The organism is Curtobacterium sp. BNK-1 (assembly GCF_048685235.1).
Classification (GTDB): Bacteria; Pseudomonadota; Gammaproteobacteria; order Enterobacterales; family Enterobacteriaceae; genus Pantoea; species Pantoea agglomerans.
Genome location: NZ_JBLQTJ010000001.1, coordinates 691432 through 749102, shown reverse-complemented (window position 1 = coordinate 749102; position 57671 = coordinate 691432). Strand labels below are relative to the sequence as shown.

At 54.4% G+C, this 57671-nt stretch carries 53 protein-coding genes (2 of these 53 only partly in view); 23 read left to right on the top strand and 30 right to left on the bottom strand.

The window, feature by feature from the left end; translation table 11 throughout:
• From clpX to bolA, 4 genes are all read right to left on the bottom strand, one after another.
• Positions 1-786: the 5' portion of an ATP-dependent protease ATP-binding subunit ClpX gene (gene clpX, locus ACMGGP_RS03370; protein WP_010671205.1), read on the bottom strand. The gene continues 486 nt to the left of window position 1, outside the view; only the first 786 of its 1272 coding nucleotides appear in the window; its start codon is at positions 784-786; the stop codon falls past the left edge of the window.
• Between the two features lie 134 nt (positions 787-920).
• A complete protein-coding gene (gene clpP, locus ACMGGP_RS03365; RefSeq protein ID WP_010255410.1) occupies positions 921-1544 on the bottom strand; it encodes an ATP-dependent Clp endopeptidase proteolytic subunit ClpP in 624 nt (207 codons plus the stop codon).
• 336 nt (positions 1545-1880) lie between these two features.
• Positions 1881-3185, bottom strand: a complete 1305-nt coding sequence (gene tig / locus ACMGGP_RS03360) for a trigger factor (RefSeq protein ID WP_187499831.1) — start codon at positions 3183-3185, stop codon at positions 1881-1883.
• Positions 3186-3478: 293 nt separating this feature from the next.
• Positions 3479-3793 carry a transcriptional regulator BolA gene (bolA, locus tag ACMGGP_RS03355; RefSeq protein WP_008924895.1) on the bottom strand — a complete coding sequence of 105 codons (315 nt, stop codon included), beginning with the start codon at positions 3791-3793 and terminating at the stop codon, positions 3479-3481.
• A 286-nt stretch (positions 3794-4079) separates the two neighbouring features.
• On the opposite strand from bolA, the gene ACMGGP_RS03350 reads away from it, so the two are divergent.
• The 8 genes from ACMGGP_RS03350 to ACMGGP_RS03315 all read left to right on the top strand — a co-directional run bounded on the left by ACMGGP_RS03350 (position 4080) and on the right by ACMGGP_RS03315 (position 12908).
• Entirely contained in the window at positions 4080-4658 is a 579-nt protein-coding gene (locus ACMGGP_RS03350) for a lipoprotein (RefSeq protein WP_010255406.1), read from the top strand.
• 57 nt (positions 4659-4715) lie between these two features.
• Complete coding sequence (gene ampG / locus ACMGGP_RS03345; protein ID WP_010255404.1) at positions 4716-6206, top strand: muropeptide MFS transporter AmpG; 1491 nt, start codon at positions 4716-4718, stop codon at positions 6204-6206.
• A 444-nt stretch (positions 6207-6650) separates the two neighbouring features.
• A complete protein-coding gene (cyoA, locus tag ACMGGP_RS03340; protein ID WP_010255402.1) occupies positions 6651-7577 on the top strand; it encodes a cytochrome o ubiquinol oxidase subunit II in 927 nt (308 codons plus the stop codon).
• Positions 7578-7581: 4 nt separating this feature from the next.
• Positions 7582-9564, top strand: a complete 1983-nt coding sequence (cyoB, locus tag ACMGGP_RS03335; RefSeq protein WP_010255400.1) for a cytochrome o ubiquinol oxidase subunit I — start codon at positions 7582-7584, stop codon at positions 9562-9564.
• A complete protein-coding gene (locus ACMGGP_RS03330; protein WP_009091720.1) occupies positions 9564-10181 on the top strand; it encodes a cytochrome o ubiquinol oxidase subunit III in 618 nt (205 codons plus the stop codon). Before cyoB ends, ACMGGP_RS03330 begins: the two co-directional genes overlap by 1 nt.
• On the top strand, positions 10181-10510 hold the full coding sequence (locus tag ACMGGP_RS03325) for a cytochrome o ubiquinol oxidase subunit IV (protein WP_008924889.1): 330 nt from the start codon (positions 10181-10183) through the stop codon (positions 10508-10510). The genes ACMGGP_RS03330 and ACMGGP_RS03325 overlap by 1 nt, the downstream gene beginning before the upstream one ends.
• A 13-nt stretch (positions 10511-10523) precedes the next feature.
• Positions 10524-11411, top strand: coding sequence for a heme o synthase (gene cyoE / locus ACMGGP_RS03320; protein ID WP_010255394.1), 888 nt, complete (start codon positions 10524-10526; stop codon positions 11409-11411).
• Positions 11412-11543: 132 nt separating this feature from the next.
• Positions 11544-12908 (top strand): MFS transporter, encoded by a 1365-nt coding sequence (locus ACMGGP_RS03315; RefSeq protein ID WP_010255391.1) that lies wholly within the window; start codon positions 11544-11546, stop codon positions 12906-12908.
• A 684-nt stretch (positions 12909-13592) separates the two neighbouring features.
• Here ACMGGP_RS03315 and ACMGGP_RS03310 read toward each other — a convergent pair.
• Positions 13593-14084 carry a YajQ family cyclic di-GMP-binding protein gene (locus tag ACMGGP_RS03310; protein WP_003852530.1) on the bottom strand — a complete coding sequence of 164 codons (492 nt, stop codon included), beginning with the start codon at positions 14082-14084 and terminating at the stop codon, positions 13593-13595.
• A gap of 135 nt (positions 14085-14219) precedes the next feature.
• Between ACMGGP_RS03310 and panE the strand changes: the two genes are divergently transcribed.
• Positions 14220-15140 carry a 2-dehydropantoate 2-reductase gene (gene panE / locus ACMGGP_RS03305; RefSeq protein WP_033756769.1) on the top strand — a complete coding sequence of 307 codons (921 nt, stop codon included), beginning with the start codon at positions 14220-14222 and terminating at the stop codon, positions 15138-15140.
• Positions 15094-15690, top strand: a complete 597-nt coding sequence (gene yajL, locus ACMGGP_RS03300; RefSeq protein WP_010671202.1) for a protein deglycase YajL — start codon at positions 15094-15096, stop codon at positions 15688-15690. The genes panE and yajL overlap by 47 nt, the downstream gene beginning before the upstream one ends.
• An 80-nt stretch (positions 15691-15770) precedes the next feature.
• Here the strand turns inward: yajL and thiI are convergent, their stop codons facing one another.
• Complete coding sequence (thiI, locus tag ACMGGP_RS03295; RefSeq protein WP_022626121.1) at positions 15771-17219, bottom strand: tRNA uracil 4-sulfurtransferase ThiI; 1449 nt, start codon at positions 17217-17219, stop codon at positions 15771-15773.
• Between the two features lie 235 nt (positions 17220-17454).
• Here thiI and xseB point away from each other — a divergent pair, with 235 nt between their 5' ends.
• The 4 genes from xseB (at position 17455) to ACMGGP_RS03275 (ending at position 21538) form a co-directional block, all read left to right on the top strand.
• The gene (gene xseB / locus ACMGGP_RS03290) at positions 17455-17697 is read left to right on the top strand and encodes an exodeoxyribonuclease VII small subunit (protein ID WP_010255382.1); all 243 of its coding nucleotides are present in this window, start codon (positions 17455-17457) and stop codon (positions 17695-17697) included.
• Positions 17697-18596: a (2E,6E)-farnesyl diphosphate synthase gene (gene ispA / locus ACMGGP_RS03285; protein ID WP_010255381.1), complete on the top strand. Its 900-nt coding sequence runs from the start codon at positions 17697-17699 to the stop codon at positions 18594-18596. The genes xseB and ispA overlap by 1 nt, the downstream gene beginning before the upstream one ends.
• 19 nt (positions 18597-18615) lie before the next feature.
• On the top strand, positions 18616-20481 hold the full coding sequence (dxs, locus tag ACMGGP_RS03280; RefSeq protein WP_010671199.1) for a 1-deoxy-D-xylulose-5-phosphate synthase: 1866 nt from the start codon (positions 18616-18618) through the stop codon (positions 20479-20481).
• Between the two features lie 82 nt (positions 20482-20563).
• Positions 20564-21538: an aldo/keto reductase gene (locus ACMGGP_RS03275; RefSeq protein WP_010255378.1), complete on the top strand. Its 975-nt coding sequence runs from the start codon at positions 20564-20566 to the stop codon at positions 21536-21538.
• A 64-nt stretch (positions 21539-21602) separates the two neighbouring features.
• Here the strand turns inward: ACMGGP_RS03275 and pgpA are convergent, their stop codons facing one another.
• The 6 genes from pgpA to nrdR all read right to left on the bottom strand — a co-directional run bounded on the left by pgpA (position 21603) and on the right by nrdR (position 25673).
• On the bottom strand, positions 21603-22097 hold the full coding sequence (gene pgpA / locus ACMGGP_RS03270) for a phosphatidylglycerophosphatase A (protein ID WP_031293112.1): 495 nt from the start codon (positions 22095-22097) through the stop codon (positions 21603-21605).
• Positions 22087-23064: a thiamine-phosphate kinase gene (gene thiL / locus ACMGGP_RS03265; RefSeq protein ID WP_010255374.1), complete on the bottom strand. Its 978-nt coding sequence runs from the start codon at positions 23062-23064 to the stop codon at positions 22087-22089. Before thiL ends, pgpA begins: the two co-directional genes overlap by 11 nt.
• Positions 23065-23119: 55 nt before the next feature.
• The gene (gene nusB / locus ACMGGP_RS03260; protein WP_010255372.1) at positions 23120-23539 is read right to left on the bottom strand and encodes a transcription antitermination factor NusB; all 420 of its coding nucleotides are present in this window, start codon (positions 23537-23539) and stop codon (positions 23120-23122) included.
• Between the two features lie 19 nt (positions 23540-23558).
• Positions 23559-24029, bottom strand: a complete 471-nt coding sequence (gene ribH, locus ACMGGP_RS03255) for a 6,7-dimethyl-8-ribityllumazine synthase (protein ID WP_010255369.1) — start codon at positions 24027-24029, stop codon at positions 23559-23561.
• A gap of 90 nt (positions 24030-24119) precedes the next feature.
• Entirely contained in the window at positions 24120-25220 is a 1101-nt protein-coding gene (gene ribD, locus ACMGGP_RS03250; protein WP_498798130.1) for a bifunctional diaminohydroxyphosphoribosylaminopyrimidine deaminase/5-amino-6-(5-phosphoribosylamino)uracil reductase RibD, read from the bottom strand.
• 3 nt (positions 25221-25223) lie between these two features.
• Positions 25224-25673 carry a transcriptional regulator NrdR gene (gene nrdR / locus ACMGGP_RS03245; RefSeq protein WP_009091750.1) on the bottom strand — a complete coding sequence of 150 codons (450 nt, stop codon included), beginning with the start codon at positions 25671-25673 and terminating at the stop codon, positions 25224-25226.
• Positions 25674-25861: 188 nt separating this feature from the next.
• Between nrdR and lysM the strand changes: the two genes are divergently transcribed.
• Both lysM and ACMGGP_RS03235 read left to right on the top strand, forming a co-directional pair.
• Positions 25862-26299 carry a peptidoglycan-binding protein LysM gene (lysM, locus tag ACMGGP_RS03240; protein ID WP_010671197.1) on the top strand — a complete coding sequence of 146 codons (438 nt, stop codon included), beginning with the start codon at positions 25862-25864 and terminating at the stop codon, positions 26297-26299.
• A gap of 16 nt (positions 26300-26315) precedes the next feature.
• Positions 26316-26885, top strand: a complete 570-nt coding sequence (locus tag ACMGGP_RS03235) for a SadB/YajI family lipoprotein (RefSeq protein ID WP_163850634.1) — start codon at positions 26316-26318, stop codon at positions 26883-26885.
• Between the two features lie 62 nt (positions 26886-26947).
• Here ACMGGP_RS03235 and secF read toward each other — a convergent pair whose 3' ends face one another.
• From secF to queA, 5 genes are all read right to left on the bottom strand, one after another.
• Positions 26948-27916 carry a protein translocase subunit SecF gene (secF, locus tag ACMGGP_RS03230; RefSeq protein WP_010255357.1) on the bottom strand — a complete coding sequence of 323 codons (969 nt, stop codon included), beginning with the start codon at positions 27914-27916 and terminating at the stop codon, positions 26948-26950.
• 10 nt (positions 27917-27926) lie between these two features.
• A complete protein-coding gene (gene secD, locus ACMGGP_RS03225; RefSeq protein WP_010671195.1) occupies positions 27927-29774 on the bottom strand; it encodes a protein translocase subunit SecD in 1848 nt (615 codons plus the stop codon).
• A gap of 25 nt (positions 29775-29799) precedes the next feature.
• Positions 29800-30132, bottom strand: coding sequence for a preprotein translocase subunit YajC (yajC, locus tag ACMGGP_RS03220; RefSeq protein ID WP_010255353.1), 333 nt, complete (start codon positions 30130-30132; stop codon positions 29800-29802).
• The gene (gene tgt / locus ACMGGP_RS03215; protein ID WP_010255351.1) at positions 30132-31280 is read right to left on the bottom strand and encodes a tRNA guanosine(34) transglycosylase Tgt; all 1149 of its coding nucleotides are present in this window, start codon (positions 31278-31280) and stop codon (positions 30132-30134) included. The genes yajC and tgt overlap by 1 nt, the downstream gene beginning before the upstream one ends.
• A gap of 78 nt (positions 31281-31358) precedes the next feature.
• Positions 31359-32429, bottom strand: coding sequence for a tRNA preQ1(34) S-adenosylmethionine ribosyltransferase-isomerase QueA (gene queA, locus ACMGGP_RS03210; RefSeq protein WP_010671194.1), 1071 nt, complete (start codon positions 32427-32429; stop codon positions 31359-31361).
• A gap of 103 nt (positions 32430-32532) precedes the next feature.
• Here queA and ACMGGP_RS03205 point away from each other — a divergent pair, with 103 nt between their 5' ends.
• The 3 genes from ACMGGP_RS03205 (at position 32533) to ACMGGP_RS03195 (ending at position 35391) form a co-directional block, all read left to right on the top strand.
• Positions 32533-33114 carry an ACP phosphodiesterase gene (locus tag ACMGGP_RS03205; protein ID WP_064689916.1) on the top strand — a complete coding sequence of 194 codons (582 nt, stop codon included), beginning with the start codon at positions 32533-32535 and terminating at the stop codon, positions 33112-33114.
• A 207-nt stretch (positions 33115-33321) separates the two neighbouring features.
• Positions 33322-34134 carry an inositol monophosphatase family protein gene (locus ACMGGP_RS03200; RefSeq protein ID WP_064689915.1) on the top strand — a complete coding sequence of 271 codons (813 nt, stop codon included), beginning with the start codon at positions 33322-33324 and terminating at the stop codon, positions 34132-34134.
• Positions 34135-35391, top strand: coding sequence for a histidine-type phosphatase (locus tag ACMGGP_RS03195; protein ID WP_158131959.1), 1257 nt, complete (start codon positions 34135-34137; stop codon positions 35389-35391).
• Positions 35392-35724: 333 nt separating this feature from the next.
• Here ACMGGP_RS03195 and ACMGGP_RS03190 read toward each other — a convergent pair whose 3' ends face one another.
• From ACMGGP_RS03190 to ACMGGP_RS03165, 6 genes are all read right to left on the bottom strand, one after another.
• Positions 35725-36012, bottom strand: coding sequence for a helix-turn-helix transcriptional regulator (locus tag ACMGGP_RS03190; RefSeq protein WP_010255342.1), 288 nt, complete (start codon positions 36010-36012; stop codon positions 35725-35727).
• 104 nt (positions 36013-36116) lie between these two features.
• Positions 36117-36854, bottom strand: a complete 738-nt coding sequence (locus ACMGGP_RS03185) for a fimbrial biogenesis chaperone (RefSeq protein ID WP_010255341.1) — start codon at positions 36852-36854, stop codon at positions 36117-36119.
• Positions 36854-38143, bottom strand: a complete 1290-nt coding sequence (locus ACMGGP_RS03180; RefSeq protein WP_022626130.1) for a fimbrial protein — start codon at positions 38141-38143, stop codon at positions 36854-36856. The genes ACMGGP_RS03185 and ACMGGP_RS03180 overlap by 1 nt, the downstream gene beginning before the upstream one ends.
• Positions 38144-38153: 10 nt before the next feature.
• Entirely contained in the window at positions 38154-40637 is a 2484-nt protein-coding gene (locus ACMGGP_RS03175) for a fimbria/pilus outer membrane usher protein (protein ID WP_010255338.1), read from the bottom strand.
• A gap of 18 nt (positions 40638-40655) precedes the next feature.
• Positions 40656-41327 carry a fimbrial biogenesis chaperone gene (locus ACMGGP_RS03170; RefSeq protein WP_010255337.1) on the bottom strand — a complete coding sequence of 224 codons (672 nt, stop codon included), beginning with the start codon at positions 41325-41327 and terminating at the stop codon, positions 40656-40658.
• Between the two features lie 38 nt (positions 41328-41365).
• Positions 41366-41920 (bottom strand): fimbrial protein, encoded by a 555-nt coding sequence (locus tag ACMGGP_RS03165; protein WP_010255336.1) that lies wholly within the window; start codon positions 41918-41920, stop codon positions 41366-41368.
• 436 nt (positions 41921-42356) lie between these two features.
• Between ACMGGP_RS03165 and ACMGGP_RS03160 the strand changes: the two genes are divergently transcribed.
• Both ACMGGP_RS03160 and ACMGGP_RS03155 read left to right on the top strand, forming a co-directional pair.
• Entirely contained in the window at positions 42357-43235 is an 879-nt protein-coding gene (locus ACMGGP_RS03160) for a winged helix-turn-helix domain-containing protein (RefSeq protein ID WP_498798129.1), read from the top strand.
• Positions 43228-43686, top strand: coding sequence for a YqeJ family protein (locus tag ACMGGP_RS03155; RefSeq protein ID WP_010255330.1), 459 nt, complete (start codon positions 43228-43230; stop codon positions 43684-43686). The genes ACMGGP_RS03160 and ACMGGP_RS03155 overlap by 8 nt, the downstream gene beginning before the upstream one ends.
• A 67-nt stretch (positions 43687-43753) precedes the next feature.
• On the opposite strand, the gene ACMGGP_RS03150 is transcribed toward ACMGGP_RS03155, so the two are convergent.
• The 7 genes from ACMGGP_RS03150 to phoB form a co-directional block, all read right to left on the bottom strand.
• A complete protein-coding gene (locus ACMGGP_RS03150; protein WP_022626133.1) occupies positions 43754-45322 on the bottom strand; it encodes a sensor domain-containing diguanylate cyclase in 1569 nt (522 codons plus the stop codon).
• Positions 45323-45763: 441 nt separating this feature from the next.
• Positions 45764-47116 carry a proline-specific permease ProY gene (proY, locus tag ACMGGP_RS03145; protein ID WP_010255326.1) on the bottom strand — a complete coding sequence of 451 codons (1353 nt, stop codon included), beginning with the start codon at positions 47114-47116 and terminating at the stop codon, positions 45764-45766.
• A 70-nt stretch (positions 47117-47186) separates the two neighbouring features.
• Positions 47187-48506 (bottom strand): branched-chain amino acid transporter carrier protein BrnQ, encoded by a 1320-nt coding sequence (gene brnQ / locus ACMGGP_RS03140; RefSeq protein WP_033771063.1) that lies wholly within the window; start codon positions 48504-48506, stop codon positions 47187-47189.
• A gap of 391 nt (positions 48507-48897) precedes the next feature.
• Complete coding sequence (locus ACMGGP_RS03135; RefSeq protein ID WP_132499503.1) at positions 48898-50004, bottom strand: cobalamin-independent methionine synthase II family protein; 1107 nt, start codon at positions 50002-50004, stop codon at positions 48898-48900.
• Positions 50005-50169: 165 nt separating this feature from the next.
• On the bottom strand, positions 50170-51090 hold the full coding sequence (locus ACMGGP_RS03130) for a PstS family phosphate ABC transporter substrate-binding protein (RefSeq protein WP_498798128.1): 921 nt from the start codon (positions 51088-51090) through the stop codon (positions 50170-50172).
• A 19-nt stretch (positions 51091-51109) separates the two neighbouring features.
• Positions 51110-52423, bottom strand: a complete 1314-nt coding sequence (phoR, locus tag ACMGGP_RS03125; RefSeq protein ID WP_498798127.1) for a phosphate regulon sensor histidine kinase PhoR — start codon at positions 52421-52423, stop codon at positions 51110-51112.
• Between the two features lie 14 nt (positions 52424-52437).
• The gene (phoB, locus tag ACMGGP_RS03120; protein WP_003852491.1) at positions 52438-53127 is read right to left on the bottom strand and encodes a phosphate response regulator transcription factor PhoB; all 690 of its coding nucleotides are present in this window, start codon (positions 53125-53127) and stop codon (positions 52438-52440) included.
• A gap of 197 nt (positions 53128-53324) precedes the next feature.
• Between phoB and sbcD the strand changes: the two genes are divergently transcribed.
• The gene (gene sbcD, locus ACMGGP_RS03115) at positions 53325-54524 is read left to right on the top strand and encodes an exonuclease subunit SbcD (protein WP_498798126.1); all 1200 of its coding nucleotides are present in this window, start codon (positions 53325-53327) and stop codon (positions 54522-54524) included.
• Positions 54521-57671 carry the 5' portion of an AAA family ATPase gene (locus tag ACMGGP_RS03110; protein WP_498798125.1) on the top strand. Its footprint extends 524 nt past the window's final position, so the window shows 3151 of its 3675 coding nt (coding positions 1-3151); its start codon is at positions 54521-54523; its stop codon lies beyond the right edge, outside the window. The genes sbcD and ACMGGP_RS03110 overlap by 4 nt, the downstream gene beginning before the upstream one ends.

Genomic DNA, 57671 nt, shown 5'->3' with positions numbered 1-57671 from the left:
AACACGCTGGGCAATTACTTTGTCCAGGCCGGCAAATGCGCCGCCGCAGATAAATAGAATTTTAGAGGTATCAACCTGCAAAAATTCCTGCTGCGGATGCTTACGTCCACCCTGCGGGGGAACGGCAGCCACGGTGCCTTCAATCAGTTTAAGCAGTGCCTGCTGTACGCCTTCGCCTGACACGTCACGGGTAATCGACGGGTTATCAGACTTACGTGAGATTTTGTCGATTTCATCGATGTAAACGATGCCGCGCTGTGCTTTCTGTACGTCGTAGTCGCATTTCTGCAGCAGTTTCTGGATGATGTTTTCAACATCTTCACCCACGTAACCGGCTTCAGTCAGCGTGGTGGCATCAGCCATGGTAAACGGCACATCCAGCAGGCGTGCCAGCGTTTCTGCCAGCAGCGTTTTACCACTACCGGTCGGGCCAATCAGCAGAATGTTGCTTTTGCCCAGCTCGATACCATTGCTGGTATCGCCGTTGCGCAGACGCTTGTAGTGGTTGTAAACCGCAACCGCCAGCACTTTCTTCGCTCTTTCCTGACCGATGACATAATCATCGAGGTGATGGCGAATTTCATGTGGGGTTGGCAACGCACTACGTTCACGATGCGGGGCAACTTCCTTAATCTCTTCGCGAATGATGTCGTTGCACAGGTCAACACACTCATCGCAGATATACACTGACGGCCCGGCAATCAGCTTTCGCACTTCATGCTGGCTTTTGCCGCAAAAAGAGCAGTACAGCAACTTTCCTGAACCGTCTTTGCGCTTATCTGTCATCAGTTAACCTCTTCTTGTTCTCAGGCCATACCCGCGTACGGCTCAGGCCGTGCGGAGACGGCCGAAATTCATTCAACCCATAATAGTACCGTTGTCCTGTTAACTATAGACCAGGGACAACGGTAAGTCGGGTCTTATTGGCGATGCGTCAGAATTGAATCGACTAATCCATACTCTACCGCTTCATTTGCAGAGAGGAAACGGTCACGCTCGGTGTCACGCTCAATTTCTTCCAGCGTTTTACCGGTGTGCTCAGCCATCAGCTCATTCATACGCTGCTTAACTTTAAGGATTTCGCGCGCATGGATCTCGATGTCTGACGCCTGACCCTGATAACCGCCCAGCGGTTGGTGGATCATCACACGTGAGTTTGGCAGACAGAAACGTTTGCCTTTGGTCCCCGCCGTCAGCAGGAAAGCACCCATAGAACAGGCCTGACCCATACAGATAGTGCTGACATCCGGTTTGATAAATTTCATGGTGTCGTAGATCGACATACCGGCCGTGATGACACCGCCTGGTGAGTTAATGTAGAGATAGATATCTTTTTCCGGGTTTTCAGCTTCCAGAAACAGCATCTGCGCCACAATCAGATTAGCCATGTGGTCTTCGACCTGGCCAGTCAGAAAAATGACGCGCTCTTTAAGCAGACGGGAGTAGATGTCGTAAGAACGCTCACCACGCGAAGTTTGTTCAACCACCATTGGCACCAGCGCATTGTGCGGTGCTGTATATTCACGATCGCCACTGTATGACATTACCGTCTCCTGGATAAATTTCATTGGCAACATTCTGTACCGATTCTACGTAAGACGCGCGGGAAACTCCACGCCGCGCCTTTTTCCGACACCTTCAGGACGGTTAATCAGCCAGCCTCACTCTTATTTCTGCATACTCCCTGTATCTGGGGATGCTGCACGCATGTTTCAAGCATAACAATCTTTTCCCTGTTCGCTAACCCGGAAAAAGCGATGCGTGAATAATTCGCCTGTTTATTAAACAAATAGCGGCGAAGAGTGGCTATCCGGACGCAAAACACAAAAAAGCCCGCGACTTTGCAGTCACGGGCTTAGCACAGACGGTTAAATGCGTGATCAGGCCTGAGCGGTCTGATTCATCAGATCCTGGAAGTTGGTCTCTTTCTCGGTCACTTTAGCTTTCGCCAGGACCGCTTCAACCGCTTGCTCTTCCAGCGCAACGTTGCGCATATTGTTCATCAGCTCGTTATTCTTGCTGTAGAACTCGATCACTTCCTGCGGATCTTCATACGCAGAAGCCATCTCTTCGATCATGGTGCTTACGCGCGCTTCGTCAGCTTTCAGCTCGTGGGTACGAATCACTTCGCCCAGCAGAAGACCGACAACAACACGGCGTTTAGCCTGCTCTTCGAACAGTTCGCGTGGCAGTTCCAGCGCCTGCTGTTCGTTGCCACCGAAACGCTGTGCAGCCTGACGACGCAGAACGTCGATTTCGCTGTCAACCAGCGCAGCTGGCACGTCGATTTCGTTCGCTTCAACCAGACCGTCGATTGCCTGAGTTTTGATGCGATTACGGATAGCGCCTTTCAGCTCGCGATCCATGTTCTTACGCACTTCAGTACGCAGACCGGCAACTGAACCATCTTCAACGCCGAAACGTTTGATGAACTCTTCAGTCAGCTCTGGCAGTTCGCGCGTTTCAACTTTCTTCAGCACGATCTCGAACTTCGCATCTTTCCCTTTCAGGTTTTCTGCGTGGTAGTCGTCCGGGAATTTCACGTCGATAGTGAAAGTTTCGCCCGCTTTGTGACCCACAACGCCTTCTTCAAAGCCTGGGATCATGCGGCCCTGGCCCATGGCCAGAACGAAATCAGAGGCTTTGCCGCCTTCGAACTCTTCACCTTCCACAGAACCGTTGAAATCGATAGTGGCACGATCTTCCGGACCTGCTGCAGCGTCGCTTTCGATCCAGTTGGCCTGCTGCTTGCGCAGAGTGTCCAGCATGGTATCAACGTCAGCATCAGTTACTTCAACGACAGGTTTTTCGACTTCGATGTTTTCCAGGCCTTTCAGCTCAACTTCCGGATAGACTTCGAATTCAACCGCGTAGGTGAAATCCTGACCTTCTTTGTATTCGCCTGGCACGTAGTTCGGTGCGCCAGCCGGATTAATTTTTTCTTTGATGATGGCGTCAACAAAGTTGCGCGTCATCAGCTCGCCCAGCACGTCCTGACGGACAGAAGCGCCGTAACGCTGTGCCACGATGTTCATCGGCACTTTGCCTTTACGGAAACCATCGATGCGAACTTTCCTGGCAACGTCAACCAGTTCTTTTTTTACAGCGCTTTCGATGCTGTCAGCAGCGACAGTAATCGTAATGCGACGGCCCAGGCCCTGAGTGGTTTCTACAGAAACTTGCATCTTGTTACCTCAAAAAATCACGTGCTCGGTCAACTTCAGACACCACACATAGTGAAATGCGCCGTATCCAACAACCGGGACGGCTTCCGTGAAGAGAACCTGATCCCTGTTACCAGAAGCGTCCCGAAGACATTCCGGAAAAATAGACGCAGCATTATAGCGGCATCGCTGGAATGAGTCGAGGATGCTAACTCACCACTTTTCAGCAGGTTTGCTGCTTTTTTGAGCCAGGGATCGCGTTTTTCGCTAAATAACAGAAAAAACGGCCCGCAGGCCGTTTCAGAGAAGGGAGATCAGGCGAGTGTTCCGGCACCACGACAGTTAGGCGAAGCCAGTACGGTATCCTGCAACCCTTCCCACTCTTTCAGGGTGTAAGTATGCAGGGCTAAGGCGTGTACGCTGCCCGCTAACTCAGCGGCCAGTTCGCCATAAATCAGGCGATGACGCGCCAGAAAACGCTGGCCTGCAAAGCAGTCGCTCACGATGACCACTTTGAAGTGACTTTCCGATCCGGCAGGAACATTGTGCCGGTAACTTTCGTCGTGCACTTCCAGATGAGCTGGCTGAAACGCCACACGCAGCTTTTCTTCTATTTGTTCGCGGATCATGGCTATTACTCCTCAATGGCGAGCGCAGTGCCCCATCTCATTCAATCTTAGTCGCTTTTAGTGCGCTTACCCGTCAGCCGACGCTAAATATTGCATTTTATGTCAGGCCGCTTCCGGCACGCATAATAACGCAGCTGAAACGAACAGCAGACCGGCCTGTCAGAGAAGAGGCTTAAAACGGTTTCAGACACAATTTCCCCGGCAACAGGGCTTTTTTCACTGCCGGGCAATGCTATGATAACCGCAGTTTTTGCAAACCAACCCCCTGACACCAACGAGAAAAAGTATGTTGAAAAAACTGTTATTCCCACTGTTGGCTGCGTTCATTTTAGCCGGCTGTGCAACCAGCAATAATACCCTGACTATCCAGCCTAAAATTCAGTTACCGCAGCAGGACCCAGGCCTGATGGGCGTGACTGTCAGCATCAACGGTGCCGACCAGCGTAAAGATCAGGCGCTGGCAAAAGTAAATCGTGATGGTCAGTTAGTGACCTTAACGTCATCGCGTGACCTGCGTTTCCTGCTGCAGGAAGTGCTGGAGAAGCAGATGACAGCACGCGGCTATATGATTGGTCCTAATGGCGCGGTCGATCTGCAGATTGTGGTGAACAACCTCTATGCCGACGTCACTCAGGGCAATGTGCGCTACAGCATCACCACCAAAGCGGACATCTCTATTATCGCAACAGCGAAAAACGGCAACAAACAGGTTAAAAACTACCGCCAGACTTACAGCGTAGAAGGCGCGTTCAACGCCAATAACCAGAAGATTACCAACGCGGTGAACGCCACTATGAGCGATGTGATCGCGGATATGGCTCAGGACACCAGCGTCAACGACTTCATCAAGCAGAACGCCCGTTAATTCAGTCTCTCCTCTGCCCTGCCTTGCGCAGGGCTTTTTGTTATCTGCAGGATCCGCATGAACCACTATCTTCGCCTCTTCAGCCAGAAAAACGCCGCCGTATTGCTGCTTCTTGGTTTTGCTTCCGGACTGCCGCTGGCCCTGACATCGGGCACGTTGCAGGCGTGGATGACGGTGGAAAATGTCGACCTGAAAACCATCGGCTTCTTTTCGCTGGTCGGCCAGGCCTATGTCTTTAAGTTTCTCTGGTCACCGATGATGGACCGCTATACGCCGCCGTTTCTGGGCCGGCGTCGCGGCTGGTTACTGGTCAGTCAGCTGGCGCTGGTTGGCGGGATAATCGCGATGGGATTTCTGCAACCGGGACGCGATCTTACCCTGATGGCCGCGCTGGCCGTGCTGATTGCCTTCTGCTCCGCCTCACAGGACATCGTTTTTGACGCATGGAAAACGGACATCCTGCCGCCTGAAGAGCGTGGCAGCGGCGCGGCGATTACCGTGCTGGGGTATCGACTGGCAATGCTGATTTCCGGCGGGCTGGCGTTGTGGCTGGCTGACCGCTACCTCGGCTGGCAGGCAACCTACTGGCTGATGGCGCTGATGATGGTGCCCGGCATTATCGCCACGCTGGTGGCGAGCGAGCCAGATACCCGTATCTCCACACCCCATTCACTGCGTCAGGCGGTGGTCGATCCACTAAAAGATTTCTTTCAGCGCAACAACGCCTGGCTGCTGATTACCCTGATTATTCTTTACAAGCTGGGCGATGCGTTTGCCGCCTCGCTGACCACCACTTTTTTGATTCGCGGCGTGGGCTTCAACGCCGGTGACGTCGGTCTGGTCAACAAGACGCTGGGTCTGCTGGCGACCATTATCGGCGCGCTCTATGGCGGCGTACTGATGCAGCGTCTGAGCCTGTTCCGGGCGCTAATGATTTTCGGTCTGCTGCAGGCTGTCTCGAACTTTGGTTACTGGCTGCTGGCGGTGACCGATAAACAGTTGTGGAGCATGGCCAGCGCGGTCTTTGTTGAAAATCTCTGTGGCGGCATGGGCACCGCGGCCTTTGTGGCGCTGTTAATGACGCTGTGCAATAAGTCGTTCTCCGCTACCCAGTTCGCACTGTTGTCGGCGCTCTCAGCGGTGGGTCGGGTCTATGTTGGCCCGGCGGCGGGGTGGCTGGTGGAACTCTGGGGCTGGCCGACCTTTTATGCTTTCACGGTGATGGCGGGTCTGCCGGGCCTGGTGCTGCTGGCTTTTTGCCGACAAACATTGAATCAGGTCGAGCAAAGTGGCAATTTTCTGACACGTAGCTACTATCCTCATGGCTATCGCTGGACTAATCGTCTGTTTGCAGCCGGATGCGGCGTGCTGGCACTCTGGCTGGTGGCTCTGGCACTGAATGCGTTGGGCGTGACGGCGCTGACACCGCTGCTTACCCGCCTGTTTGAGCTGGGTATGACACTCTCCCTGCTGGCGGTGCTTTCGGGAGTGTTGCTGGACTATCGGGCGCTGAAGAGAACCCCTGCGTTGCCTGCATCAGATGCTTAAGTGAAATCGATAGGTTTACGGGCTGCGGCTTATTTTATGACACGCCGATAAGTCGCCGCCATTTATCATCGCGTGTTATTTTTTAAAAATAACAATATGACCTGAGGAGGCGTAGCGGAAATACTAAAAACCGGTGAGCAATTACTTTAGTTAAATTTCATCGCGCAAATGATGCAGACTTGTTAAATATTTGGGAGTTAAAAGTAAGGGTTATTCCTTTCCCTGATTTTTTTACGGTTACTTCCATTGGTTTTTGTTATATTGATGCCAACTGCTTGTCTGCGTTAATTATTTGTCACCTGGCGCAACATCTGTGACACCCTTAGCAAAAGGTGTCAACACGTATCTGACACATCCTTAAGCTGGTTTACACTGCATAAACCTTCCCGTAAAATGCGCGCACACTTAAACGACAATAGAGCCCTTTGTCATTGAGGTCGTTAAATGAGACTCAGTAAATACAATAAAAGTTTGGGGATTTTGTCATTAATTGCAGGCACTTTATTAATGAGTGGCTGCGATAGTGCATTGTTAAATCCCAAAGGACAGATTGCACTGGAGCAACGTTCGCTGATACTGACTGCCTTTGGCCTGATGTTGATCGTCGTCATCCCCGCAGTCCTGATGGCCGTGGTGTTTGCCTGGAAATATCGGGCGTCCAACACGAATGCGAAGTACAGCCCTAACTGGTCACACTCTAACAAAGTGGAAGCCGTGGTCTGGACCATTCCGATCCTGATCATTCTCTTCCTCAGCGTGCTGACCTGGAAATCAACCCACGCACTGGAGCCCAGCAAACCGCTGCAATCTGATGTGAAACCGGTTGAGATCGATGTGGTTGCACTGGACTGGAAATGGTTGTTCATTTACCCGGAACAGGGTATTGCGACCGTGAACCAGATTGCCTTCCCGGCAAATACTCCGGTGAACTTCAAAATCACGTCTAACTCCGTCATGAACTCTTTCTTCATCCCAACGCTCGGCAGCCAGATTTATGCGATGGCTGGTATGCAGACCAAGCTGCATCTGATTGCAAATGAGCCGGGAATTTTCGACGGTATCTCTGCGAACTTCAGTGGTCGTGGTTTCTCTGGCATGAAGTTTAAAGCCATTGCAACCAAAGACGATGCGGAATTCCAGCAGTGGGTGGCTAAAGTTAAAGCAGCCCCTAACACGCTGAACACCATGGATGATTTCGAGAAAGTGGCTGTGCCAAGCGAAAATCACCCGGTGGAATATTTCTCTTCAGCTGATCCGAAACTGTTCATGCAAGTCATCGACAAGTTCAAGATGAGCCACGGGAAAATGGACATGCCAAAACATGAAGGTATGGACATGAGTCACGCCGCTTCCGCGGGAGCCGAGGAATAATACGATGTTCGGAAAATTAACACTTGATGCAGTGCCGTACCATGAGCCGATTATCATGGTTACGGTTGCCGCTATCCTGATAGGTGGTGCAGCGCTGGTTGCTGCGCTCACCTATTTTGGTAAGTGGAAATATCTGTGGTCTGAATGGCTGACGTCAGTCGACCACAAACGCCTGGGTATCATGTACATCATCATGGCGTTCGTCATGCTGATTCGTGGTTTCGCTGATGCCATTATGATGCGTACCCAGCAGGTTATGGCTTCGGCCGGTGAAGCGGGCATTCTGCCACCGCACCACTACGACCAGATCTTTACCGCGCATGGCGTGATTATGATCTTCTTCGTGGCGATGCCGTTCGTGGTTGGCCTGATGAACATCGCGGTTCCGTTGCAGATTGGTGCACGTGACGTTGCGTTCCCGTTCCTGAACAACCTGAGCTTCTGGTTTACTGCGGTCGGTGTGATCCTGGTTAACCTGTCTCTGGGTGTGGGCGAGTTCGCACAGACCGGCTGGCTGGCTTATCCGCCGCTTTCCGGCGCGGAGTACAGTCCCGGGGTCGGGGTCGATTACTGGATCTGGAGCCTTCAGCTTTCAGGTATTGGTACGACCTTAACCGGTATTAACTTCTTCGTGACCATCCTGAAGATGCGTGCACCGGGCATGAGCCTGTTCAAAATGCCGGTATTTACCTGGACCGCGCTGTGCACCAACGTCCTGATCATCGCTGCGTTCCCGGTTCTGACCGTGACCCTGGCGCTGTTGACCCTTGATCGTTATCTCGGCTTCCATTTCTTCACCAATGAAATGGGCGGGAACATGATGATGTACGTCAACCTGATCTGGGTCTGGGGCCATCCGGAAGTGTATATCCTGGTACTGCCGGTGTTTGGTGTGTTCGCAGAAATTACCGCGACCTTCTCCAAAAAACGTCTGTTTGGTTATACCTCACTGGTGTGGGCGACCATCGCCATTACCGTGCTGTCGTTTATCGTCTGGTTGCACCACTTCTTCACCATGGGTGCAGGTGCCAACGTTAACGCCTTCTTCGGTATCATGACGATGATCATCGCGATTCCGACCGGGGTTAAAATCTTTAACTGGCTGTTCACCATGTATCAGGGCCGCATTCAGATGCACTCTGCCATGCTGTGGACCGTTGGCTTCCTGGTAACCTTCTCTGTAGGGGGTATGACCGGCGTACTGCTGGCCGTTCCGGGTGCTGACTTTATTCTGCACAACAGCCTGTTCCTGATTGCACACTTCCATAACGTTATCATCGGTGGTGTGGTGTTCGGTTGTATGGCGGGCGTGACCTACTGGTTCCCGAAAGCATTTGGCTTCACCCTGAACGAAACCTGGGGTAAGCGCGCATTCTGGTTCTGGATCATTGGCTTCTTCGTTGCCTTTATGCCGCTGTACGCACTGGGCTTCATGGGTATGACACGTCGTCTGAGCCAGGATATCGATCCACAGTTCCACACCTTACTGGTGGTAGCTGCGGGCGGTGCCGGTCTGATTGCGCTGGGTATTCTGTGTCAGCTGACCATGTTCTACGTCTCGGTACGTGACCGCGATCAGAACCGTGATGTGACGGGTGACCCATGGGGCGGTCGTACGCTGGAGTGGGCAACCTCTTCACCACCACCGTTCTATAACTTTGCTGTCATCCCGCATGTGCATGAGCGTGACGCTTTCTGGGAAATGAAAGAGAAAGGCGAAGCGTACAAACAGCCGGAATCTTATGAAGAGATTCATATGCCGAAAAACAGCGGTGCCGCAATTATCATCTGCGCATTTGCAACGGTAATGGGTTTCGCGCTGATCTGGCATATCTGGTGGCTGGCGGGTGTTTCATTCCTCGGCATGATCGTTTCCTGGATCGTGAAGAGCTTCGACGAAGACGTGGATTACTACGTTCCGGTTGCCGAAGTTCAGAAGATTGAGAACCAGCACTTTGACGAAATCAGCAAAGCAGGTCTGAAATAATGTCAACTGAAACTCTGATTAAACATCACCACGACGCCCATGCGGAGCATGGGCATCACGATGCAGGAGCCAATAAAGTCTTTGGCTTCTGGATCTACCTGATGAGTGACTGCATTATCTTCGCAACCCTGTTTGCGACCTATGCTGTCATGGTCAACAACACTGCCGGTGGCCCGGCAGGTAAAGATATCTTTGAGCTGCCGTTTGTTCTGGTAGAAACCGCCCTGCTGCTGTTGAGTTCGATCACTTACGGCATGGCTGTTATCTCCATGAACAAGGAGCAAAAAGGTGCCGTTATCGGCTGGCTGGCGCTGACCTTCCTGTTCGGTCTGGGCTTCATCGGGATGGAAATCTATGAATTCCATCATCTGATTGCTGAAGGCTTTGGTCCGGATCGCAGTGGCTTCCTGTCTGGCTTCTTTACGCTGGTCGGTACCCACGGTCTGCACGTGACCTCAGGTCTGATCTGGATGCTGGTTCTGATGTTCCAGATTTCCAAACGTGGCCTGAACGCGACTAACCGCACCCGTATCATGTGTCTGAGCCTGTTCTGGCACTTCCTGGACGTGGTCTGGATTTGCGTCTTCACCGTTGTTTACCTGATGGGAGCCATGTAATGAGTCATTCTGTTAACGAACATGGCGCTTCACACGGTAGCGTGAAGTCCTACATGATCGGCTTCATCCTCTCTATCATCCTGACGGCGATCCCGTTCTGGATGGTAATGGATGGCAGTGCATCTCACGGTACTATCCTTGGTGTTGTTCTGGTATGTGCGGTGATTCAGGTGCTGGTTCACCTGGTCTATTTCCTGCACTTAGACAGCAAATCTGAGGGTGGCTGGAACATGGTAGCCATTGTCTTCTCGGCCATCATCATCCTGATTGTCGTAGTAGGCTCACTGTGGATCATGTGGAACCTCAACTACAACATGATGCCTCACTAAAGAGTCACGCGTAATGTTTAAGCAATACCTGCAAGTTACAAAACCAGGAATTATTTTCGGGAATTTAATTTCTGTGATCGGCGGATTTCTGTTGGCTTCCAAAGGCAACACGGATTACGCCCTGTTTCTCATCACCCTGGTGGGCGTGTCACTGGTGGTTGCATCGGGTTGTGTGTTTAACAACGTGATCGACCGCGACATTGACATCAAGATGGAGAGAACCAGGAATCGGGTGCTGGTAAAAGGCCTCATCTCCGCGAAAGTAAGCCTGGTTTATGCCACTGTGCTGGGTATTGCTGGCTTTGCGTTGCTCTACTTCGGTGCTAATCCGCTGGCCATGTGGCTGGCGGTGATGGGCTTCGTGGTGTACGTGGGCATCTACAGTCTCTACATGAAGCGTAATTCCGTTTACGGTACGCTGATTGGCAGTCTGTCGGGTGCTGCGCCGCCGGTTATCGGCTACTGCGCGGTCTCTAACCAGTTTGATGCTGGCGCACTCATCCTGCTGGCGATCTTTAGCCTGTGGCAGATGCCGCATTCGTACGCGATTGCCATCTTCCGCTTTAAAGATTACCAGGCAGCGAACATCCCGGTTCTGCCGGTGGTGAAAGGCATTTCCGTGGCTAAAAATCATATTACGCTCTATATCCTGGCGTTTATGATTGCCACGCTGATGCTGACGCTGGGAGGCTACGCAGGCTACAAATATCTGGTGGTGGCTGCTGCGGTCAGCGTCTGGTGGCTGGGCATGGCGTTATCGGGTTATAAAACCGCTGATGACCGTGTCTGGGCACGTAAACTGTTTGTCTTCTCTATCGTGACCATCACCGCACTGAGCGTGATGATGTCGGTGGATTCGATGGCTCCGGCCTCGAAGGACCTGCTGACTTACGTCTGGTAACCGGCACCGATACAGCATGAAAAGGGCGCGATTTTCGCGCCCTTTCTTTTTGTTACCACTGCTTAAAAACTATTGTTTTACCCGCCCTGCCCCGCCCCCTAGAATGAATGCAGCACATTAAAAGAGGTTGGAATGAACGATAATAAAATGACTCCGGTGGAGCTGCGCGCCACATGGGGCCTCGGTACGGTCTTTTCCCTGCGCATGCTGGGAATGTTTATGGTCCTGCCGGTACTGACCACTTATGGCATGGCATTACAGGGCGCGAGTGAAACCTTAATTGGCCTGGCAATCGGCATTTATGGCCTTGCCCAGGCGATATTTCAGATTCCTTTTGGTCTGCTCTCCGATCGCATCGGGCGTAAGCCGCTGATCGTTGGCGGACTGTTGCTGTTTGTCCTGGGCAGTATTATTGCTGCCTGCACCGACTCTATCTGGGGCATTATTCTGGGCCGTGCACTTCAGGGCTCAGGCGCGATTGCCGCTGCCGTGATGGCGCTGTTATCCGATTTAACCCGTGAGCAGAACCGCACCAAAGCGATGGCGTTTATCGGCATCAGTTTTGGCGTTACCTTCGCGATCGCCATGGTGGTCGGCCCGATTGTTACTCACGCACTGGGCCTGCATGCGCTGTTCTGGATGATTGCGATTCTCGCGTCGCTGGGTATCGTGATCACTCTGCTGGTGGTGCCATCGGCCTCCCATCATGTTCTGAACCGTGAATCAGGCATGGTTAAAGGCAGCTTCCGCAAAGTGCTGGCTAACCCACGTCTGGTGAAGCTTAATATCGGTATTTTCTGCCTGCACGTCCTGCTGATGTCGAGCTTTGTCGCGTTGCCGGGGCAGTTTGAACAGGCAGGCTTCCCGGCTCCCGAACACTGGAAAGTCTATCTCTCCACCATGCTGATCGCTTTTGCCGGCGTAGTCCCCTTCATCATTTATGCCGAAGTGAAGCGCCGCATGAAGCGTGTCTTTGTCGGCTGCGTCGGGATGATTGTCATTGCTGAGATCGTATTGTGGGGCGCGGAAGGACATTTCTGGACGCTGGTGGTGGGTGTTCAGCTCTTCTTCTTCGCCTTCAACCTGATGGAAGCGATTCTGCCTTCGCTGATCAGTAAAGAGTCGCCCGCAGGCTACAAAGGCACGGCGATGGGGATCTACTCCACCAGCCAGTTCCTGGGCGTGGCCGTTGGCGGCAGCATGGGTGGCTGGGTATTTGGTCATTTCGATGCGCAGACCGTATTCCTGGTTGGCGCGATGGTGGCCGCAGCCTGGCTGTTTGTCAGCATGACAATGCAGGAACCGCCTTATGTCAGCAGCCTGCGCATCGTGCTGAGTGATGCCGCACTGGCCGTGCCGAATCTGGAGCAGCGCCTGAAAGCGCAGCCGGGCGTTAACTCTGTGTTTATCGTGCCCGAAGAGAAAAGCGCCTATATCAAAATTGATAGCAAGGTTACCAGCCGCCCTGAGCTGGAAGCTCTGCTGGGTAGTTGTTAGCTTAAAAAAGTTTAGTGATGACGTCAGCTCGTTTCGCTTCAGGATCGAGCAGGCTCAGGGAACACGGTAAGATCGGAAAGTCGCAAATCCGCCATTCATGGCACGCTCGGCCCGCGCCGTCCCTGGCGCGGGACGCTTTCCTCCTCTGACCGTGCCCCCTGCGCCCCTGAGCTTTTGAGTTGCTGCTAAGTTCCCCCAGGATTTGAATCTGTTAATAGACTCAAATCCAACTCAATCCTGGTTTCAGACAGCTTATAAACTCAAAGCAAGGGGGCCAGCATAGGCTCAACCGCGCCAAACCCGGCACAAGCCTTCTTACAGACAACTCATAAATCCAAGGCGATGGGAGCCTGTGCCTGTAGCAAAGCATCGCGGGCCAGGGACAAAAACGCCGCGAGCGTTTTTGAACAACGCAACGCGTTGGCCCGGCTACGGGCGCACCTCAGGGATGAGGTGCGTAATCGCCCGCGCTGAGCCGCCATGGATGGCGCTTTTGCGGCTTTGCGAAAGGCACAGGCTCCCTGAGCAAGCGCGCGATCGCACAGACGCCCTACAGCTCCCAACTCTCTCCAGAATTTCGACTTGTTTAAAGCGACAGAAGCCCACCCAAACTCAACAACAAAAAACCCGGCCTTAGCCGGGTTTTTATCACTGCATTCATGCTGAAATTCAGCCGGCCCCCGCTTAATCGCGGAAGTTTTTAAACTGGAAGGGCTGCCCCAGATTGCTGCCGCGCACGATTGCCATCGCACCCTGCAAATCATCACGCGCTTTGCCGGTTACACGCAATGCTTCACCCTGAATCTGGGTCTGCACTTTCAGCTTGCTGTCTTTGATCAGCTTCACCAGCTTCTTCGCCACGTCGCTTTCAATGCCTTTTTTCAGTTTGGCATCGACCGCCCAGCTTTTGCCGCTGTGCTCAATCTCTTCCGGCACCTCTAAAGCACCGCCTTCAATCCCGCGCTTCAGTAACTTCTCACGCAAAATATCCACCAGCTGCTTAACCTGAAAATCGGACTCGCTGGTGATTTTGATGGTTTCATTCTTTTCGTTGAGCTCAAACTCGGCGCTCACGTTGCGGAAATCGAAGCGGGTAGACACTTCACGGTTGGCATTTTCCACCGCATTGCGAATTTCCTGCAGATCGACTTCTGAAACGATATCGAAAGATGGCATCTCTTCTTCTCCTGACGCTAAAGTGACATGCATAATACGCGTCTTAAGGTGCTAAATAAAATCAGGCTGCACACAACGCTATAATGAAAGTGTGACAGTAAATAATAGATGGATAGCCCGCCAGCGGGAGGCAGCATGAAAATTACCGTGTTAGGTTGCGGTGCTCTGGGTCAGATCTGGATGACAACCCTTGCCCGCCAGGGACATGAGGTGCAGGGATGGTTGCGGGTGCCGCAGCCCTACTGTTCAGCCAATGTGATTGATCCACAGGGTAACATTTCGAACCGCACGTTTATCGCCAACGATCCGCTGTTTCTGGCAGAAAGCCAGCTGCTGCTGGTTACGCTCAAAGCCCCGCAGGTCTCGCCCGCGGTGAAAAACCTGGAAAGCGTGCTGCCAGAAAACTGCCCGGTGCTCCTGCTGCACAACGGCATGGGGACGCTGGAAGAGCTGAAAGGGCTGACTCAGCCGCTGCTGCGCGGCGTCACCACCCATGCGGCGATGCGCGACGGCACAGTTATTAAACACATCGCCAGTGGCATTACCCACATCGGCCCCGGTAACCGCAAAAGCGCCGCTTACAGCGATCTCGCCGATATCCTGCATCATGCCCTGCCTGATGTCGCCTGGCATGACAACATCCGGGCGGCCTGCTGGCGCAAGCTGGCAGTGAACTGCATCATCAATCCGCTTAGCGTGGAGTATGAGTGCCAGAACGGTGCCCTGCGCGCTTATCCGGAGCAGATCGCGCAACTGTGCGAAGAGATCAGCTGGGTCATGGAGCGCGAAGGTCAGAACGTTGCCAGCGAAAGCCTGCAGGACATCATCTTCGACGTGATTGAAAGCACCGCGGCCAACACCTCTTCGATGCTGCAGGACATACGCGCCCAGCGTCTCACCGAAATCGACTATATCAGCGGTTTTCTGCTGCGCCGCGCCCGGACGCACGGCCTGGTGCTGACGGAGAATACCCGTCTGTATGACATTGTAAAACGCAAGGAGTCCCATTATGACCGCGAACGCATCAGTGCTGGTTTGCCTGGCACATGGCAGTGAAGAAACCGAAGCTGTCACCACCATCGACCTGCTGGTACGCGCCGGGCTGAACGTTGTCACCGCCAGCGTCGAAAGCGACGGCAACCGGGAGATCGTCTGCTCACGCGGTGTTCGTCTGCTGGCTGACGTGACGCTGGTTGAAGTCGCCGACAATGATTTCGCCGCCATCGTCCTGCCCGGCGGCCTGAAAGGCGCCGAAACCTTCCGTGACAGTCCGCTGTTAGTCGAAACGGTACGCCAGTTTCACCTCAATGAAAGGATCGTCGCCGCTATCTGCGCAGCAGCAGGCACGGTACTCATCCCCCACGATCTCTTCCCGGTCGGTAACATGACTGGCTTTCCCGGCTTAAAAGAGACCATTCCGTCAGACAAGTGGATGGAGCGGCGTGTGGTCTGGGATCCGCGCGTCAATCTGCTGACCAGCCAGGGGCCAGGCACGGCAATGGATTTTGCGCTAAAGCTGATCGATCTGCTGGTGGGAAAAGAGATGGCGCGCGAAGTGGCCGCACAGCTGGTGCTGGCTCCCGGCATTTATGACTATCAGGCGTAAACACGCTGAGTTAAAACGATCTGTTTAAGGCAATACAGCCAGTCAGACCTGAACAGGCGCTGACTGGCTCTGAGGCGTCACTACGGGCGGTAGACTTTCACGTTTTTAAAGCCCTGCTCATGCAGATAGAGTGCCTGCAGACGGCTCATCACACCACGATCGCAATAGAGCAACCAGGTCCGGTTCTGATCGAGATCGCCAAATTGCGTACTGAGTTTGTAGAACGGCAGCGACTTCACCTCCGTAGCTTTCAGTGCCAGAGGCTTCTCTTCCTGCTCATCAATAGAGCGGATATCCAGCACCACGTCGTTCTCGCTCAGCAGGGCGACAGTCTCAACTTCAACCACCTCCTCTTCTGTCTGCTCAGCGATGGTACGGATATCGACGTTGGTCGCCTCTTCAATGACCCGATCCAGAATCGTGAAGTCGAAATTCTGCTCTTCAGCCTCGATCTTCTCTTTCACCGCTTTCACGGTCGGGCTTTTTGAGATGACACCGCAATATTCCGGCATGGTGCTGGCGAAATCTTCGGTGCCAATCTCACGGGCAATCCTGATGATGTGCTCTTTGTCATGAGAGATCAGCGGACGCAGAATCAGCGTATCAGAGGCGTTATCAATCAGGCGCAGGTTGGTCAGCGTCTGGCTCGACACCTGACCCACCGCTTCACCGGTAACCAGCGCCTGCACGCCGTAGCGCTCAGCAATCGTCGAGGCGGCACGCACCATCATGCGCTTCAGCACCACACCCATCTGACCGTCATCCACTTTTTCGAGGATCTCACCCACTACCGGCTCAAAATTGATCGCCACGAACCGCACGCGGTGTGAACGACCAAAACGATTCCACAGATAGTGCGCAACCTGACGGACGCCAATCTCATGGGCGGCACCGCCAAGATTAAAGAAGCAGTAATGTACGCGGCTGCCGCGACGCAGCAGCATATAGCTGGAGACGCCGGAGTCAAAGCCACCGGAAATCAGCGACAGCACATCTTCCTGCGTGCCGATCGGGAAACCGCCCAGACCTTCGTAGCGCGCAGTCACCAGCGTCAGACGATTCTCTTCAACTTCAAGATTCACCGTCACGTCCGGGTTTTTAAGCTGTACGCGGGCGCTTTCAATATGCTGATTCAGACCACCGCCAACATAGCGCTCCACATCCTGTGAACTGAAGCTATGCTTACCACGACGCTTAACACGCACGCAGAAGCTCTTCCCTTCAAGGCTGTCGCGATACTGCACTAAAGTCTGTTCAAAGATGTGATGAATATCGGTGTACTCACGATCTTCAACCGCTAAAACGTGATGAATCCCCGGAATGCGCGTCAGCTCATCGGGAATAATGTCCCGCAGCACCGGATTTTTCGAACGCACTTCAATGTGATCCCAGTGACGCACAACGGCGATTTCGTCGCTAACGGTTTTCAGGACGTTGCGGATATTGCTGGCAAGAATCTTGATAAAGCGCAAACGCACCGACGGACTCTTGATGGTGATTTCAGGAAATAACTTGATGATAAACTTCATGGCGGCGACACAGCTTCGTTGGGCAAATAAGTGCTAAAACAGGCAGCACTTAGCTGGTAAAATCACAAAATTGCGGGCTGCAAGGCGCAACCGCATCCGAGGCGCGGGAGTATATCACCTTTGTCAGGTGACTGCTTCTTCATCAGCCGCCGCATTGATTATTTTGCTAATCATAGGGTCTCAGCTACCATGACCGATTGCGAGATAATGTCCCAACCGTGAGTCGACACGAAATATGCCGAAAAAAGCCGAACAGCCAGCCAGCTTTGAAACGTCATTGCAGCAGCTGGAGCAGATTGTCAGCCGTCTGGAAAGTGGTGAACTGCCGCTGGAAGAAGCCCTGAACGAATTTGAGCGCGGCGTGCAGCTGGCGCGGACTGGCCAGCAGACGCTGCAGCAGGCTGAACAACGGGTCCGTATTCTGCTGAACGATGATAAAGATGCCGACCTCACTGCTTTCACGCCGGAAAACAGCTAATGGATTTCGCCCGATTACTCGACGCGTATCAGCAGCAGGTTAACGCCGCGCTGACGCGTTTTATAGAGCCACTTCCTTTTCAGAGTTCTCCTCTGGTGAATGCCATGCATTATGGGGCATTATTAGGCGGTAAACGCCTGCGTCCTTTTCTGGTCTACGCTACCGGCGAAATGCTCCACGCCGACCCGGCGAGTCTGGATGCCCCCGCCGCCGCGGTTGAATGCATTCATGCGTACTCTCTGATTCATGACGATCTCCCCGCAATGGACGATGATGCACTGCGTCGCGGGCAGCCAACCTGTCACATTAAATATGGCGAAGATACCGCGATTCTGGCGGGCGACGCCCTACAGACACTGGCCTTTTCAATTCTGGCCGACCAGGCGATGCCCGGTGTCAGCGCTGAATATCGTCTGATGATGCTCTCTGAACTGGCGAAAGCCAGCGGCGTGGCCGGCATGTGTGGCGGACAGGCGCTTGACTTAGCGGCGGAAGGTAAATCTGTGGATCTGGACCAGCTGGAGCAGATCCATCGTCATAAAACCGGCGCGCTGATCCGTTCAGCGGTACGGTTAGGCGCCTTAACGGCGGGCGATGCTGGCCGGGAAGCCCTGCCGCTGCTCGACCGCTATGCAGAGGCCATTGGTCTCGCGTTTCAGGTGCAGGACGACATTCTGGATGTGATCGGTGACACAGCGGTGATCGGAAAACGCCAGGGTGCCGATCAGCATCTGGGAAAAAGCACCTATCCTTCACTGTTAGGCCTTGAAAATGCCCAAGCTAAAGCGCGGGATTTGTATCAGGAAGCACTTGATACGTTAGAAATGCTCGCTGCGCACTCTTATAACACTACAGCACTGCAGGCGCTGGCGAGCTTCATAATTGAACGCGACAAATAACTTCCATAATGAGTCTCTGATGAGTTTTGATATTGCTAAATACCCGACACTGGCGCTGGCAAACACGGTTCAGGAGCTGCGCGCCCTGCCGAAAGAGAAGTTGCCTGCGCTCTGTGATGAACTGCGTCAGTATCTGTTAGACAGTGTAAGCCGCTCCAGCGGCCATTTTGCGTCGGGTCTGGGCGTGGTCGAACTGACGGTTGCGCTGCATTATGTCTATAACACTCCCTTCGACCATCTGGTATGGGATGTGGGTCATCAGGCTTATCCCCATAAAATTCTGACCGGTCGCCGCGATCGCATCGGTACGATTCGTCAGAAAAATGGCGTACACCCGTTTCCATGGCGCGGCGAAAGTGAATATGACGTATTGAGTGTCGGTCACTCGTCAACCTCCATCAGTGCCGGTCTCGGCATGGCCGCGGCGGCAGAACGTGAAGGTCAGGGTCGTCGTACCGCCTGTATTATTGGCGATGGAGCAATTACCGCTGGCATGGCGTTTGAGGCGATGAACCACGCCGGTGATATCAAGCCGGACATGCTGGTGATCCTCAACGACAACGAGATGTCGATCTCCGAAAACGTCGGCGCGCTGAATAACCGTCTGGCGCAGATCCTGTCGGGTAAAACCTATGCGCGACTGCGCGAAGGCAGCAAGCGTGTGCTGACCAGCCTGCCACCGATCAAAGAGCTGGTAAGGCGCACCGAAGAGCATCTCAAAGGCATGGTAGTGCCGGGTACGCTGTTTGAAGAGCTGGGCTTTAATTATATCGGCCCGGTAGATGGTCACGATGTGCTGACGCTGGTCAATACACTGAGCAACATGCGCAGCCTGAAAGGGCCGCAGTTCCTGCATATCATGACGAAGAAAGGCAAAGGCTACGCCCCGGCAGAGGAAGATCCGATTGCCTGGCACGCCGTGCCTAAATTCGATCCTGCGATTGGCGAACTGCCAAAAAGCGCGGAAGGCCTGCCGAGCTACTCTAAAATCTTCGGTAACTGGCTGTGCGAAATGGCCGCCGACGATCCGAAACTGATGGCGATTACGCCAGCAATGCGCGAAGGCTCCGGCATGGTGGCCTTCTCACGCGAATTCCCGAAACAATATTTCGATGTGGCAATCGCCGAGCAGCACGCCGTGACCTTCGCTGCCGGTATGGCGATTGGCGGCTATAAACCGATTGTTGCTATCTACTCCACCTTCCTGCAGCGCGCCTACGATCAGCTGATCCATGACGTCGCCATCCAGAAACTGCCGGTCCTGTTTGCTATCGATCGCGGCGGTATTGTTGGCGCGGATGGTCAGACTCACCAGGGCGCGTTTGATCTCGCCTATCTGCGCTGCGTGCCGGATATGGTGATCATGACCCCCAGCGATGAAAATGAGTGTCGGCAGATGCTCTACACCGGCTATCACTATCAGGATGGTCCAAGTGCGGTGCGCTATCCGCGCGGCACTGGTGTCGGTACGCCACTGGCTCCGCTGCAGAGCCTGCCGCTGGGTAAAGCCGTGGTGAAACGTCAGGGTGAAAAGCTGGCGATTCTGAATTTCGGCACCCTGTTGCCGGAAGCAGCCGCCACGGCGGAAGCGCTGAATGCGACTCTGGTCGATATGCGCTTTGTGAAGCCGCTGGATGAGGCGCTGATCGCCGAGCTCGCCGCCACGCACGACTCGCTGATTACGCTGGAAGAAGGCGCCATCAAAGGCGGTGCCGGCAGTGGCGTCAATGAGTTTGTCATGGCGAAACGTCTGGCTGTTCCGGTGCTGAACATCGGTCTGCCTGATGAGTTCATCCCGCAGGGTACCCAGGATGAAGTGCGTCATGACTATCTGCTGGACGCGGAGGGCATTCAGCAGCAGATCGCCCGCTGGCTGGCGCAGTAACCTCTCCTCGCTGCGCTCCCCCCTCGGGGAGCGCAACATCCTGCTATGCTAAGACCTTTGCACTTTCGCAGGAGCCTCCACCATGAAAACGATTCAACTGGGTACCACCGATCTGCAGGTGTCACGTCTCTGTCTTGGCTGCATGACTTATGGCGAGCCCACGCGCGGCAACCATGCCTGGACGCTGCCGGAAGCGAGCAGCCGTCCGCTGATCCAGCAGGCGCTGAACGCGGGGATCAACTTTTTCGATACCGCCAACAGCTATTCAGATGGCAGCAGCGAAGAGATCCTGGGCCGGGCGCTGAAAGACTTTGCCCGCCGTGAAGAGATCGTGGTCGCCACCAAAGTCTATTTCCCGCTGACCAATCTGTCACAGGGATTGTCGCGCAAGAATATTCTGCAATCCATTGATGACAGCCTGCAGCGTCTCGGCATGGAGTATGTCGACCTGCTGCAGATTCACCGCTGGGATTATGAGACGCCGCTGGAAGAGACACTGGAAGCGCTGCATGAAGTCGTGCAGTCTGGCAAAGCACGTTATATCGGTGCCTCGTCGATGCACGCCAGTCAGTTTGCTCAGGCGTTGCAGATGCAGTCGGAACAGGGCTGGCATCGCTTTGTCAGCATGCAGGATCAGTACAACCTGATTCAGCGCGAAGAGGAGCGTGAAATGCATCCGCTCTGCCTGCAAGAGCAGATTGCCGTGCTGCCGTGGAGTCCGCTGGCACGCGGTAAGCTGACCCGCCCGTGGGGGGAAAATACCGCGCGTTCCGCCTCTGACAAAGTGATGGCGTCGCTCTATGACAATACCGAAGAGAATGATGCTGTGATTGCAGAGCGGCTGGCGCAGGTGGCGGAAGATAAAGGTGTAACGCGGGCGCAGGTGGCTCTGGCCTGGCTGCTGAGCAAGCCTGCCGTCACGGCACCGATTATTGGTGCGTCGCGTGCTGAGCAGTTTGAGGATCTGGTGAAGGCGGTGGATGTCACGCTGAGTGACGAGGAAGTTGCACTGCTGGAAGAGGTCTATCAGCCGCATCAGCCGGTAGGATTCGAATAAAATCAGAGAAGGAGACGCCCTGCCCGGGCGTCACCTTCTGTCGCGGTGTGAAGAGCCCTGGCAGTTAACCTGCCAGCCAGACCCCAAAGCCATACAGCATGGCAGCGGAAATCACGCCAGCAATAATGTCATCCACCATAATGCCCATGCCGCCATGCACATTGCGGTCAAACCAGCGAATCGGCCACGGCTTCCACATATCAAGAATACGGAACAGCACAAAGCCACCCAGTACCCATTGCCAGCTGTTGACCGGAATCGCCATCAGCGTGATCCACATGCCGATAAACTCATCCCAGACAATACTGCCGTGATCGTGTACGCCCATATCTTTAGCGGTGCGATGGCAGAGATAGACGCCAACGCAGATACCGACCAGCACCACCAGCGAATAGAGATCCTGCGGCAGATAGGTCATCAGCCACCAGAACGGAATGGCCGCCAGCGATCCCATGGTGCCAGGCACGACCGGGCTTAATCCGCTGCCGAAACCGGTCGCCAGCAGATGCCAGGGATTGCTCATCCGCAGGCGACTCTTCGCCACGTCGTTATTTAGCATCAAAGTGATCAAACCCTTTATGACGGAATGTGGCGGGCTTGCCATTATCCAGCAGCGTTAAGCCTTCCGACTCCGGCGCCATCTGTCCGATGCAGGTATAGGGCACGCCCAGGTGACCCAGCGCCACATCGAGCGCGCCGCGATTGACCTCGGGCACCGTAAAGCAGAGTTCGTAATCTTCTCCGCCACTCAGCGCCCAGCGCAGGACCTGCTCAGGGTCGAAATGGTCGCGCAGCGCAGCCGAAAGGGGCAACGCATCCAGATTAAGCCGTGCGCCACAGCCGCTGGCTTTCAGCACGTGGCCGAGATCGGAAATCAGGCCGTCGGAAAGATCCACCGCTGAGGAGGCCAGCGAACGCAGCGCCTGGCCCTGCAGAATGCGCGGCATAGGACGCAGATGACGTTTAATCAGCGCTTCATGCACCGCCGGATCGCTGATGCGGCAGTGATGCTGCAGCAGCGCCAGGCCCGCGGCGCTGTCACCCAGCGTTCCGGTCACGTAAATCCAGTCACCCGGCTTCGCGCCTGAACGTTTCAGGGCGCGGCCCTGCGGCACCAGACCGTGAATCGCCAGCGTCAGGCTCAGCGGGCCACGGGTGGTGTCGCCGCCGACCAGCTGCATGTCGTAATATTCCAGCAGTTCAAACAGGCTTTCGCTGAAGGCAGAGAGCCAGCTCTCATCGACCTGCGGCAGCGTTAAGGCCAGCGTCAGCCACGCAGGGTCGGCGCCCATGGCAGCAAGGTCGCTGAGATTCACAGCCAGGGCTTTGTAACCCAGATCGGCAGGATGGATATCCCGTAAGAAGTGCACACCCGCGACCAGGGTATCGGTGCTGATCGCCAGCGTCTGTTTTTCCGGCACGCTAAGTAACGCACAATCGTCACCGATGCCGAGTTCGACATCACGGCGGCTGCGTGTTCTGCGGTTGAAGTAGCGTGCGATGAGTTCAAATTCACCACAAGACATAATTGCGTTCCGCTTAACCCTTCATGAAAAAAGGCCGGCAAGCCGGCCTTTTTGTTTATTTGCGATTGGGTCGAATTTGTGGACCGGCTTTATCAAGCACGCCGTTAACAAATTTATGACTGTCTTCGGCACCGAAGACTTTCGCCAGCTCAATCCCTTCGTTGATGGCCACTTTATAAGGCACATCATTACGTTTGCTCAGCTCATACAGCGAGATGCGCAGGATAGCTTTTTCTACCTGGCCCAGCTCTTCGAGCTGACGCGACAGATAGGGCTTCATCAGTCCATCCAGATACGCACTGTTGGTCGCCACACCGGACAGCAGTTCGCGGAAGTAGGTAATGTCGACGTCTTTGACGTCCTGTTCCGCCAGAAACTGGTATTCCACATCGGCAATGTCGTTATTCGACAACTGCCAGGAGTAAAGCGCCTGAACAGCGCACTCACGGGCGCGACGACGAGCAGCAGGTTTCACAAAATTCCCCTTACAAAAATCAGGCTTTAATGGCTTTCAATACGTTGATCATTTCGAGCGCAGTCAGAGCCGCTTCAGCACCTTTGTTACCCGCTTTGGTGCCGGCACGCTCAATGGCCTGCTCGATGCTTTCAGTGGTCAGCACGCCAAACGCGACAGGAATCTCGCTGTTCATGGCAACGCTGGCGATACCGGAGCTGGCTTCACCCGCCACATATTCGAAGTGCGCAGTGCCACCACGAATAACCGTACCGAGTGCGATAATCGCATCATATTTGCCGGTGTTGGCCAGCGCGCGTGCTGCCAGAGGCAGTTCGTATGCACCAGGCACCCAGACTACGGTGATATTGTCATCTTTGACCTGGCCGATACGTTTCAGGGCGTCAACTGCGCCATCCAGCAGGCTGTCATTAATGAAGTTGTTAAAACGCGCGATAACGATGGCAACATTGGCCTCAGGCGTTGCAACAGCAGCTTCGATAACTTTCATACTTATCCTTTCAGGGGTTTGGTTGGCCCCGCGCAGGGGGGCGGATTCTATCATACTCTTGGGCGGCGTGCTCTCGCTTTTCCGACCGTGTTATTGTGGTGTCAGGGTCAGGCGTAAATCGTCACCGACCTGGCGGACATCACTGAAACGGAAGGCAGGTGCGTCAGCCAGCTGGCTCAGTCCCGGCAGCTGACACAGCCCGCGTCCTTCATGACCTAACAGCTTAGGCGCCAGATAAACAATCAGTTCATCGACCAGTCCGGCCTGCAACAGGGCACCGGCCAGCGTTGCGCCCGCTTCAACCCAGACGCTGTTAATCTGTCGCTGTCCCAGCAGCATCATCATCGCCACCAGATCCAGCTGCTGTTCGCGCAGCGGAACAGCGATTTGCGTCACGTCAGCGGGCCAGCTCTGCTCATCGGGCTGATGACGCATCAGCCAGGTTTCGCCCGGCTGCGAAATGAGCCGATGCTGCGGCGTCACGCGATTCTGGCTGTCGATAATCACCCGCACCGGCTGACGCAGTTGCTGTTCATTGAGCAGTGCCTGGCTCTCCGCATTGAGTTCAGACCAGCGTACCGTCAGGGAAGGATCGTCCGCCAGCACCGTGGCGCTGCTGCTGAGAATGGCGGCGCTCTGCGCACGCAGGCGCTGCACATCACGACGGGCAGCCGGCGAGGTTATCCACTGACTTTCGCCGCTGGCCATTGCCGTTCTGCCATCCAGTGAGGCACCCAGCTTGAGCTGGATCCAGGGGAAGCCAGTGCGCATGCGTTTGAGGAAACCGCGATTCAGCGCCTCCGCTTCCGGCATCATCAGACCGTGGCTGACCTCGATGCCCGCCTGATGCAGACGGTGCAGTCCGCGCCCCGCCACCTGCGGATTCGGATCCTGCATGGCGGCCACGACACGGGTAACGCCAGCGGCGATCAGCGCATCACAGCAGGGTGGCGTACGGCCATGATGGCTGCAGGGTTCCAGCGTGACATAGGCGGTTGCGCCACGCGCTTTCTCGCACGCCATGCGCAGGGCGTAGACTTCAGCATGCGGTTCACCGGCGCGCTGATGCCAGCCCTCACCGACCACCTCGCCATCGCGCACAATCACGCAGCCCACATTGGGGTTCGGCATCGTCGTAAAGCGGCCGCGTCGCGCCAGTTCCAGCGCACGCGCCATGTAAAGTTCATCCATGGTTTAATCCTGTAACCGGGCGATCTCTTCGCCAAAATCACGAATGTCTTCAAAGCTGCGGTAAACCGAGGCAAAACGAATGTAGGCGACTTTATCGAGCTTCTTCAGCTCATCCATCACCAGATTGCCGATCAGCTTACTGGGGATCTCACGTTCACCGGTGGCACGCAGCTGGGTTTTAATATGGTTTACGGCGCTTTCAACCGCATCGGCGCTGACCGGACGCTTCTCAAGCGCTTTCATCATCCCGCTGGCCATTTTGTCTTCATTAAAGGGTTCGCGCACGTCATTGCTTTTCACCACGCGTGGCATCACCAGTTCCGCCACCTCGAAGGTGGTAAAACGCTCATGACACATCAGACACTGGCGGCGGCGGCGCACCGAAGAGCCTTCACTAACCAGACGAGAATCAATCACTTTGGTGTCCACAGCGGAGCAGAATGGGCAATGCATGACGTTTCCTGACGCGAGAGAGATGGGCCAGACAGTGTAACGCGAACTGCGAATCAACAAAATCTCTTCCGTGCCTTTCCTGTGCCACCACGCACAGCATAAATGATGTTAAATATCAGCGACGGCAAAAGGGTCTACGCTTATAGAGCCGAAAGACGGCGTATATCCACTAACACACTGGAGGTTGTATGGGTCTGTTTAATTTTGTGAAAGAAGCCGGTGAAAAATTATGGGATGCCGTGAATGGCGGCGATGACCAGAATAAAAAGCTGCAGGATCACATCAACAAGCTCGGGTTACCCGACAGCGACAAAGTGGATGTGAAGGTCAATGGCGATACCGTGACCGTGACGGGCGATGGCCTTTCCCAGGAGCTGAAAGAGAAGATTCTGATCGCAGCCGGTAACGTTGCAGGCATCACCAAAGTGGAAGATAAGGTGACCGTGACAGACAGCGCGGCCGAGTCAGAACTTTACACCGTGAAAAAAGGCGACACGCTGAGCGCAATTTCCAAACAGGTTTATGGAAATGCCAACGAATACAACAAGATTTTCGAAGCGAATAAGCCAATGCTCTCTCATCCTGATAAGATCTATCCTGGCCAGGTTTTACGTATTCCAAAATAACGGACAAGGATAACTTATGAGCAGGATGGTTTGGGTTCCGGTGGCGCTCTCTCTGGTGATGCTGAGCGGTTGCAGCAGTAGCGCCAGCAACCCGCAGGTCAGAGAGTTGCATCAGGAAGTGAGTCAGCTTAATCAGCAGATGCAGCACCTGACCACGCAGGCCAGCGCGCTGGAGATTCAGGGGCAGTTAAACAGCCATTCGCAGCAAGGCGCGTGGCTGATCCCGCAGGCGAACACGCCGGTGGCACTGCAAACCCAGCTCGGCACGCTGCGACTGGCGCTCTCGCCTGTCACCGCTGAAGCCAGCGGCTCGCGGGCAACCCTGACGGTACTCTCAATGGACGATCGCCCTTTGCCCGCCCTGCACGCTACGGTGAACTGGGGCGAACTCGATCCGGCAACCGGTAAACCACTGAGTAACGGCAGTCTGAGTCAGACAATAGCGGTCCCTGCCTCGCTGTTGCCCCAGCATTCGGTGAGCATACCGCTGCAACTCAGCGGCCTCACGCCGGATCAATCAGGTTATGTCCGCGTGCATAACGTCACCGGCGACGCACCTGCGCAGACCTCCCCTGCTGCACCCTGATCACAGGTGCAAAATAAAAACGGGCAGCCACATGGCTGCCCGTTTTTATTTCTCTGCGGCGATTAAGGCAGGATAGAAGGCTGATCGGCGCCCTCTTTCTCGACTTTCTGCACCAGCATATGTTCACGCTTCATGCCCAGCTTCAGCGCCAGCGCCGAAGAGACATAAATTGATGAAATCGTACCAATCGTCACACCAATCAGCATGGTCAGTGAGAAGCCTTTCAGCAGCGCACCACCAAACACGAAGAGGATGAGGATCATCGCCAGCGTGGTCAGCGAGGTAATCAGCGTACGGCTTAACGTCTGGGTCAGTGACACGTTAGTAATATCGTAAGAGCTGCCGCGACGGATCTTGCGGAAGTTTTCACGAATACGGTCCGACACCACGATTTTATCGTTAAGCGAGTAGCCAATCACCGACATCAGTGAGGCAACAATCGTCAGGTCGATTTCAATGCGGAACAGCGCCAGCAGGCCGCAGGTGATGATCACGTCATGCGCCAGCGCCAGCACGGTACCCAGCGCCAGACGCCACTCAAAGCGAAAACCGATGTAGATCAGAATCGCAATCAGCGCGGACAACAGCGCCATCGCACCCGCCTGCGCCAGGTCGCTGCCCACACTCGGACCCACGAACTCAATGCGCTTAACGGTAGCATTCTGCTGGGTGGTCTGGTTAATCACCGACACCACTTTATTGCCTAACTCGGTGCCCGCCGGGCCGGTAACCGGTGCCATACGCACCATGACGTCACGGCTGCTGCCAAAGTTCTGCACCAGCGGCTCGTCAAAGCCCGCTTTCACCAGATCACCACGCAGGACTTCAAGATCGGCCGGTTTTTCCAGCGCGATCTCAATCACCGTACCACCGGTGAAATCGAGGCCCCAGTTAAAACCACGCACACCCACGATAGCAATCGCGGCGAGAATCAGCAGTCCCGAAATGATGAAGGCCAGCTTATCCCAGCGCATAAAGTCGACGACTTTACGCCCGTGGTTCAACTGCTCAATGTTATATTCCTGTGCCACAACGCACTCCTCAGATAGACAGCTTGTTGATGCGTTTGCCACCGTAAACCAGGTTAACAATGGCACGGGTACCGACAATCGCGGTGAACATTGAGGTTGCGATACCAATTGCGGTGGTAATAGCAAAGCCTTTGATCGAACCGGTGCCGACTGCATAAAGAATGATAACTTTGATCAGGGTGGTCACGTTCGCATCGACAATACTGGAGAAGGCGCCTTTATAGCCCTCATGAATTGCCTGCTGAACCGAGCGCCCGTTACGCAGCTCTTCTTTAATACGTTCGTTAATCAGCACGTTGGCATCCACCGCCACCGCTAGCGTTAACACGATACCGGCAATACCCGGCATGGTCAGGGTCGCACCCGGCAACAGCGACATAATGCCGACAATCAGCACCAGGTTAACCAGCAGCGCGCTGGTCGCTATCAGACCAAACTTCTTGTAGAACACCACCATAAACAGGATCGACGCAAGCAGACCCCACAGGCAGGCTTCCAGACCCTGAGTAATATTCTGCTGACCCATCGTCGGCCCGATAGTACGCTCTTCCACAATCTGGATGGGCGCAATCAACGCACCGGCACGCAGCAGCAGCGAGAGCTGACGCGCTTCGTTCGGGTTATTGATACCGGTGATACGGAAGCTGTTCCCCAGACGAGACTGGATATTAGCGACGTTAATCACCTCTTCCTGTTTCACCAGAATTGAACGGCCGTTGGCATCTTTTTTACCACTGTCTTTGTACTCCACAAACAGGGTCGCCATCGGCTTGCCGATGTTGTCCTTAGTGAAGTTCGACATGATGTTACCACCTGCGCCATCCAGTGAAATGTTCACCTGTGGCTGGTTGTACTCATCCATGCTGGAAGTCGAGTCGGTGATGTGGTCACCGGTCAGGATCACCCGCTTGTAGAGTACTACCGGCTGGCCATCACGCATGTCTTTAACTTCAGAGTCACCCGGCACACGACCACTGGCCGCTGCGGTTGGATCGACGCTGGTGTTCACCAGACGGAACTCCAGCGTCGCCGTCGCACCCAGAATCTCTTTGGCGCGTGCCGTATCCTGAATACCCGGCAGCTCAACTACGATGCGATCGGAACCCTGACGCTGTACCAGCGGTTCGGCCACGCCCAACTGGTTCACACGGTTACGCAGAATAGTAATGTTCTGCTGAACCGCATATTCACGCGCTTCGCTGAGACGGGCATCGCTCATGGTGGCACGCAGAGCATCGCTGCCGCTGCTGTTGATCACCAGATCCTGATGACGCGAGGTCAGCCAGGAGATCGCCGCATCGCGGCTGGCTGCGTCACGGAAACGAATTTCCACGCCGTAGTTCGCGATTTTGTTGACGGTGGTGTAAGGGATACTTTTGGTGCGCAGGTCGCTACGCAGCGAGTCAGCATTCTGCTCCTGCAGTTTGCCGAGTGCGGTGTCCATGTCCACTTCCATCAGGAAGTGCACACCACCACGCAGATCGAGACCGAGTTTCATCGGTTCTGCTGACAGCATCGACAGCCAGCGAGGCGTGGCTGGCGCGAGGTTCAGCGCAACAACGTAGTTTTCACCCAACGCTTTCATGATCGCTTCACGGGCGCGTAACTGCACATCCGTATTATTGAAGCGCGCGGTAATCGCACCATTTTCCAGCGCAACAGATTTGCTCTGGATATTGTCTTGTTTTAATGCGGACTGAATTTGATCCAACGTCTGCTCACTGGCGGCGCTTCCGCGCGCACCAGTGATTTGAACGGCCGGATCCTCACCATACAGGTTGGGAAGCGCATAGAGCAGGCCGACGAGAATCACGACGACCAGCATCACGTACTTCCACAAAGGATAACGATTTAACACGGCAGTTCCCTTAGGGAAGAAAGAATTACAGCGCCTTGATAGTGCCTTTAGGCAGCACGGCGGCGACGAAATCACGTTTAATGACGACTTCATTGGTGTCATTCAGCGCGATAGCTACGTAGCCCGTGTCAGAGACTTTTGTTACGCGGCCTACAAGGCCACCGCTGGTCAGCACTTCATCACCCTTAGAGATAGAATCCATCAGCTTCTTGTGCTCTTTCGCACGTTTCTGCTGCGGACGCAGGATCATGAAATAGAAAATCAGACCAAACACCACCAGCATGATCACCAGAGAATACGGACTTCCCTGAGACGGTGCGCCTGCTGCGGCCACGGCGTCAGAAATGAAAAAGCTCATTAAATTTCCCTCATTGATGAATTATCAGACGTTAAAGGCGGAACTTCTTTGCCCGTCCGTTGGTAGAACTCGTTTACAAAGCGCTCTAATTTACCCTCTTCGATGGCCTGGCGTAAACCTGCCATCAGGCGCTGGTAATAGCGCAAATTGTGGATAGTGTTCAGACGCGCGCCCAGTATTTCGTTACAACGGTCGAGATGATACAAGTAGGCGCGGCTATAATTGCGACAGGTGTAACAATCACACTCCGCATCCAGTGGCGCAGTGTCATCTTTGTATCTGGCGTTGCGGATTTTCACCACACCCTCGGTCACAAACAGATGACCATTTCGGGCATTACGGGTCGGCATCACGCAGTCAAACATATCGACGCCGCGACGGACGCCCTCAACCAGATCTTCTGGCTTGCCGACACCCATCAGATAACGCGGTTTATCCTGCGGAAGCTGCGGACAGACGTGCTCAAGAATACGGTGCATGTCCTGCTTAGGCTCACCCACCGCCAGGCCGCCCACAGCGTACCCATCAAAGCCAATCTCTACCAGACCTTTCACCGAGACATCTCGTAAATCTTCGTAAACCGAGCCCTGAATAATGCCAAATAGCGCATTTTTATTGCCCAGGCTGTCAAAACGGTCACGACTGCGTTGCGCCCAGCGCAGCGACATCTCCATCGAGCGTTTGGCGTAGTCCCAGTCCGCCGGATAGGGCGTACATTCATCGAAAATCATCACGATGTCGGAACCGAGGTCATACTGAATCTCCATCGATTTTTCCGGATCGAGGAAGATCGGGTCGCCGTTGATCGGGTTACGGAAATGCACGCCCGCTTCGGTGATTTTACGGATGTCGCCCAGGCTGAAGACCTGGAAGCCGCCGGAGTCGGTCAGGATCGGCCCTTTCCACTGCATAAAGTCATGCAGATCGCCATGCAGTTTCATGATCTCCTGACCCGGACGCAGCCAGAGGTGGAAGGTATTGCCCAGAATGATCTGCGCGCCGGTCTCCTGCACTTCTTCCGGCGTCATGCCTTTAACGGTGCCATAGGTGCCAACAGGCATAAACGCAGGGGTTTCCACCACACCGCGATCAAAAATCAGACGGCCACGGCGTGCGCGCCCATCTGTGGTATCAAGTTCAAATTTCACAAAGCCTCCATCGGAGAAACAGTCCGATGCAGATAACCTTCAGTCGCTCTCAGTCGATTCCGGCTATCGGTTAATAAATCAGTCGCCCACTTTTTCCAGCGGCGCCTGCGGATTTTTGCTGATAAACATCGCGTCGCCATAACTGAAGAAACGATATTGCTCAGCCACGGCTGCGCGGTACGCGGCCATGGTGTGCTGATAACCGGCAAACGCCGAGACCAGCATAATCAGAGTCGATTCGGGCAGATGGAAGTTGGTGATCAGCGCATCGATCACCTGATACTCATAGCCCGGATAGATGAAAATCTGGGTATCGTCGAAGAACGGCGCAATCAGGGCATCCTGACTCGCTTTGGCGGCGCTCTCCAGCGAACGGACAGAGGTGGTGCCGACAGCGACCACCTTATTGCCGCGTGCTTTACAGGCCAGCACCGCATCAACAACCTCCTGCGGCACTTCGGCATATTCAGCATGCATGTGATGCTCTTCGATGGTGTCGACGCGCACTGGCTGGAAGGTTCCCGCACCGACATGCAGCGTCACAAACGCCATCTCAATGCCCTTCTCTTTCAGCGCCTGCAGCAGCGGTTCATCAAAATGCAGACCGGCGGTCGGTGCCGCAACGGCACCCGGCCGGGCACTGTAAACCGTCTGATAGAGCTCGCGATCCGCCTCTTCATCCGGACGGTCGATATAAGGCGGCAGAGGCATATGGCCGACGCTGTTGAGGATGTCGAGCACCGCGCGCTCATCATCAAACACAATCTCAAACAGCGCATCGTGACGCGCCACCATCGTCGCTTTGACGCTCTCGTCTTCGCCCAGCAGCAGTTCTGCTCCCGGCTTCGGCGCTTTCGAGGCGCGCACATGGGCCAGCACACGCTTGTCGTCGAGCATCCGCTCCACCAGCATCTCGATTTTGCCGCCACTGGCTTTGCGGCCAAAGACGCGCGCCGGAATCACACGGGTGTTGTTGAACACCAGCAGATCGCCCGGATTCAGCTTATCCAGCACGTCGGTGAACACACCGTGCGACAGCGTCCCGCTGGGACCATCGAGCGACAGCAGACGACAGCCGCTGCGCTGCGCCTGGGGATAGTGAGCAATCAGGGATTCGGGCAGTTCAAAAGCAAAATCGGCGACACGCATGAAAGAGTTTTTTCTCAGGCAAAAACAGGCGGCACAGTTTAGCGGAAAATCGACCAATTCTGAACAACTGGCTGCGCAAAGGCAGTTCAGCCTATAATGCGGCATGAACTTTCTTGCTCATCTCCATCTGGCTAAGCTGGCCGACAGCTCCTTACTCGGCAATTTAATGGCCGATTTTGTGCGTGGCAACCCGCACCAGCACTGGTCTGCGCCCGTCGCGGACGGCATTCTGATGCACCGTCGTCTCGATGTGATGACCGATGCGCTGCCGGAAGTGCGCAGCGCCCGTCAGCTATTCCGTGCCGAAACCTATCGCGTGGCACCCATTACGCTGGACGTCATCTGGGACCATTTTCTGGCCCGGCACTGGCAGCACTTCACGCCCGGCCAGACCCTGGTGCACTTTTCTGCCGCCGCCGAGCGCGAGATCATGCCGCAACTGACAGACACCCCCATCGAGTTTCAGGAACTCAACGCGGTGATGTGGCGCGAGCGCTGGTTTGAGCATTATGCCCAGCCCGCGCGGCTGGAGCGGGTGCTGCACGGCATGGCCAGCCGCCGTCCACGCCTGGCGGCCCTGCGCGACTCCTACCACGATTTCACGCAACACTATGATCAGCTGGAAGCGCTGTTTTTTGTTTTTTATCCGCGTTTAATGGCGCTGGCGACCAGCAGAACCCTGTAAAACACGATCCTCTGCTGCCGGGCTGGCGGACGCCAGCTTTCGTCCGCCGGGAAAGCGCCTAACCCGACCCCCGCATCATCTTGCCATTGCTGCCTATCTGCGGCTTAATGAAGCCTTTCTTAACAATAGTTAAGTAAATATCACAGCCAGACCGCCTGTTCAGGCGTGCCTTCCGTTCGTTTTGACCAAAAGACATAAGAGGAAAAGATGTCATCCGCTTCGCATTCTGAAATTGACGCGCGTTACCGTTACGCCTGCGACATCGCCCGTGCGGCGGCCAGCCGGGCTTATTCGTGGTATCAGCAGCGTCAGACACTGGTGGTGGAACACAAAAGGGATTTGCAGGACGTGGTCAGCGAGGCTGATCGTAACGTTGAGGCATTGATTAAGACATTAATCGCTGAGCGCTTTCCTGACGATGCTGTCTATGGCGAAGAGAGCGGCGGTGAGGTTCAGGGCGCGCCCTTTATCTGGGTGGTCGATCCCATCGACGGCACCGCCTGCTTCGTCAACGGCCTGCCTAACTGGTGCGTCTCGCTGGCGGTGGTCTGTGACGGCGAACCAGTGATCGGCGTGGTCTGCGATCCCAATCATCAGGAGCTGTTTCACGCACGAGCAGGTCAGGGTGCGTGGGTTAATGAGAGCCGTTTGCAGGTTCATAGCGCGACGCATCTCAACGAGGGTTTGCTCGGCATCAGCAACTCCAGTCGCACCCCTGCCGAAAGCGTCTCGCGCCTGATTAGCGGCTTAACTGAACAGGGTGGCATGTTTATCCGCATCGGTTCTGGCGCGCTGACCAGCGCCTGGGCGGCCGCCGGGCGACTGATTGGCTACTATGAAGCGCATATGCATCCCTGGGATAGTCTGCCGGGCATCGTCCTGATGCGCGAAGCGGGCGGCGTTACTAATGATTATCTGCGCAACGAAGGACTCAAAAACGGCAACCCGGTGTTGCTGGCCAATGCGACTCTTTATCCAAAAATCAAAGCGCTGACCGATAATCGCGCGCTGGAGGAGTAAATGACGCTGCCAGGCCTGTACCGCTGCGCGCTGATCCTCTGTTCTCTCTGGCTGTTAAGTCCGGTGTCACAGGCGGCGGATTACCAGCTGGAGAAGGTGGTCGAACTGAGCCGTCACGGTGTCCGTCCGCCCACCCCCGGCAATCGTAAAGAGATTGAAGCCGCCAGCCAGCAACCCTGGACGCAGTGGACCACCGCCGATGGTGAGCTGACCGGTCATGGCTACAGCGCGGTGGTCAATAAAGGACGCTGGCAAGGCGAGCACTATCGCCAGCTCGGCCTGCTGGGCGCGGGCTGTCCTGATGCGGCACAGGTCTACGTGCGCGCCAGTCCGCTGCAGCGCACCCGTGCCACGGCCGCAGCGCTGACTGACGGGGCCTTTCCCGGCTGCGGCGTGCCGGTGCATCACGTAGCGGGCGAAGTCGATCCCCTGTTTCAGAGTGAAAAGCTGACGATCACCCAGAGCGATCCTGCTCAGGAGCTGGCGGCTAAGCAGCAGAAAGCGGGCGATCTGGCGCGGCTGCAACAGCAGTTGCAACCCGCCATTCAGCAGCTGAAAGCCGCCGTCTGCCCGCCCGCGACTGACTGCCCCCTCTTTGATGCGCCCTGGTCGTTCCGGCAAACCCGTAACGGCAACACATACGTTTACGGGCTGAGTGTGATGGCAAGCATGGTGGAGACGCTGCGACTGGGCTACAGCGAAAACCTGCCGTTGGACCAGCTCGCCTGGGGACACATCACCTCGGCCGCGCAGATCACCACGCTGCTGCCGCTGCTGACCGCAAACTACGATCTCAGCAACGACGTGCTCTATCAGGCACAGCGCCGTGGCTCAATATTGCTCAACGCCCTGCTGGAGGCGATTGCTTCCGATAGCGCGCCGGGCCGCTGGCTGATTCTGGTGGCACATGACACCAATATTGCGATGGTGCGCACCCTGATGGGCTTTAGCTGGCAGTTGCCAGGCTATTCACGCGGCAACATTCCACCGGGCAGTAGTCTGGTGCTGGAGCGCTGGCGCGACACCCACAGCGGCGAACGTTTTTTGCGGCTCTATTTCCAGGCGCAGAGTCTGGATGGGATTCGTCAGCTGCAACCGATTGATGATAAACATCCGTTATTACGTCAGGAGTGGCATCAGCATGACTGCAGAATCACCGATGTCGGCCTGCTCTGCCCTTATCAATCCACGCTGACTCAGCTACGAAAAAAGCTGGATAACAGCGCTGTGCTGCCGGTTTCGGTTATATTGCCCTGAGTCTGTGGCTAATCAAATTCAGGCCGCAGCATCAACGCGGCCTGAATAATGTTAACCGCTGTTAATTAACGCCATTCCGACCTTTTCTTATTTAAATCGCCTGACTATCAGCGCCACTCGTTTTGTTTTACGATAGACCCGTCAATCATCCCTTTATTAACTATTTTCCTGTAATTCTTGAGTATTTCGGCGACTGGTTTCGCCGTTTTTTATTTCTCTCTTTCTGTCTTCTCCCCCTGTGCCCATGTACCCACACGCGCTCTCGCCTGAAGCTACATACCCGGCCTGGAAAATAGTAAGGTTGAATTTAATTGCCTCCTTAAAATCAACCTGTTAATCCCTTACCTGCTGATTACGGGAGTCAGGAACACTTCGGCGCAGAATACTGAATTCCGCGGCACTGTCCTGATATATCGATCGATTCCCCAGATACCACATAATAAATTCATTATTGTTTTTTACTCCTATTTTCCTCATCACCCTTCTTTTGTAATAACTAACGGACTTCTCAGTCAGCCCTAACCATTCGGCTATCTGCTTCAGGGTCATGCCGGTCATAAAGAACCAGGTGACAGCGACTTCATTCTCAGTAAATGACATGCAGCGTTGGGTATTATCCATAAACGTCACAGTTCCTCCATTGCTTAAAACGGATTAAATAATGTTGTAAAAGCTGTAAACAGCGTTATTCTGCCAGTCTGGAACCAGCGTATATTAGGTGAAAACTAATTCAGGTTTTTAGTGAAAACGGCCTCTTTTCCGACGTCATCGACCAGCGTGTATTCAACGGTCATTTTTTTATTTTTTATTACTTCAGGCAAACTAAAACCTTTATTGTCATAAGGAGCAATCATTCTGTCCATGCCCAGTTTTAGTGACTGCTCTCCAGCCAATGACGTAACTTTTAATGAAACAGGCGTCACAAAATAGGGCGTAGGATTACTCAGCTCGAGTGAATGACCGTTGTCGGCAATGCGGACGTTTATAGCGCCGCCAATACTGTTAATGTCCATACTGCTATTGAAAGGCCGATAGGTAATTCTCAGCTGGGTGTTTAATCCGACTTCTATTTTATTGGCCGTTTTCTCCTGCTGAGAAGATTTGACACCCGGAATTTCATAGAGATTTATCCAGAATACGGACTCACGATCACGGGGTAAATCAAGTATTTTTTCCGTCGGCAGTATCTTAAGGTTCAGAATTTTACCCGGTGTCATCCTGGCGACTGCTGGAATAATAGCAAAAGGGTAATTTTTTTCTTTATTAATATCGCCGGCGCTTCCATCATCAACCCAGCTCTGAAGTAACACCGGCGCCTGACTGTCGTTGTTGACGATGAGCAGGCGCCTGCCGCTGTCCTTGCTGCTGAACAGCACCCTGTCCTGCAACGGCATAATCGTGGCATGGAGTTCCGCCGCATTAAACAGAAAAATAAAACTCACCCAATATAAAAAATATCTCATCACCAGTACCTCACAATAATATGCGCCGTCGCATCTATTTTCCCAGGCGTGACAGGTTTTGCGGGGTCAACGATGCCATAGAATGCGAAATACTGAGACGTGATATCTACCTGAGTGGGGGTATTTTGAGAACGCGAGATTTCCCCATCCAGAAGAGAAAACCAGCCTTTTGTATAATCATTAGTGTATGCGTTGGTTATAAATCCGACCGTCTTACCGGCAACAGACACACCTATGCCGACGTTTGACGCATATCCATCCTGTCCATAATTATCCGATAACGCATAACGTGACCACAAAACGTTGTTCCCGGACATAGGATGATCAGTGCTGAATGCGACCGAAATTTTATCAGGTCCAACACCTGCATTCCGGTTGATAAAGCCATTAACGAGCGCCCCACCGCACCGATAGGTTACAGTAAAGTCCTTACCTATTGTTTCAAAATCAGACTTCAACGCAGTGACAGTGACTGGCGGTAAAATGACAGGATTTGTATAGCTGTAGACGCGACATCCCCAGGGCGTTTGCACGAACGTGTTTGCCGTAGAGTATTGCATCCCAAAGCCAATCCAGTTCCAGTTACTGAACCCGTCCCAGTTCGTGTTACTGTCAGCACCTGGGATAGTGATATTTTTTTTGTCGTTCCAGCCCGGCCCGACAAAAACCGTATAGCCGTTGGGCTGGGGACAGGTATATGCAATACCGCTGGCGGAATCATCCGCAGGGCCATTACATCCCCAATGCGCAACCGGATCGCCTCCTCTCATTGTGGATGGTAAGCGGTAAATTTCTGCCGTCACACCGCTGAAGTCACGGGCATAAAAGTTGAGCTTGTTACCCTCCCGGTGCCCTTCAATTGGTGAATGCTGCCAGTACCTTGAGAACACCTTACCGTCACTGTCACGAATCAGTTTGATGCCGATAAAAGGAAAATAGGTCTGATAGACGCCCTCTCCCGCGCTGATATTGCCCCCCACGTTACTGTCGCCGTTAGTGGCAAAATACTCATAGGTCTGTCCCTGATCGGCAAGATCACAGGTGTATAACAGCTGGTTCTCCCCTTCAGGCAAGGATTGAGCCTGCCCTACCGTGGCCGTAGTGGAGCCAATCAGTCCAGTTGGCATAAACTCCGCGGGCTGAAGTTTTATTGAACCAAAAATCAGAGGCACACCGCCTTTACTGTCATCGCCCTGTCTGGCTTTATAGACAGGCTGGCATGTGGCGAAGGCTGACGATGTAAAAAACGCCACGATCGGCAGGGAAAAAATGACTGCATACTTTTTCATGCATAAGGCCTTATTGACAGACTGCGGTAATATAATTCAGCGCTTTCGTGGACTGAGTATCTACAGGCGTATAACGGATGGTGCACTGTTCATCGGGCGCGCTGCCCCACCGGGCGGTCAGTGTCTGACGGTTTTCCAGCCGCAGATAGGTATTACCGGCCTGGCTTACCGTTGCAACGTTATTTCCACCAGAATCGAAAATATCTGACCCCAGGGGGACATAGCTGCCATTCGCCCGCCTGAGCTGCATCATGACCGGTATGCCCTGGCGCGTTTTGAAGACCACCCGGTTGACGGAACCCGCGTATGGCGTCACAACGTGCTGGCTGTCAATAATATCGACATCCGCGGATGCCCCTTCCGGCGCATCAAGGTTGATGTTGTTACGTCTGTAAGGCATCAGCGAAGGAACGATTGCATAACCTGAACTGTCGATTTTAATGTTCTGGCCATTGAGTACCGTGGCGCCCTCTGCCCCTTTTGCTTCCACAATGGCAAACGTGTTACTCACGGTATGCCCCAGTGTGATCCCGCCACTGTGCAACGCGATGGCACCGCTCATCGAACCGGATGCCTGCCAGTTTCCCGGAGATTTTGAGACCGTTCCACTCACGTTGGCTTTGGGCAGAATGGTCGCCAGATTCAGACCCGAACTGTTTCCTGAGCGGTCGCGACTGTAATTCACACCCCACTGGGTCGTGTTGTCTTTACCTGCGCTGCCGGACAGCGAGGTCTGGTAGCTGTGTTCACTATTACTATTGATGTATGACGCAGACAGGGTTGTATTACGGGTATCACGCCCGATAGGCACAGAAAAATTCAGCGCAAACTGGGTGTCTTTGTAATATTCCTTGTGCCGTTTTTCGTCAGGTACTCCCCATCTCTGCGCGTCAGAAATCCGGGTGCGGTACTGTCTGGAAATACTGAAATCCATGTGAATGCCGTAAGGCAATGCCGTGTTGTATCCCACCTGATAAGAGGTGTCTTTGTTTCGTCCGTCATAGTAATTTTGCGATGAGCCGGAAACGTAAATGCTGCCCAGTGAACCTAGCGGTTGGCTGACATTGAGCTGAAGACGGTTTTTTTGCATGTACGTTCCCCCCTCCACCGACGACAGCGGGGTGTCCGAGTTGTTCAGGGCAACGATATCCTGAAGATCCCGGTAGCCACGGGTGGAATACCGGTAGCCGGCAAAACTGATGGTGGTGCCAACCGGACCCAGCGTTTTACTGTACTCGGTATTCACCATCCACCCCTGCGTGGCGCTGCCATTTCTGAGTCGCGCATTGGACCAGGTTGCAGAAGAACCGAATGCACCGAGTGACGAAGAATAGATGGCCCCACCGCTGGCCGCCTGATAACCACTGCCGATACGTAACCCGCTGTTTGCCGTTACCGCATTAGAAACGCCATACTTGACGGAAAGCTCGGTAAACTGGTTGTCACGGCTGTAATCATTGATCTCGCCGGCTGAAAAGCTATAGTCCAGGCGTCCGGGGCGGACGGAACCCGGTAGTGTAGAGTAAGGTACTGAATACTCAGTGAGGCTTCCGTCACTTTCCGTCACCCTGACATTGAGGTCTCCACCGTAGAAAGCCGGTGCCAGGTCATCAATTCTGAAGTTACCCGGTGGAACAGTCGTCTCATAGATTTTGTATTTTTTTTGAAAGACTTCGACTTTCGCATTGGTTCTCGCTGTACCTCTCACCGTCGGCGCATACTGAACCATGGAAGGGGGTAACACGCGGTTATCGGTCCTGAGACTTACACCGGTAAAACCGAGCCCGCTGAATGCATCAGAGCCCGAACTGAGCTGGCCTAGCAGCAGCTCACTTCGCAGTGACGGCAAGCCCCGACTGGCGTACAGGCGTGAGGAGTGCCATCTGGACCCAAAACGGTTACGGTTGAAATTCCCCTGCTGCCGGAACTGCCACTTTCCTGCGTTAAAGCCGCTGCTAAGTCCAACATACGTCGAACTCACTCCGCCTGTATGGGTGCTATGTGACTCATACTGGTTGACCGTGTAATTCGAAAATAAGGCGGTACTGCCTGCCTCAAACTCACTTGAGGGAATATAATCATCCGGACGGTATACCAGCAGAGACTGAGGCACAGTAATGTTTACCCGCAGAGAAGAAAGGTCGGGCGAAGTCTTTACCTCCGGCAGAACAGCTTCAAGCGCGTATTTTCTGTCATTAACCAGGGCTTCTGGCTTCTTTTTAAGAGGTAAACTGTTGATAAACTCACCTGTAAATAACGGCGTCAGCGACTTACCTTTCCGTTCAAAAGTCAGCGACTTTTTTGAAAATAATTTATTGTTTATGTAAACAGAAACGTCATATTCACCGGGGTTATAAAATGTGTCTTCTCCTGACAATGCGGAAATATCGCTCAGGCCGCCCGCACTGAGCATGGCGGGGCTGAATTCATATTCTTCCGCATAAATAGAAAACGAGCAGAGAGAAATAAGCAGGTAATAAATTCTGATTTTCATTTTCGTAACAACATCACATCATTTATCTTTAATCAGGAAATTTACTGGCGTGCCATAATCATTGATCATCACCGCATTAAGCGGACCACTAAGACGATCGCCCTTGAGGACTGCGGAATAATCGTCACCCGGCAATAGCGTCAATTTTTCTGCCAGGATCCGCTTTCCATTGCTGATATCTCTGATGGATAGAATATTCGGCGATTTGTTGCTGATCACTAAAGCTCCTCCCTGCAATCGGTATGAAACTTTATTTTCATCTTTCGAAGAAAAAGCATTGACTGCAGCCGGTCTGTAAATAACTTTCAGCCGACTCCGGATGATGATATTCAGCCGGTCATCGTCATTTTCATTTTTCCTGACGCCCGGAATCTGAGTAAAGTCCAGATAAAAGAGCGACTCTCTATTCTGAGGCAACTCACTGGATAACAGTTTAACTTTTACCGTCTGCCCCCCTTTCTCTTTAATTTTAAAAACAGGCGGCACGGCAACAAAATCTGGTTTGTCTTTATTATCCGATTCAACCTGAACAATAAACGGATTGTCACTGGTGTTATCAAACATAATGGTCTTCTCAAGCGTACCCGCCATCACAATACGCGAAGCATTCATGACTACCGCAGCCTGAGTTACGCCACTGATTAAAAAAAAGAAAACTGAAATTATTTTCAGATAAGTCACAAGTTTCATAATTTATTCCAGCCCCGCGAAAACGCGGGGCGCAGTTTTTAAAGATAACTGATAGCGTACTGAACGGTCGCTTCAACCTTACCGGCTGTTGCAGCCCCACCGGTAGCAATATACCGAGCGGTATACTGTGCTTCTCCGCTGGTTTCATTCGGATTGAGCGAGAATGCCTTAGCAGTTGCTTCGCCTGATTTTAAATCAATGACATTATTGTCAGGGTCCAGTAACTGAATCGCGACGTTACTTGCCGGAGAGTCAGTTGCAATATTTTTCAGGTTACCGGAAGCATCAACATTGGATGATGCAAAATGAATTTTAATGTCCTGAGTCGCTGTTTTAGGATCCGTACATCCTGTCAGCTTCATGCTGAAATTTGTGGGTGTAGACGTATTCCCCGTCGCGGAAAGATCGCTGACCTTTGCCGTCTGCAGCAAGATAACAGGTGCAGCTGAAGTTGAATCGTTGACGCTGACGTTACACGTCTGGGCAGAAACTTCACCTTTGAAGCGGATACTGTTTTCCTGTGCTGCATATACACTGCTGGCCGATAATGCGGTCAGGGCAACGAACCCGGTCAATAAAGTTTTTTTAAACATTCCAGTACTCCTTGAAATTTTTTTCTGTTAATAGACATGCTGACTGATGCCTGAGTAAATAAACCAGGAGAGAGAAAATCCAACATGGTTAATACTGTCAGGGCACTTAAATTCATAGACACAATTAAGCCAGCGAAAGCATCTTACGAGCGAAGTGAGATAAACACACCTTTGAATTTCTCTAATCTTGTTTAAATTTATATGAATTTTATATTCAATATTATCTTCATAAAAAACAATGAGTTACTTGCAGTACCCACATAAAAAATCATGCAAAACATAAAAATAAATTTGCAATAAAAAGATGTGATATACTTATTTAAACTGATCTGATTAGCTTCAGGCTTACAATTTTTCTATTTCACAAAACTTTCACCTGCGTATTAGCCGTATGTTTTATGCGGGGTCTTTATTTCTTTCACTGGTGGAGAATGCTTTGAGCAGAAAAATCACTCTTAACAGTTTTCTGATATTTGAACCGGATAAAAAAAGAATTACCGGCAGGGGCAACCCGGCGGTTATCAGCGCATCCGCATCACTGTGTCTGGAACTTCTCATTGATAATGTAGGGCAACTTGTCACACATCAACAGTTCTATGACTATGTATGGCGTCGGTTTGGTACGGAACCGGCCTCAACGACTCTTTATCAGAATATCTCGGCGCTGAGACGCGCGCTGAATAAAGCCGGTCTTCAGGAAGATATCATCCGGACCATGCCGCGGAAGGGGTTTCTCCTTTCTCCACAGACAACCGTTGAGAGAGAAAGTCTTTTTTCCTTTACATCTGTCAGCACTGAGTCGGAAAGTGCCCATTCTCTCTCCGCCGGCGGCAATGAAATGCCAGAGCACAGCCTCCCTGATGAAAGAATGAGGAATACTCAGAATGAGCAAAAATCAGATTCTGAAAACAAGATTTCTTCATATTCACCCCTGACACAACATCCGTTTTTTTCAGCTTTTTTTAAGTCAAAAAAAATGATGATCGCAACCTTTATGCTTTTTTTGGCACTTTTTTTTTCGTCTTTTTTATATTTCAGATCCGGACCGAATCATAATGACACTGTGTTTATTTACAGCACTAACTACAAAGGCTGCATAATCTTCAATAATGCGGATGGGTGGCTGATAAAGGATGAGGTGAAGGAACAGGTTGATGAGATGAAATTAAATTGCAGTATAGCACCTTATATCTACCTTACCGCATTCAAACATGCAGACAGTCTTTCTTATTTTAACTGCGAGCATCCGTTGAATGGACATGTCAGAGCAAATTGCCGTTCGTATTACTTTGTGAAGAAACTGAATAATGATTAAAGTTATCCTCCTGATTATCTTGTGCATTGTCATCTATTCTTTCGCGCCATTCAGCAGGAACGGTGAAAACACCATTTCTTGTACAGCTGATGTGTCCTATCAATGGAAGCAGGACCGGATGGACTTACTTATTACGCAAACCCTTCTTGACGGAAAAGGCGTTCTTTCAATGTCTGGGATCTTATATGATAAAAATGAAACAAAATCTTATCTGAGTAAAACGATTTCATTTTCATACTTACAGAACCAATTTTTTTACTACTTCAGGTCTGAGCTGATCATGAACTCCCCTCAGATGACGATGAGCCTTTCCGATCAGAAGAAATGGTTACCCGACTTTTTTACAGATAACAATATGCCGCTGGTACTCAAGATCAGGCCTTATGGTAAAGATGCCTGGATTTTTTATGCCGAAAACACACCGCTTTTCATCTGTGAGAGAAGCAATTAACGGCCAGGCTGACGGGTAACTACACGCGGACTCTGCATTCGACTGAAGCGGATCATAAAAACGTACCTCAGGGTGAGTGAACCGAATGTGCCTGGGTCACCACCCGGTTCCGGCCTTCATGCTTGGCCCTGTACAGAAGGTGGTCTGCCACAACCAGCGCTTTTTCTCTGTCATCGCCATCGTGAGCGAGCTCACAAACGCCTGCTGAAATCGTAATGTGCTTCACTGCGGGAAACTGCGCGTTTGCAATGTTTTCACGTATACGGTTTACAACCAATCCGGCTTCGGTCAGCGTTGTGTCTGGAAAAAAAATGACAAACTCTTCACCGCCAAACCGGCAGATGATGTCCTGAGTACGGCATCCTTTTTTTAATAGATCTGATACGGCCACCAGTACCTCGTCCCCTGTATCGTGTCCGAACTGATCATTAACCTGTTTAAAGTGGTCGATATCAAACAGAGCCAGGCTGTGTGAACCCTGTCCCCCGACAAAAGGTGCCGTGAGTTGATCGAAGCCCCGCCGGTTGTGTAATTTCGTCAGATGATCCGTCAGAGCATCATCGCGCAGTATAGAAAATGTTTTATCGATGGCTGCTGAATAAGCCTGAAATGCTTTTTTTAGCCTGTCAGCTTCTTTGTACCACGTTTTAATTCCGTCCATTTTTCCTGATAATCGCCCGATCGCGCCTGAGCTGGTCAGGCGGGCCAGATTTTCGAGTGGCTGTGAAATTCTGGCGGAGATGTAAAGACTCACAATGACCAACAGAAGCGCCAGCACCAGCCCGTAGAGGATCACATCACTTACGATGCGGTTGAGAATTGCGCTCGTCACGTCAGATGAAACGCAGACGAATACATGCCAGTTCGTTTTCACAACGTCCGAATAACCCAGCAGGCAACTCTGTTGATTAAACAGGGTTTTCACTGCGCCATATTTTTTCTGTTTCAGTTGCGCCGACAGATCCGCACTCAGGTTGATGCTTTTTCCGGTCAGAGCCTCATCCGCGGAGTAAACCACTTCACCGGTATCGGAAACAATGCTGACAGTCGTCTTATCAGCATAGAAGTGCTGGTTCAGAAGACGGCTCAGCATACTGCTCCTGGTCAGATAGATTGAGCCTGCCAGATACCCCAGATATTCGCCTGACGGCGAATAGACCGGGTTCGACAAAAAGACGAGATAGTTTCCCGTATAGGGGGTGAGTGGGTCAGAAACAAAAGGGCCTTTTTTTACGGCCTCCAGCTGCCCGGACGCCACACTCAGCGACGTACCGGATGGAATGAAATTTAAGGGAGAAGCGGCCACGACCCGCCCCTCGGGCGACAGGGCCAGCACGGAACTGAACATGTCTGACTGCAGACGTAGCCTGTCGGTTTCATGCTGCAGAACCTGCAAATCCCTGTAGCTGGTTATCTGTGCGGCGCTGAAAGCCAGTTCCTTCTGGGCCGTCCGGAACATGTTATCGGCAGTGTTGGCCAGTTTACGTGCATATGCCGTGCTGGATTCAAGGAGACGTTGTTCTGCCTGGTTCCTCAGCACAAAGCCGGTCACTGTGGAAAGCAGAATTGCTGTAAGGAGTATGCAGCACACAGAGTGCAGGCACAGCAGACTCTTTAGTGAGGGCTTGTTGAACATGGTTTGTCCCTGAATGACTTGTTATTTGTGTTGCCGAATTAATGCTGGCACGGACAGTTAACAAGATAGGGGCGGTCAGGCAATTAGTAAATCAGCATTATTGTTGATACGAATAGAGCCTGAGACGCATTTGCAGGCGTCAATCCAGCGAAATAAAGCGCGGATTGACTGTCATAAGCGCCACATCGATATCGATCACTACAGATGGACGGCCGGTTACGCCCGTCTGCGCGCCTGAACGATAGTCCCGCTAACGCCCGATGACCATTACTTTCACTCCCCTGCGCCAGTGGCCAGGCTCGCGGCCAGGATTCCCCTCCGGGCGCTGACGAACGCCTTCAGACAAAACCCGATCAGGGAGGCCAAAAAAACAGCCCCAGCCGCAGCATTATCTGCAGCCGGGCTTCAACAGTCTCACTCCAGCCAGCATGGAAAACATCCTTAGCGGACTTTACGAACCAGCTTATAGCCCAGCAGCAGCACCACTATCCACACCATACCGACATAGAGGGAAATGCGGGTATCGGGGAAATAACCAATCAGACCGATAATAAAGCAGAGGAAGGCTACGCCGACGCCAGCAGTCCAGCTGCCGCCTGGCAGCGCAAACTGCAGCTTACTGGCCGCCTCTTTGCCAATTTTGCGACGGAACGCGATCTGCGACAGCAGAATCATGATCCAGACCCACACTGTTGCAAAGGTCGCCAGCGAGGCGATCACCAGGAAGACTTTTTCCGGCATCAGGTAGTTGAGATAAACCGCAATCAGCATGGCGAACATCATCACCACCACTGTCACCCACGGAATCCCGCGCGAAGAGACCTTCATAAAGACCTTCGGCGCATGTCCCTGCTGCGCCATCCCGTGCAGCATGCGGCCCACGCCAAACACATCGCTGTTAATCGCCGAGAGTGACGCGGTCAGCACCACAAAATTGAGGATAGAGGCGGCCGCCGCAATGCCCAGATGCTGGAAGGTCAGCACAAACGGGCTGCCCGAGGTGCCCACCTGATTCCACGGGTAGATCGACATAATCACAAACAGCGTGCCGACGTAGAACACCAGAATGCGCCACGGCACCGAGTTGATGGCGCGCGGAATCGACTTCTCCGGATCTTTCGCTTCACCGGCGGTGATACCGATGATTTCGATACCGCCATAGGCAAACATCACCATCTGCAGCGACAGCAGCATACCGACTACGCCGTGCGCAAAGAAGCCGCCGTTAGTCCAGAGATTGTGGATGCCGGTCGGCTGGCCGCCGTTGCCGAGCCCCCAGATGATCATGCCGAAACCGGCCAGAATCATCACGATAATGGTGGCGACTTTGAAGAAGGAGAACCAGAACTCCACTTCGCCAAACACCTTCACGCTCATCAGATTGACGGCACCGATGATCAGCACCACGCTCAGCACCCAAATCCAGTGCGGCACCTCAGGGAACCAGACGCCCATATAGATGCCGAACGCCGTGACATCCGCAATCGCCACAATCAGGATTTCAAAACAGTACGTCCAGCCGGTGATGTAGCCTGCCATCGGCCCAAGATAGTCCTGCGCGTAACGTGAGAAGGAGCTGGCCTGAGGATTGTTAACGGACATCTCACCCAGTGCGCGCATGATGATGTAAGCCACTGCCCCGCCGATGATATAGGCGAGCAGCACGCTCGGTCCGGCCATTTTTATCGCGTCAGCGGAACCGTAGAACAGCCCGGTGCCAATCGCCGATCCCAGCGCCATAAAGCGGATGTGGCGCGTGCTCAGTCCGCGTTTGAGCTTGTTGGTTTCTTGCATAACAACCTGTACCTGTGAAATGAAAAAACCACGGGCAGGCCCGTGGTTAAAGAAAACTCAGTGCTCTCTGCTACGAGTGAACGGTCACCTGTTCCGGCCCTTTCACCCGATCAACAACAGCGGCAATCAGCAGCATCACCAGCGACGGCGGCAACCAGGCGAGACCCTGATCGGCCAGCGGCAGATGCTGACTGAAAGCGGGCAGCAAATCTTTAAACCCGGTGGTTTTAATCGCATCAACAATACCGAACAGCAAGCTGATTAACATGGCTGGCGCGATAATCCGGCTGCTCTTATTCCACCAGTTGAGGGTGAAACTCAGCACCACCAGCACGATACAGGGCGGATAAATTGCCGTCAGTACCGGGATGGAAATCTGAATCAGGTGGCTCAGGCCGAGATTCGACACCACCATGGAGAACAGACCCAGAATAAACACCAGCGTTTTATACGATAACGGCAGGTATTGCGCAAAAAATTCCGCACAGGCACAGGTCAGGCCTACGGCGGTCACCATACAGGCGACGAAGATCAGCGCAGCAAGGAAGAAGCTGCCCATGTTGCCAAAGGTGTGCTGAACATACGCGTGCAGAATCGCTGCGCCGTTAGCGTTTTGATCCACCAGCGCACCGCTGCCCGCGCCCAGCTTAAACAGGCAGAGGTAGACCAGCGTCAGGCCCAGACCGGCGATTAACCCTGCCAGCACGGTATAACGGGTCAGCAGCGCGGCATTATCGACGCCACGCGAACGGGCGGCGTTGACAATTACGATACCAAATACCAGCGCGCCCAGCGTATCCATGGTCAGATAGCCATTGACGAAACCGCTGGAGAAGGCCGCACGCTGATAATCAGCGGTAGCCGGAACCGTGCCGCCAGCAGGCCACACCAGGGCAGCAACGCCCAGCACGGTCAGCGCAATAATTTTTAATGGCGCAAGGAAGTGCCCTACCGTGTCGAGTAGCTTGCCGGGATAGAGCGATACGCCAATCACCAGCGTGAAGTAAATCAGGCTATAGATAAACAGCGGCAGCGCGCCATCACCGGTCAGCGGGGCAATACCCATCTCAAACGAGACCGTTGCCGTACGCGGTGTGGCAAACAGCGGCCCGACAGCCAGATAGCAAACGGTGGCCAGCACGATGCCAGCGACCTTGCCAATCGGGGTGCTGAGCGCATCCACGCCGCCGCCGACGCGGGCCAGCGCGATCACGGTCATCACGGGCAGACCGACTGCGGTAATCAGAAAACCAATCGCGGCAGTCCAGACGTGTTCGCCAGACTGAATACCGACCATGGGCGGGAAAATGATGTTGCCCGCGCCAACAAACAGGGCGAATGTCATAAAGCCCAGCGCGAGAATGTCCTTCGAAGTTAAACGATGTGTCATACGGCCTGTCACTGATGTTGCGGTGGAAGTTGGGTTAGTGTTGTCCCCTCGCTGCGTGTAAACCACGACCAGGCTGACAATGTCAGCGCATTATGCTCGTCGCAGGGTAAAGCGCAGGTGATTTAAGCTGCTTTTATTCTGTTCACAGAGGGATGGATCGACAACGGCGCTAAGTAAAACGTTTATAGCGGTGAAAGGCAATACGGGATCGGAAAACCAGAAGGTTATGCCGCCATTTTTTCAAAAGGCAGTGGATAGCGTTAATTTTTGCAGCAGGCACACAAGATGATGTGCCTAAATAATAGACAGAGCGCGAGAAATCCCCGCATAAACGGGCCTGAAGATACACAAAAGGCGCGTTTTACGCGCCTGTCTGCACAACGTTACAGCACTACCAGACCTGATTCGCGATATCGACCACTAAGCGAATCTTCTGCCACTGCTGCGCCTCGGTCAGGCTGTTGCCCTCTTCGGTTGAGGCAAAACCACACTGCGGACTGAGGCAGATCTGATCCAGACTGACATACTGCGCCGCCTCTTCCAGCCGGGTTTTCACCTGCGCCGGATCTTCCAGTTCACCCACTTTCGTGGTGATGAGGCCCAGCACCACCTGCTGATGACCTGGCTTAATGTAACGCAGTGGTTCAAAACCGCCGGAACGGGCGTTGTCATACTCCAGGAAGAAGGCATCCACGTTGACGCTGCCGAACAGGATTTCTGCGACCGGCCCATAGCCGCCTTCAGAGATCCAGGTTGAGCGGAAGTTGCCGCGACAGACATGCAGACCCACGGTCAGATCGGCAGGTTTACCTTCCAGCGCTTTATTCAACACCTGAGCATAAGTCTGTGCCAGCTGGTCAGGATCGTCGCCACGCGCCCGGATATCGCGCTTCTGATCCTCAGAACAGAGGTAAGCCCAGACGGTATCATCCAGTTGCAGATAGCGGCAGCCCGCGTCATAAAACGCCTGAATAGCTGCTTTGTAGGTCTGCGCCAGATCGTCGAAGTAGTCTGCCAGATCGGGATAGACTTCCGCGTCGATCACCTTGCGGCCACCACGGAAGTGCAGCACGCTGGGGCTGGGAATGGTCATCTTCGGCACCGCATCACCGGCAATACTCTGCAGGAAGCGGAAATGCGCCAGCATCGGATGATCCGCCGGGAAACCGAGTTTGCTCACCACTTTCACGCCATGCGCTTTGGTCTGCACGCCATTAAACTGAATGCCCTGCTCCGCTTCATAGCGCTCTACGCCATTCAGGCCATAGAAGAAGTCGAAGTGCCACCAGCCGCGACGAAACTCGCCATCAGTGACCACTTTCAGACCGTTTTCCCGCTGTTTCGCCACCACATCGCGAATCGCCTCATCTTCAACCTGACGCAGGGCAGCCGCATCGATCTCTCCGGCTGCAAACTGTTCGCGCGCCTGCTTAATGGCGGCGGGACGCAGAAGGCTGCCAACGGTATCGGCACGGAACGGGGCGGTTTCTCTTTGCATGATCACTCCTGTCTCCCCTGCCGGTAATGACGGCAGGAAATAGTTGCATCCTGATATAAATAGCCATCTGGATGGCTACATGTCTGAACACAGAGTGGCATGGGCGGCTTTCTTCTGCAACTGAAGAAAATTCAGTGATGATGAAAAAAATTCACGTTCGGGGGATTAGCGCAGCGCGGCGCGCGCCTGCGTCATCTGACTGTCAGAGAGCGGCAGATAGCCCGCTTCGCTGACCCGCCGCTGTCCCTGTGCCGAAAGTACCTGCTGCAGAAACGCGGCCACCAGCGGCGGCAAAGGTTTGCCGGGCGCTTTATTCACATAGAGATAGAGCGGGCGCGCCCAGGGATAACGGCCACTGCGGATGGCATCGGCATCCGGGGTAATCGCCTGCCCCTGATCATTCATCACTGCCAGCATTTTTACGCCGCTGAGATGAAAGCCAAAACTGGCGTAGCCGATGCTGCGTGAATTACCGGCCACCGCCTGCACTACTGCGGCCGAACCGGGAAACTCCGCCACGTCGCTGCGAAAATCACCTTTGCACAGCGCCTGCTGCTTGAAGAAACCCCAGGTGCCGGAGGCGGAGTTACGTCCATAGCGCTGAATCGTCCGTTTACTCCACTGCGCGCCGGTTAAGCCGAGATCGCCCCAGCGCAGCGGCACGCTGTGTGCGCCACACAGACGGGTAATCGAGAAGATGGCATCGAGCTGACGCGGTTCAATCTGCTGCAGCGGATTGCGCTGATTCACCACTACCACCAGCGCATCCATAGCCACCGGAACCGCCAGCGGCGGATAACCGTAGCGCGCCTCAAAGGCCTGGCGTTCATCTGCCTGCATCGGGCGGCTCATCGGACCGAGTTGTGCTGCACCCGCCGCCAGCGCGGTCGGCGCAGTAGAAGATCCGGAGGCCTGAACCTGGACATTGACGCCCGGCGCCTGGCGACTGAAATCTTCGCCCCACAGCGTCATCAGATAGCCCAGCGTATCGGATCCGACGCTGCTGAGATTGCCGGAGAGCGCGCCGGGCTGGGCCAGTGCCAGGCCCGGCAGCAGAGTAACGATCAACAAAAGAAGGATGCGCATCAGGGAGATCCGGCAGCAATTAATGAACGGCATTCTCCTGCATCACGCTGCTGACAATCAACCTCGCTGGCAGCGTAAAGGTAAAACAGGTTTCCTTGTGCGGCACGCTGGTGATATCGAGCCGGGCGTTATGGTGGCTCAGAGCATGTTTCACTATCGCCAGTCCCAGCCCGCTGCCGCCGGTCGCACGCGAACGCGCTTTATCGACCCGGTAGAAACGCTCGGTAAGACGCGGAATATGTTCTGAGGCGATGCCCGGCCCGTTATCGCACACCCGGAAGATAGCCCCCTGTTTGCCGCGCAGCCAGCTGATATCAATTCGCGTGCCATCCGGTGTGTGGTTTACCGCGTTGTAAACCAGATTGGAGATGGCGCTGCGCAGCTGTTCATCGTTGCCGAACACTTTCAGATGGGGATCGGTATGGAAATGGATATCGTGACGGCCGCCACTCAGCGTTGCCGCCTCATGCTGCAGCAGTTTCAGCATCACCGGCACATCGACCTTCTCTTTCAGATCGATTGCGGGCGCGGCTTCAATGCGCGATAGCGTCAGCAGCTGTTTGACCAGGCTGTCCATGCGGCGCGTCTGCTCCGACATGGTGTGCAGCGCTTTGCTGCGCGAAGGCTCGCTCATCACCGAGTCGTTCATCATCTCCAGATAGCCCTGCAGCACCGTGAGCGGTGTGCGCAATTCATGGCTGACGTTGGCAAAGAAGTTGCGGCGCGCCCCTTCCAGCTGATGCATCTGCGTGACATCACGCGCCACCAGCAGCCACTGCCCTTCGCTGTAGGGCATGACGCGGAACTCCATGTGAAGTTTGTTGTTCAGCACCAGCGTCAGCGGCTTGTCGAAATCGCGCTGGCGAAGATAGCGCGAGAACTCCGGATAACGGAGCAGGTTGAGGATATTCTGACCATTATCTTCCGGCCAGCGCAGACCCAGGTGCTGCTGCGCCAGGCCGTTACACCAGAAAATGGTGCCCTCTTCGGTGGTCAGGATCACCGCATCCGGCAGCGACTCGGCACCGCTGCGGAAACGCTTAATCAGATTGCCCAGTTCACGTCGCCGCCGCCGGTTGCGGAGCTGCATCTGGTAAAGACCATAAAACAGCGGTTCCCAGCTGGCACGCCCGGCTGGTGGCGTCATGGTGCGGTCGAGCCACAGCCAGTGCGACAGCCGCATCAGATTGTGAAAATGCCACAACAGCACCGTCAGCACGCTCACTAGCAGCCACCAGGGCAGACCGCCGAACAGCAGGCCCAGCAGCACTGCGGGCAGACAGACCAGCAGCAGTTCTGTCAGTAATCTCTTCCAGGAGAGGCGTTCCAGCACGGTAAAGGCTCCGTTTAGTAGCGGGCAGAGAAACGATACCCTGTTCCGCGAACGGTTTGTACCATGCGATCGTGGCCGGACACTTCCAGCGCTTTACGTAAACGACGAATGTGAACATCGACAGTACGATCTTCCACATACACATTGGTGCCCCAGACGTGGTTCAGCAGCTGTTCGCGGCTGTAAACGCGTTCCGGGTGGGTCATAAAGAAGTGCAGCAGCTTATATTCGGTGGGGCCCATCTCCAGCGGCGTGGTTTCGGACATCACGCGATGTGAGGAGGGATCCAGACTCAGCCCCTGCATCTCAATCACCTCTTCCACGGCCATCGGCGAAATACGGCGCATCACCGCTTTGATCCTCGCCATCAGCTCTTTAGGTGAAAAGGGTTTGGTAATGTAATCATCGGCACCCACTTCCAGGCCGCGCACCCGATCCTCCTCTTCGCCGCGCGCGGTGAGCATCATCACCGGGATATCGCGGGTCATCGCCTCGCGTTTCAGATGTTTGATAAACTGAATACCGCTGCCACCGGGTAACATCCAGTCCAGCAAAATCAGATCGGGCCAGGGTTCAATCAGCTTGCCAACGGCGCTGTCATAATCTTCCGCCTCGATTGGCTGATAGTCGTTCTGCTCCAGAACAAAACACAACATTTCACGGATGGGGGCTTCATCCTCCACAACCAAAATGCGCTTAGCCATTATTACTCCTGCTGATTATGACGGATGTCACTGAGATTCGCGGCGCCATTATGCGTCAGATTTGTGACACTTTTATGAAAAACATAACCTGCCTGTAACCTCACTGGTAATCATTTATGACAGCGCAGCGACAATTTTTTGCTTTGGCCGCAGAGCCAGTATAATCGCCGGGCGAATCACAACGGCAGGGACTCATCATGCGCATCATTCATACTGCGGACTGGCATCTGGGGCAGTTCTTCTACAACAAAAGTCGGGCAGCCGAACATCAGGCATTTCTCGACTGGCTGTTGATCCAGATTGAACAGCATCAGGTGGATGCGTTGATCATCGCAGGCGATCTGTTTGATACCGGTACACCGCCCAGCTACGCCCGCGAAATGTTCAACCGCTTTGTGGTGGCGCTGCAGCCCAGCGGCTGTCAGCTGATTGTGCTGGCGGGCAACCACGATTCCGTTGCCACGCTGAATGAGTCGCGTGAGCTGCTCGCCTGCCTCAATACCCGGGTGATCGCCACCCCGCAGGAGAAGGATGATGTGCTGCTGCTCAACACCCGCCAGGGCGAGCCGGGCGCGCTGCTGTGTGCGATTCCCTATCTGCGGCCGCGCGATATCCTGCGCAGCCGGGCGGGTCAGTCGGGACGCGACAAGCAGACCTCGCTGCTGGAAGCGATCGCCCACCACTATCAGCAGCGTTTCACCGCCGCCCAGGCGCTGGGCCATGCACTGCCGATTATCGCCACCGGCCATCTCACCACCGTCGGCGTCAGCCAGAGCGATTCAGTGCGCGACATCTATATCGGCACGCTGGACGCCTTCCCGGCCAGCGCGTTTCCCGCGGCTGACTATATCGCACTGGGGCATATTCATCGCGCTCAGCGCGTCGCGGGCAGCGAGCATATCCGCTACAGCGGCTCACCGATTCCGCTGAGTTTTGATGAGCTGGGCACAGAAAAAAGCATCTTCCTGCTGGAACTCACCACCAGCGGCCTGCAATCGGTCACGCCGCTGGTGGTGCCACAGGCGCAGCCGATGCAGGTGCTGAAAGGATCGCTGGCGCAGATTGCAGAACAGTTAAATGCCTTCAGCACGGCAGAGCAGGAGAAGTCGACCTGGCTCGACATCGAAGTCACCACCCAGGAGTACCTCAGCGATCTGCAGCGTCAGGTAGAAACCCTGACCGCCACGCTGCCGGTCGAAGTCCTGTTGCTCCGCCGCAGCCGTGAACAGCGACAACAGAGCCTGGCGCGGCTCGACAACGAAACCCTGAGTGAGCTGAAGGTGGAGGAGGTTTTTGCCCGCCGGCTGGCGCTGGATGAGGAGCTGCAACCAGAGCAAATCGCCGAGATGACCACCCTGTTCCGCCAGACGCTGGCCGCCATGGAAGAGACCCAATGAAGATCCTCACGCTACGGTTCAAAAACCTCAATGCCCTGCGCGGTGAATGGTTCATCGACTTCCGCGCCGAACCTTTCGCCAGCAACGGCCTGTTCGCCATTACCGGTGCCACCGGCGCCGGTAAAACTACCCTGCTGGACGCCATCTGCCTGGCGCTCTATCACCAGACACCGCGCCTGGGCGCGATTTCACAGAGCCAGAATGCGCTGATGACCCGCGACTGTGCCGAATGTCTGGCCGAGGTGGAGTTTGAGATCAAAGGAGAAGCCTGGCGCGCCTTCTGGAGCCAGAACCGCGCGCGCGGCACTGCTGATGGCAAACTTCAGGCGCCGCGCGTTGAGCTGGCACGCTGCGCTGACAACACTATTGTTGCCGATAAAGTCGGTGACAAGCTGAAGCTGATCGAAACCCTCTCCGGGCTCGATTTTGAAAGGTTTACCCGCTCGATGATGCTGTCACAAGGCCAGTTCGCCGCCTTTCTCAACGCCAAAGCCAGTGAGCGCGCGGAACTGCTTGAGGAGCTGACCGGCACCGAAATTTACGGTCTGATTTCCGCCGCCATCTATGAGCGCCACAAAGAGGCAAAAACCCAGCTGGATCTGCTGCGCAGCCAGGCGGGAGCGATGGCGCTGCTGGATAGCGACGCACGCGACGCGCTGCAACAGCAGCTCACCGATCTGACCGATGCGGAACAGCGGCTCAGCGCGCACTATCAGCAGGCGCAGCAACAGCAGCAGTGGCAACAGCAGGCGCAGCAGTTACAGCAGGAAAATGCGCAGGCTGACGTCGCGCTGCAGCAGGCCGAGGCTGCATCCCAGGCGGCAGAGGCCGATCGTCAGCGGCTGGCACGCAGCGAACCGGCTGAAAAGCTGCGGGTAAAACTGCAGCAGCGCGACGCGTTACGCACCGAACAGCAGCAGGTCGTGAGCCGCTGTCAGCAACTCACGGCGGCGCAGCAGCAGGCGCAGACCCAACAGCAGCAGCATCAGCAGCACTACGCGACGACCCAAAGTGCCCGCCAGCAGGCGCTGCAGGAACAGCAGCAGCAGGAAAGTCTGCTGACAGAACAGGTTCTGCCGCTGGATCAGCGGATCAGCGCACTGCAGCAGCAGCTTGCAGAGCAGCAGCAGGAAAATGCCCGACAGCAGCAGCATGCTGATCAGACACAGGCCAGCCTGGCAGAGCAGAAGCGCCAGGTTGAGACATGGCAGCAGGCGATTGCCGAACAGCATCAGTTACGCCAGCAGCTTGCCGATCTCGCCCAATGGGGCGCTTCGCTGCCGGTGTGGCAGGAGAACTTTGCCCTGCTAGCGCAGCGTGAAGCGACCCTGGCCGGACTGGCGCAACAGCGCGAGCAGCAGCAGCGACAGATCGCTGCCCAGCAGGCGCAACAGCAGCAGCAGGCAGAACAGGCGCTTCCGCGCCAGCAGGCGGAGCAACAGGCCCGCCAGGCGCTCTCGCAGGCGGAGCAAGTACTAACTTCGCTACAGGAACAGCATCCGCCTGCCGCACTGCGTCAGGCATTAAGCCAGTTGCAGAACAGCCGTCCGGCGCGTCAGCAACTGCTGCTGCTTTCAACCGAGTGGCAGCCGCTGCACCAGCAGCTGGGCCAGCGCCAGCAGCGGCTTATCGCGCTCGCAAAAGCGCATCAGCAGAGTGAAGCGGAACTCCAGGCCCTGCGCGAGACGTGGAAACGCGAAAAACAGCAGCTGGATGATGTCGAAAAAATCTGCGCGCTGGAGCAGCAGATTGTCGATCTCAGCGATTACCGCGCCCGGCTCGCCGCCGATCAGCCCTGTCCGCTGTGCGGCTCCTGCACGCATCCCGCCGTTGAGGCCTACAGCACGCTGGAAGTAAGTGCTAACCAGCAGCGCCGGGCTGCACTGCAACAACAAACCGAGGCATTGCGCGAAGCGGGCACGGCAAAAAGCGAACAGCTGAAACAGTCAGCCGTGCAACAGCAGACCCTGCGCGATGAGATCGCGGAGATGCAGCAACAGCTCGATCGGCTTGAGCAGCAATGGCAGGCGCTGAGCAGTGAGCTGGCACTTACCTTCCCGCTCGCCGATCGGGATACCTTAACCGCGTGGGAGCAGCAGCAAAGCGAACGTGAAAGCCAGCTTGAGCAACAGCGACAGGCGCAGGAAGCCGCCGAACAGGCGCGTCAGGCCGCAAAGGATTACTATCTTCAGCAGTCACAGGCCTGGCAGCAGCATTTGCAGGCAGAACAGCTGGCGCAGCAGTCGCTGTCCAGCCTGCAACAGGCGCTGGATGCGCTGCAACAGCGTCAGCAGCAGGAACAGCAGGCCATGGCGCAATTGCAGAGTCGTCTGGAGCAGCAGTTCAGTGCACACAACCTTGCCCTACCCGACGCCGCCCATCGCGAGGCGTGGCTGACAGAACAGCAGCGGCGCTGGGAGCGCTGGCAGGAAAGTGAGCGGTTGCTAGCTAACCTGCAACCGCAGCTGTTAAAGGGGGAAACCCAGCTCACTGCCCTGCAACAGCAGGCAGAACTGGAGCAGCAGCAGCTCACCACTCGTCAGCAGCAGCAAAACCAGCGCCAGACGCAGCTCAGCGAGATGCGCCGTGCCCGTCAGGCGCTGTTTGGCGACCGCGAGGTCACCCACGCCCGTCAGCAGATACAGGCTCGCGTTCAGCAGGCTGATGAACAACTGGCACAGCAGCTCACTGCCCTGCAACAGGCGCAGGCCGAGGTCAGTCGCCTGCAGGGTGAGCTTTCGGGGCTGGAAAATCAGCGGCAGACGCTCAATAGCAAACTGGCAGAGGCGGAAAGCGCGCTGCAGCAGGCACTGGAGAGCGCCGGATTCGCGGATGAAGCCAGCCTGCGCGCGGCGCTGCTGGATGAGCAGACCGCAGTGCAACTGCGTCAGCAGTTGCAGCAGCTCGATCAGCAATGCCAGCAGCAGCAGGCGCGACTGGCGGATCTGCGTCAGCGGCTCAGTCTCCATCAGCAGGCGAAACCCGAGGCGATACCGGAATCCGCCGAGGCGCTGGCGCAGCAGCTGGAGCAGTTACGGCTGGCACTGCGCGACAACGCCAGCCAGCAGGGTCAGATTCAGCAGCAGCTGCAGAGCGATGCCAGCCTTCGTGTGCGCCAGCAGAGCCTGATGACGCAGATTGAACAGG

Coding starts and splice junctions, on each gene's coding strand:
- nrdR (WP_009091750.1), bottom strand. CDS start 25,673: ATGCATTGCCCATTCTGCTCCGCTGTGGACACCAAAGTGATTGATTCT.
- ACMGGP_RS03175 (WP_010255338.1), bottom strand. CDS start 40,637: ATGAAAATCAGAATTTATTACCTGCTTATTTCTCTCTGCTCGTTTTCT.
- thiI (WP_022626121.1), bottom strand. CDS start 17,219: ATGAAGTTTATCATCAAGTTATTTCCTGAAATCACCATCAAGAGTCCG.
- ACMGGP_RS03150 (WP_022626133.1), bottom strand. CDS start 45,322: ATGTTCAACAAGCCCTCACTAAAGAGTCTGCTGTGCCTGCACTCTGTG.
- ACMGGP_RS03180 (WP_022626130.1), bottom strand. CDS start 38,143: ATGAAAAAGTATGCAGTCATTTTTTCCCTGCCGATCGTGGCGTTTTTT.
- cyoB (WP_010255400.1), top strand. CDS start 7,582: ATGTTCGGAAAATTAACACTTGATGCAGTGCCGTACCATGAGCCGATT.
- cyoE (WP_010255394.1), top strand. CDS start 10,524: ATGTTTAAGCAATACCTGCAAGTTACAAAACCAGGAATTATTTTCGGG.
- ispA (WP_010255381.1), top strand. CDS start 17,697: ATGGATTTCGCCCGATTACTCGACGCGTATCAGCAGCAGGTTAACGCC.
- ACMGGP_RS03135 (WP_132499503.1), bottom strand. CDS start 50,004: ATGCAAAGAGAAACCGCCCCGTTCCGTGCCGATACCGTTGGCAGCCTT.
- cyoA (WP_010255402.1), top strand. CDS start 6,651: ATGAGACTCAGTAAATACAATAAAAGTTTGGGGATTTTGTCATTAATT.
- clpP (WP_010255410.1), bottom strand. CDS start 1,544: ATGTCATACAGTGGCGATCGTGAATATACAGCACCGCACAATGCGCTG.
- xseB (WP_010255382.1), top strand. CDS start 17,455: ATGCCGAAAAAAGCCGAACAGCCAGCCAGCTTTGAAACGTCATTGCAG.
- ampG (WP_010255404.1), top strand. CDS start 4,716: ATGAACCACTATCTTCGCCTCTTCAGCCAGAAAAACGCCGCCGTATTG.
- ribD (WP_498798130.1), bottom strand. CDS start 25,220: ATGGATGAACTTTACATGGCGCGTGCGCTGGAACTGGCGCGACGCGGC.
- pgpA (WP_031293112.1), bottom strand. CDS start 22,097: ATGCTAAATAACGACGTGGCGAAGAGTCGCCTGCGGATGAGCAATCCC.
- thiL (WP_010255374.1), bottom strand. CDS start 23,064: ATGTCTTGTGGTGAATTTGAACTCATCGCACGCTACTTCAACCGCAGA.
- ACMGGP_RS03205 (WP_064689916.1), top strand. CDS start 32,533: ATGAACTTTCTTGCTCATCTCCATCTGGCTAAGCTGGCCGACAGCTCC.
- dxs (WP_010671199.1), top strand. CDS start 18,616: ATGAGTTTTGATATTGCTAAATACCCGACACTGGCGCTGGCAAACACG.
- ACMGGP_RS03235 (WP_163850634.1), top strand. CDS start 26,316: ATGAGCAGGATGGTTTGGGTTCCGGTGGCGCTCTCTCTGGTGATGCTG.
- ACMGGP_RS03130 (WP_498798128.1), bottom strand. CDS start 51,090: ATGCGCATCCTTCTTTTGTTGATCGTTACTCTGCTGCCGGGCCTGGCA.
- ACMGGP_RS03155 (WP_010255330.1), top strand. CDS start 43,228: ATGATTAAAGTTATCCTCCTGATTATCTTGTGCATTGTCATCTATTCT.
- ACMGGP_RS03190 (WP_010255342.1), bottom strand. CDS start 36,012: ATGGATAATACCCAACGCTGCATGTCATTTACTGAGAATGAAGTCGCT.
- bolA (WP_008924895.1), bottom strand. CDS start 3,793: ATGATCCGCGAACAAATAGAAGAAAAGCTGCGTGTGGCGTTTCAGCCA.
- queA (WP_010671194.1), bottom strand. CDS start 32,429: ATGCGTGTCGCCGATTTTGCTTTTGAACTGCCCGAATCCCTGATTGCT.
- yajL (WP_010671202.1), top strand. CDS start 15,094: ATGACCGCGAACGCATCAGTGCTGGTTTGCCTGGCACATGGCAGTGAA.
- yajC (WP_010255353.1), bottom strand. CDS start 30,132: ATGAGCTTTTTCATTTCTGACGCCGTGGCCGCAGCAGGCGCACCGTCT.
- ACMGGP_RS03200 (WP_064689915.1), top strand. CDS start 33,322: ATGTCATCCGCTTCGCATTCTGAAATTGACGCGCGTTACCGTTACGCC.
- brnQ (WP_033771063.1), bottom strand. CDS start 48,506: ATGACACATCGTTTAACTTCGAAGGACATTCTCGCGCTGGGCTTTATG.
- ACMGGP_RS03310 (WP_003852530.1), bottom strand. CDS start 14,084: ATGCCATCTTTCGATATCGTTTCAGAAGTCGATCTGCAGGAAATTCGC.
- tig (WP_187499831.1), bottom strand. CDS start 3,185: ATGCAAGTTTCTGTAGAAACCACTCAGGGCCTGGGCCGTCGCATTACG.
- sbcD (WP_498798126.1), top strand. CDS start 53,325: ATGCGCATCATTCATACTGCGGACTGGCATCTGGGGCAGTTCTTCTAC.
- proY (WP_010255326.1), bottom strand. CDS start 47,116: ATGCAAGAAACCAACAAGCTCAAACGCGGACTGAGCACGCGCCACATC.
- ACMGGP_RS03195 (WP_158131959.1), top strand. CDS start 34,135: ATGACGCTGCCAGGCCTGTACCGCTGCGCGCTGATCCTCTGTTCTCTC.
- ribH (WP_010255369.1), bottom strand. CDS start 24,029: ATGAAAGTTATCGAAGCTGCTGTTGCAACGCCTGAGGCCAATGTTGCC.
- ACMGGP_RS03165 (WP_010255336.1), bottom strand. CDS start 41,920: ATGTTTAAAAAAACTTTATTGACCGGGTTCGTTGCCCTGACCGCATTA.
- ACMGGP_RS03325 (WP_008924889.1), top strand. CDS start 10,181: ATGAGTCATTCTGTTAACGAACATGGCGCTTCACACGGTAGCGTGAAG.
- ACMGGP_RS03315 (WP_010255391.1), top strand. CDS start 11,544: ATGAACGATAATAAAATGACTCCGGTGGAGCTGCGCGCCACATGGGGC.
- ACMGGP_RS03330 (WP_009091720.1), top strand. CDS start 9,564: ATGTCAACTGAAACTCTGATTAAACATCACCACGACGCCCATGCGGAG.
- ACMGGP_RS03185 (WP_010255341.1), bottom strand. CDS start 36,854: ATGAGATATTTTTTATATTGGGTGAGTTTTATTTTTCTGTTTAATGCG.
- lysM (WP_010671197.1), top strand. CDS start 25,862: ATGGGTCTGTTTAATTTTGTGAAAGAAGCCGGTGAAAAATTATGGGAT.
- phoB (WP_003852491.1), bottom strand. CDS start 53,127: ATGGCTAAGCGCATTTTGGTTGTGGAGGATGAAGCCCCCATCCGTGAA.
- ACMGGP_RS03275 (WP_010255378.1), top strand. CDS start 20,564: ATGAAAACGATTCAACTGGGTACCACCGATCTGCAGGTGTCACGTCTC.
- ACMGGP_RS03350 (WP_010255406.1), top strand. CDS start 4,080: ATGTTGAAAAAACTGTTATTCCCACTGTTGGCTGCGTTCATTTTAGCC.
- panE (WP_033756769.1), top strand. CDS start 14,220: ATGAAAATTACCGTGTTAGGTTGCGGTGCTCTGGGTCAGATCTGGATG.
- ACMGGP_RS03170 (WP_010255337.1), bottom strand. CDS start 41,327: ATGAAACTTGTGACTTATCTGAAAATAATTTCAGTTTTCTTTTTTTTA.